The 57,671-nt window shown below is 54.1% G+C and carries 48 protein-coding genes and 4 pseudogenes (1 of these 52 running past the window's edge); 21 read left to right on the top strand and 31 right to left on the bottom strand.

Annotation, left to right across the window (positions count from 1 at the left end):
- Together G6R15_RS22085 and G6R15_RS22080 are read right to left on the bottom strand one after the other, a co-directional pair.
- Window positions 1-51, bottom strand: the beginning of a protein-coding gene (locus G6R15_RS22085) for a mandelate racemase/muconate lactonizing enzyme family protein (protein ID WP_164662228.1). The gene continues 1,119 nt to the left of window position 1, outside the view; the window shows 51 of its 1,170 coding nt (coding positions 1-51); its start codon is at window positions 49-51; its stop codon lies beyond the left edge, outside the window.
- Window positions 52-116: 65 nt separating this feature from the next.
- Window positions 117-1,004, bottom strand: a complete 888-nt coding sequence (locus G6R15_RS22080; protein ID WP_164662227.1) for a sugar phosphate isomerase/epimerase — start codon at window positions 1,002-1,004, stop codon at window positions 117-119.
- A gap of 288 nt (window positions 1,005-1,292) precedes the next feature.
- Here G6R15_RS22080 and G6R15_RS22075 point away from each other — a divergent pair, with 288 nt between their 5' ends.
- From G6R15_RS22075 to G6R15_RS22060, 4 genes are all read left to right on the top strand, one after another.
- A complete protein-coding gene (locus G6R15_RS22075) occupies window positions 1,293-2,150 on the top strand; it encodes a sugar phosphate isomerase/epimerase (protein WP_164662226.1) in 858 nt (285 codons plus the stop codon).
- Window positions 2,151-2,171: 21 nt separating this feature from the next.
- Entirely contained in the window at window positions 2,172-3,227 is a 1,056-nt protein-coding gene (locus G6R15_RS22070) for a sugar phosphate isomerase/epimerase (RefSeq protein ID WP_164662225.1), read from the top strand.
- Between the two features lie 99 nt (window positions 3,228-3,326).
- Window positions 3,327-4,448, top strand: coding sequence for a Gfo/Idh/MocA family protein (locus G6R15_RS22065; protein ID WP_164662224.1), 1,122 nt, complete (start codon window positions 3,327-3,329; stop codon window positions 4,446-4,448).
- Window positions 4,448-5,248, top strand: coding sequence for an SDR family NAD(P)-dependent oxidoreductase (locus tag G6R15_RS22060; protein ID WP_164662223.1), 801 nt, complete (start codon window positions 4,448-4,450; stop codon window positions 5,246-5,248). Before G6R15_RS22065 ends, G6R15_RS22060 begins: the two co-directional genes overlap by 1 nt.
- A 404-nt stretch (window positions 5,249-5,652) precedes the next feature.
- Here G6R15_RS22060 and G6R15_RS22055 read toward each other — a convergent pair whose 3' ends face one another.
- Genes G6R15_RS22055 through G6R15_RS22035 form a run of 5 tightly spaced genes read right to left on the bottom strand, consistent with a single transcriptional unit; the run spans window position 5,653 to window position 10,362 of the window.
- Window positions 5,653-6,213 (bottom strand): DUF3833 domain-containing protein, encoded by a 561-nt coding sequence (locus G6R15_RS22055; RefSeq protein WP_164662222.1) that lies wholly within the window; start codon window positions 6,211-6,213, stop codon window positions 5,653-5,655.
- Window positions 6,210-7,436, bottom strand: coding sequence for an MFS transporter (locus G6R15_RS22050; RefSeq protein ID WP_164662221.1), 1,227 nt, complete (start codon window positions 7,434-7,436; stop codon window positions 6,210-6,212). Before G6R15_RS22050 ends, G6R15_RS22055 begins: the two co-directional genes overlap by 4 nt.
- Complete coding sequence (locus tag G6R15_RS22045; protein WP_240336838.1) at window positions 7,436-7,888, bottom strand: hypothetical protein; 453 nt, start codon at window positions 7,886-7,888, stop codon at window positions 7,436-7,438. The genes G6R15_RS22050 and G6R15_RS22045 overlap by 1 nt, the downstream gene beginning before the upstream one ends.
- A 34-nt stretch (window positions 7,889-7,922) precedes the next feature.
- Entirely contained in the window at window positions 7,923-9,080 is a 1,158-nt protein-coding gene (locus G6R15_RS22040) for a cyclopropane-fatty-acyl-phospholipid synthase family protein (RefSeq protein WP_164662219.1), read from the bottom strand.
- Window positions 9,019-10,362, bottom strand: coding sequence for an NAD(P)/FAD-dependent oxidoreductase (locus G6R15_RS22035; protein ID WP_164662218.1), 1,344 nt, complete (start codon window positions 10,360-10,362; stop codon window positions 9,019-9,021). Before G6R15_RS22035 ends, G6R15_RS22040 begins: the two co-directional genes overlap by 62 nt.
- 121 nt (window positions 10,363-10,483) lie before the next feature.
- Here G6R15_RS22035 and G6R15_RS22030 point away from each other — a divergent pair, with 121 nt between their 5' ends.
- Entirely contained in the window at window positions 10,484-11,254 is a 771-nt protein-coding gene (locus tag G6R15_RS22030; RefSeq protein ID WP_164662217.1) for a DUF1365 domain-containing protein, read from the top strand.
- Complete coding sequence (locus G6R15_RS22025) at window positions 11,251-11,976, top strand: SDR family oxidoreductase (RefSeq protein ID WP_164662216.1); 726 nt, start codon at window positions 11,251-11,253, stop codon at window positions 11,974-11,976. Before G6R15_RS22030 ends, G6R15_RS22025 begins: the two co-directional genes overlap by 4 nt.
- An 11-nt stretch (window positions 11,977-11,987) precedes the next feature.
- Here the strand turns inward: G6R15_RS22025 and G6R15_RS22020 are convergent, their stop codons facing one another.
- From G6R15_RS22020 to G6R15_RS21995, 6 genes are all read right to left on the bottom strand, one after another.
- The gene (locus G6R15_RS22020; protein WP_164662215.1) at window positions 11,988-12,494 is read right to left on the bottom strand and encodes a hypothetical protein; all 507 of its coding nucleotides are present in this window, start codon (window positions 12,492-12,494) and stop codon (window positions 11,988-11,990) included.
- Window positions 12,495-12,606: 112 nt separating this feature from the next.
- Complete coding sequence (locus G6R15_RS22015; protein WP_164662214.1) at window positions 12,607-13,122, bottom strand: fasciclin domain-containing protein; 516 nt, start codon at window positions 13,120-13,122, stop codon at window positions 12,607-12,609.
- Window positions 13,123-13,313: 191 nt separating this feature from the next.
- Complete coding sequence (locus tag G6R15_RS22010) at window positions 13,314-13,949, bottom strand: ChrR family anti-sigma-E factor (RefSeq protein ID WP_164662213.1); 636 nt, start codon at window positions 13,947-13,949, stop codon at window positions 13,314-13,316.
- Window positions 13,950-14,531 (bottom strand): sigma-70 family RNA polymerase sigma factor, encoded by a 582-nt coding sequence (locus G6R15_RS22005; protein ID WP_240336837.1) that lies wholly within the window; start codon window positions 14,529-14,531, stop codon window positions 13,950-13,952.
- An 816-nt stretch (window positions 14,532-15,347) separates the two neighbouring features.
- Window positions 15,348-16,796 carry a sulfatase gene (locus G6R15_RS22000; protein ID WP_255456199.1) on the bottom strand — a complete coding sequence of 483 codons (1,449 nt, stop codon included), beginning with the start codon at window positions 16,794-16,796 and terminating at the stop codon, window positions 15,348-15,350.
- A gap of 70 nt (window positions 16,797-16,866) precedes the next feature.
- Window positions 16,867-18,471 (bottom strand): GMC family oxidoreductase, encoded by a 1,605-nt coding sequence (locus G6R15_RS21995; RefSeq protein WP_164662211.1) that lies wholly within the window; start codon window positions 18,469-18,471, stop codon window positions 16,867-16,869.
- 261 nt (window positions 18,472-18,732) lie between these two features.
- Between G6R15_RS21995 and G6R15_RS21990 the strand changes: the two genes are divergently transcribed.
- The 5 genes from G6R15_RS21990 (at window position 18,733) to G6R15_RS21970 (ending at window position 26,050) form a co-directional block, all read left to right on the top strand.
- Window positions 18,733-19,155, top strand: coding sequence for a MarR family winged helix-turn-helix transcriptional regulator (locus G6R15_RS21990; RefSeq protein ID WP_164662210.1), 423 nt, complete (start codon window positions 18,733-18,735; stop codon window positions 19,153-19,155).
- 87 nt (window positions 19,156-19,242) lie between these two features.
- On the top strand, window positions 19,243-20,289 hold the full coding sequence (locus tag G6R15_RS21985; protein WP_205520628.1) for a TAXI family TRAP transporter solute-binding subunit: 1,047 nt from the start codon (window positions 19,243-19,245) through the stop codon (window positions 20,287-20,289).
- 113 nt (window positions 20,290-20,402) lie between these two features.
- Window positions 20,403-22,706 (top strand): TRAP transporter fused permease subunit, encoded by a 2,304-nt coding sequence (locus G6R15_RS21980; protein WP_306432361.1) that lies wholly within the window; start codon window positions 20,403-20,405, stop codon window positions 22,704-22,706.
- 19 nt (window positions 22,707-22,725) lie between these two features.
- A complete protein-coding gene (locus tag G6R15_RS21975) occupies window positions 22,726-24,294 on the top strand; it encodes a sulfatase (RefSeq protein ID WP_164662209.1) in 1,569 nt (522 codons plus the stop codon).
- A 106-nt stretch (window positions 24,295-24,400) separates the two neighbouring features.
- Complete coding sequence (locus G6R15_RS21970; protein WP_164662208.1) at window positions 24,401-26,050, top strand: amidohydrolase; 1,650 nt, start codon at window positions 24,401-24,403, stop codon at window positions 26,048-26,050.
- Window positions 26,051-26,066: 16 nt separating this feature from the next.
- Here G6R15_RS21970 and G6R15_RS21965 read toward each other — a convergent pair.
- Window positions 26,067-26,516, bottom strand: a pseudogene (locus G6R15_RS21965) (IS5 family transposase); the annotation flags it as partial.
- Between the two features lie 750 nt (window positions 26,517-27,266).
- On the opposite strand from G6R15_RS21965, the pseudogene G6R15_RS21960 reads away from it, so the two are divergent.
- Window positions 27,267-28,177 (top strand): annotated as a pseudogene (locus G6R15_RS21960) (IS30 family transposase).
- Between the two features lie 71 nt (window positions 28,178-28,248).
- On the opposite strand, the gene G6R15_RS21955 reads toward G6R15_RS21960, so the two are convergent.
- Complete coding sequence (locus G6R15_RS21955; RefSeq protein ID WP_164662207.1) at window positions 28,249-29,100, bottom strand: hypothetical protein; 852 nt, start codon at window positions 29,098-29,100, stop codon at window positions 28,249-28,251.
- Between the two features lie 115 nt (window positions 29,101-29,215).
- On the opposite strand from G6R15_RS21955, the gene G6R15_RS21950 reads away from it, so the two are divergent.
- Complete coding sequence (locus tag G6R15_RS21950) at window positions 29,216-29,827, top strand: TetR/AcrR family transcriptional regulator (protein ID WP_164662206.1); 612 nt, start codon at window positions 29,216-29,218, stop codon at window positions 29,825-29,827.
- Window positions 29,828-30,195: 368 nt separating this feature from the next.
- On the opposite strand, the gene G6R15_RS21945 is transcribed toward G6R15_RS21950, so the two are convergent.
- The 9 genes from G6R15_RS21945 to G6R15_RS21905 form a co-directional block, all read right to left on the bottom strand.
- The gene (locus G6R15_RS21945) at window positions 30,196-31,014 is read right to left on the bottom strand and encodes an SDR family oxidoreductase (RefSeq protein WP_164662205.1); all 819 of its coding nucleotides are present in this window, start codon (window positions 31,012-31,014) and stop codon (window positions 30,196-30,198) included.
- 113 nt (window positions 31,015-31,127) lie between these two features.
- Window positions 31,128-32,501, bottom strand: coding sequence for a dihydrolipoyl dehydrogenase (lpdA, locus tag G6R15_RS21940; protein ID WP_164662243.1), 1,374 nt, complete (start codon window positions 32,499-32,501; stop codon window positions 31,128-31,130).
- Window positions 32,502-32,620: 119 nt separating this feature from the next.
- Window positions 32,621-33,268, bottom strand: coding sequence for a DsbA family protein (locus G6R15_RS21935; RefSeq protein WP_164662204.1), 648 nt, complete (start codon window positions 33,266-33,268; stop codon window positions 32,621-32,623).
- A 43-nt stretch (window positions 33,269-33,311) separates the two neighbouring features.
- On the bottom strand, window positions 33,312-34,595 hold the full coding sequence (locus G6R15_RS21930) for a pyruvate dehydrogenase complex dihydrolipoamide acetyltransferase (protein ID WP_164662203.1): 1,284 nt from the start codon (window positions 34,593-34,595) through the stop codon (window positions 33,312-33,314).
- Window positions 34,596-34,606: 11 nt separating this feature from the next.
- On the bottom strand, window positions 34,607-35,143 hold the full coding sequence (locus tag G6R15_RS21925) for a VOC family protein (protein WP_164662202.1): 537 nt from the start codon (window positions 35,141-35,143) through the stop codon (window positions 34,607-34,609).
- 14 nt (window positions 35,144-35,157) lie between these two features.
- Window positions 35,158-37,353, bottom strand: coding sequence for a thiamine pyrophosphate-dependent enzyme (locus tag G6R15_RS21920; protein WP_164662201.1), 2,196 nt, complete (start codon window positions 37,351-37,353; stop codon window positions 35,158-35,160).
- A 50-nt stretch (window positions 37,354-37,403) separates the two neighbouring features.
- Entirely contained in the window at window positions 37,404-38,861 is a 1,458-nt protein-coding gene (locus G6R15_RS21915; RefSeq protein ID WP_164662200.1) for an NAD-dependent succinate-semialdehyde dehydrogenase, read from the bottom strand.
- Window positions 38,862-38,876: 15 nt separating this feature from the next.
- A complete protein-coding gene (locus tag G6R15_RS21910) occupies window positions 38,877-39,758 on the bottom strand; it encodes an NAD(P)-dependent oxidoreductase (RefSeq protein ID WP_255456198.1) in 882 nt (293 codons plus the stop codon).
- Window positions 39,759-39,814: 56 nt separating this feature from the next.
- Window positions 39,815-41,173 carry a Xaa-Pro peptidase family protein gene (locus tag G6R15_RS21905; RefSeq protein ID WP_164662198.1) on the bottom strand — a complete coding sequence of 453 codons (1,359 nt, stop codon included), beginning with the start codon at window positions 41,171-41,173 and terminating at the stop codon, window positions 39,815-39,817.
- A 798-nt stretch (window positions 41,174-41,971) separates the two neighbouring features.
- Here G6R15_RS21905 and G6R15_RS21900 point away from each other — a divergent pair.
- The 4 genes from G6R15_RS21900 (at window position 41,972) to G6R15_RS21885 (ending at window position 47,266) form a co-directional block, all read left to right on the top strand.
- Entirely contained in the window at window positions 41,972-43,720 is a 1,749-nt protein-coding gene (locus G6R15_RS21900; RefSeq protein WP_164662197.1) for an extracellular solute-binding protein, read from the top strand.
- 635 nt (window positions 43,721-44,355) lie between these two features.
- Window positions 44,356-45,095 (top strand): IS5 family transposase gene (locus G6R15_RS21895; protein WP_240336840.1). Its coding sequence is split into 2 segments (ribosomal slippage): window positions 44,356-44,647 and window positions 44,647-45,095, totalling 741 coding nucleotides; the frame shifts between segments, so codons are not numbered across the junction.
- An 813-nt stretch (window positions 45,096-45,908) separates the two neighbouring features.
- A complete protein-coding gene (locus G6R15_RS21890) occupies window positions 45,909-46,412 on the top strand; it encodes an OsmC family protein (RefSeq protein WP_164662196.1) in 504 nt (167 codons plus the stop codon).
- 323 nt (window positions 46,413-46,735) lie between these two features.
- Complete coding sequence (locus G6R15_RS21885; RefSeq protein ID WP_164662195.1) at window positions 46,736-47,266, top strand: HXXEE domain-containing protein; 531 nt, start codon at window positions 46,736-46,738, stop codon at window positions 47,264-47,266.
- 144 nt (window positions 47,267-47,410) lie between these two features.
- Here G6R15_RS21885 and G6R15_RS21880 read toward each other — a convergent pair whose 3' ends face one another.
- From G6R15_RS21880 to G6R15_RS21860, 5 genes are all read right to left on the bottom strand, one after another.
- Complete coding sequence (locus tag G6R15_RS21880; RefSeq protein ID WP_164662194.1) at window positions 47,411-47,788, bottom strand: hypothetical protein; 378 nt, start codon at window positions 47,786-47,788, stop codon at window positions 47,411-47,413.
- 695 nt (window positions 47,789-48,483) lie between these two features.
- Window positions 48,484-49,485, bottom strand: a complete 1,002-nt coding sequence (locus tag G6R15_RS21875) for an alpha/beta fold hydrolase (RefSeq protein ID WP_164662193.1) — start codon at window positions 49,483-49,485, stop codon at window positions 48,484-48,486.
- 33 nt (window positions 49,486-49,518) lie between these two features.
- Entirely contained in the window at window positions 49,519-49,803 is a 285-nt protein-coding gene (locus tag G6R15_RS21870; RefSeq protein WP_164662192.1) for a YciI family protein, read from the bottom strand.
- Window positions 49,804-50,382: 579 nt separating this feature from the next.
- Entirely contained in the window at window positions 50,383-51,486 is a 1,104-nt protein-coding gene (locus G6R15_RS21865; protein WP_164662191.1) for an NADH:flavin oxidoreductase/NADH oxidase, read from the bottom strand.
- 52 nt (window positions 51,487-51,538) lie between these two features.
- Window positions 51,539-51,685 (bottom strand): hypothetical protein, encoded by a 147-nt coding sequence (locus tag G6R15_RS21860; protein WP_164662190.1) that lies wholly within the window; start codon window positions 51,683-51,685, stop codon window positions 51,539-51,541.
- Between G6R15_RS21860 and G6R15_RS22960 the strand changes: the two are divergent.
- Window positions 51,638-51,783, top strand: a pseudogene (locus tag G6R15_RS22960) (IS6 family transposase); the annotation flags it as partial. The gene G6R15_RS21860 and the pseudogene G6R15_RS22960 sit on opposite strands and share 48 nt — an antisense overlap.
- A gap of 76 nt (window positions 51,784-51,859) precedes the next feature.
- On the opposite strand, the gene G6R15_RS21855 reads toward G6R15_RS22960, so the two are convergent.
- Together G6R15_RS21855 and G6R15_RS21850 are read right to left on the bottom strand one after the other, a co-directional pair.
- Window positions 51,860-52,678: a glutathione S-transferase family protein gene (locus G6R15_RS21855; RefSeq protein WP_164662189.1), complete on the bottom strand. Its 819-nt coding sequence runs from the start codon at window positions 52,676-52,678 to the stop codon at window positions 51,860-51,862.
- A 489-nt stretch (window positions 52,679-53,167) separates the two neighbouring features.
- Complete coding sequence (locus tag G6R15_RS21850) at window positions 53,168-54,730, bottom strand: aldehyde dehydrogenase (NADP(+)) (protein WP_164662188.1); 1,563 nt, start codon at window positions 54,728-54,730, stop codon at window positions 53,168-53,170.
- Window positions 54,731-54,982: 252 nt separating this feature from the next.
- On the opposite strand from G6R15_RS21850, the gene G6R15_RS21845 reads away from it, so the two are divergent.
- The 3 genes and pseudogenes from G6R15_RS21845 to G6R15_RS21835 all read left to right on the top strand — a co-directional run.
- On the top strand, window positions 54,983-55,981 hold the full coding sequence (locus G6R15_RS21845; protein WP_164662187.1) for a VOC family protein: 999 nt from the start codon (window positions 54,983-54,985) through the stop codon (window positions 55,979-55,981).
- 65 nt (window positions 55,982-56,046) lie between these two features.
- On the top strand, window positions 56,047-57,165 hold the full coding sequence (locus G6R15_RS21840; RefSeq protein ID WP_164662186.1) for a C4-dicarboxylate TRAP transporter substrate-binding protein: 1,119 nt from the start codon (window positions 56,047-56,049) through the stop codon (window positions 57,163-57,165).
- Window positions 57,166-57,368: 203 nt separating this feature from the next.
- Window positions 57,369-57,671 (top strand): annotated as a pseudogene (locus tag G6R15_RS21835) (transposase); the annotation flags it as partial.

The raw sequence follows: 57,671 nt of genomic DNA, 5'->3' as shown, positions 1-57,671 counted from the left end.
AGATTCAATGGGAAACTGGACCCACCAGGCCTGAACGGATTTGACACGCATCTTATTCCTTTCGCCCTGGCACCATTGGGAGTGTGCGCCAGGGCTCGTTGACCGATGAAAAAGCGTTACTTGATCAACGGCAAAAGTGTTTCTGCAGTGATCCGCATCTGATCGGCATAGAATTCCTCGGAGAGCACACTGGATCCATGGTCTTCGATGAACTTGAGCTGTTCAGGTGAAATGTCGACGGGGTTGGTCTCGACCATATCCGGGTAGGGGGCTGCGGGTGTTCTGTCCACAGGGGCCACAAATTCGTTGGTCAACGCGCCATCGTATCCCACTTCTTTCAAGGTCTCGACAATTTTGGGCCAGTCCAAAGCGCCAAGCCCCGCCGCAAATCGATTGTTGTCAGCGACATGGAAGTCAAACAGGCGATCGCCTGCAAGACGGATCGCATCATACATGTTTTCTTCTTCGATATTGAGGTGGAAGGCATCCAGGCACACACCGCAATGCGGAGATACCGCGTCCGCCAGAGCCAGCGCCTGCGCGCATCGGTTAAAGAAATAGGTTTCAAATCGGTTCAACGGCTCGATTGCGATTTTCACGCCTTTGGCCCATGCGTGATCGAAGCACTCCTTGGTGGCTTCGACCATCCATTCCCATTCTTCTTCGGGCGTTCCATCAGGCACCACTTTGCCCACGGTTGCGGGGACAAGCGTGATCAGCTCGCCATCAAGGTCGGAAACCATTGTGATGACGTCCTTGACGTACTGGATTGACGCGGCGCGCTGACCTTCGTCACGTGCGGCCAGATTGCGCTCTTCCAGCATCAGCGTCACGGCCCCCCAGCACCGCATGCCGGTGTCCCTTAGCAGGGCACGCGTTTCCGCGACATCATACTGTTCGGGTTCGCCCGAAATCTCGATACTTTCGTATCCATATTGCTTGATCCGGCGCACGGTTGTTTCCAACGGCTCTGCCCGCATCCAGTTGTGGGTTGAAAGATGCATGTGCCCCTCCTCGGCATACAAACTGACGAAATCCTGCCCGTCTCAGGATGCGAATCCGTCATCAAACTGGTTAGACCAGATTGAACGGAACTTGGACAAGGGTCAAGCCTCCATCTGAAATTCGCAGTAGTCACAATAAACCCAATGTTTCAAGATATATCGACCGGTGTAGGCGCACCGAATTCGGGTGAGAAAGTAGTTCTTCGTGACGTCGTGAGAAAATAATGTTAAGTATTGGTAGTACCAGTTTGCGATTTTTTGGGAAATTACTATCGGAGGAGGGATCCGTTGAAAATCGGGATGTGCATGTTTCTATGGGCTACAAAGGTCGACCAGACATTTGCAGAGCTTCTTACTGACATCCGTGACACGGGCTTTGATGGGGTTGAGATACCGGTGTTTGAGGGGGAAGCACGCGACTATGCGGAATTGGCAAATCTGCTGGATGACATCGGGCTTGAGCGCACCGCCGTGACCGCGATCGGCGATCCGGCGATGAACCTTGTTTCCGATCATGACAACGCGCGGCGAGCCGGTGTTGATTACATGAAATGGGCGCTGGATTGCACTGCGGCACTTGGGGCGACACAGGTCAGCGGGCCCCTGCATTCAACACTTGGGCAGTTCTCGGGAGAAGGCCCCACAAAGGCTGAGTTCGCGCGCTCGGTCGAATGCCAACGCGAGATCGGAGATCACGCGGCCTCTTTGGGGGTCACAGTCGGCCTTGAGGCGCTGAATCGGTTTGAGTGCTATCTCGTGAACACAATGGATGCGCTTTGTGTCCATCTGGAAGAAATAAATCACCCGAACATCAGGGCGATGTACGATACGTTTCACGCCAACATCGAAGAAACCGACCCGATTGCTGCGCTAAGGCGCAATGCGGGACATGTCTCACATATCCACGTATCTGAAAATGACCGGGGAGTGCCCGGACGTGGAAACATTCGATGGCGCGAAACCTTTGGTGCGATCCGCGACATTGGCTATGATGGCTGGCTGACCATCGAGAGTTTCGGGCGCGGGCTGCCCGATCTTGCGGCCGCAACCAAGGTGTGGCGCGATTTCGCAGAAAGTCCAGAAGCCGTTTATCGCGAGGGTTTTCAACATATCCGCACGTCGTTGGATGCGGTTGGGCTGGATTAAGAACTTAAATGGGAGAGTGAGATGAAAACGATCAAGGGACCGGCGCTGTTTCTGGCGCAGTTTGCGGGGGACGAGGCTCCGTTCAATTCGTGGGAGTGTATAACGAAATGGGCGGCTGACTGCGGCTATAAGGGGGTTCAGATCCCAAGTTGGGACGGACGTCTGTTCGACTTGAAAAAGGCGGCGAGTTCAGCTGTCTATTGCGACGAAATTATGGGGATCGCAAAGGACAACGGCGTCGAAGTCACGGAATTGTCGACCCATCTGCAGGGCCAGCTGGTGGCCGTGCACCCAGCGTATGACGAGGCCTTCGATGGATTTGCTGCTGAAGAGGTACGCGGCAATCCGGCGGCACGTCAGGCATGGGCCGTAGAGCAGGTCAAAATGGCGTTGACCGCGTCCAGAAACCTTGGGATCACCGAACATGCAACGTTCTCGGGCGCGCTGGCGTGGCCGTTTGTGTACCCTTGGCCACAGCGCCCTGCGGGGTTGATCGAGACTGCGTTTGACGAACTGGCGAACCGCTGGCGGCCGATCCTAGACTACGCCGAAGATATGGGGGTCGATGTTTGTTACGAGATTCACCCGGGCGAGGATTTGCACGACGGCGTGACGTTTGAGATGTTCCTGGACCGACTGGACGGGCACGCGCGCTGCAATATGCTTTATGACCCCAGCCACTACGTACTTCAATGCCTTGATTATATTGACAATATCGACACCTACAAAGACCGGATCAAAATGTTCCACGTCAAGGATGCCGAGTTTAATCCGACGGGGCGCCAGGGGGTTTATTCTGGCTATCAGCCCTGGGTTGATCGCGCGGGCCGGTTTCGCTCGCTGGGGGACGGGCAGGTCGATTTCGCGGCTGTGTTCTCGAAGATGGCGGCGAATGACTTTGCGGGTTGGGCTGTTGTCGAATGGGAATGTTGCCTGAAGCATCCAGAAGACGGCGCGCGTGAAGGCGCGCAGTTTGTCAGTGATCATATCATCCGTGTAACAGAGCGTGCATTTGACGACTTTGCGGATGGCGGCACTGACGAGGCGGCCAACCGCAGTATGCTGGGCATAAGCTGATTGGCTTGCCGGGGTGCAAAAGGTGGTCGCAGACGCGCACCAAGCAGAGAGTATTAGCACAAAATATGGGGCGAGGGGCCCTTGTAGGAGGATAACAACATGGCACCGATCAGGTTGGGAATGGTTGGCGGAGGCGACGGCGCCTTTATTGGCGCGGTGCATCGCATCGCGGCGCGGATTGACGGAGAATATCAACTGGTGGCGGGGGCTTTGTCATCAACGCCTCAAAAGGCACAGGCCTCTGGCGCGACTCTGGGGCTGGCAGCGGACCGGACTTATGATGACTTCAAGGCGATGGCCATCCGCGAGGCGCGGTTAAAGGACGGGATCGAGGCTGTCTCTATTGTGACTCCGAACCACGTGCATTACTCAGCCGCGCGCGAATTTCTGAAGCGCGGTATCCATGTGATATGCGACAAGCCGCTGACATCGACCATGTCAGACGCGCGTAAATTCGCGGCAGCGGTGGAAAAGTCCAAAGCCAAATTCATCTTGACGCACAATTACACCGGCTATCCGCTTGTGCGGCAAGCGCGCGAGATGGTGGCATCGGGCGCTCTGGGAGATATTCGCGTGGTACAGGTAGAGTATCCGCAAGACTGGCTGACCGAGGCTGCAGATGACGACAACAAACAAGCCGCGTGGCGGACCGATCCGGCGCGATCAGGCGCAGGGGGCTCGACCGGCGATATTGGCACACACGCGTTCAATCTTGTTTGCTTTATTACACAGCTTTCGCCGGACAGCCTTGCAGCGGACTTGCAATCATTTGTGCCTGGCAGGGCGCTGGATGACAACGCCCACGTGATGCTGCGGTTTCAGGGCGGCGCACGCGGCATGCTGTGGTGTAGCCAAGTCGCGCCGGGTAATGAAAATGGTCTTCGCGTGCGGATCTACGGCAACAAGGGCGGTTTGGAGTGGGCGCAGGAAAATCCCAATGTCATGGCATACACACCCTTTGGTGAACCAACCCAGCTGATCACGCGCGGCGGGGCCGGCATGTCTGACAGCGTTGCGCATCTGACCCGCACTCCGGGTGGTCATCCCGAAGGCTATCTTGAAGGGTTCGCCAACATTTATACCGATGCTGCTGCGCTGATACGCGGCACCGCTGACGGCAAGGATTTGCCTGGAATTACCGAAGGTCTTCAGGGCATGCAGTTTGTCAACGCCTGTGTCACGTCATCCAAGCGGAATGGCACGTGGGTCAAATTCGACTGATGCAGGATCGGGGAGGCAGCGAACGACCTGAGGTGTCGGTGAAGTTTCCGGATCTGAACGGAAAGTCGGTGTTTATCACGGGAGGTGGCTCGGGCATCGGGGCCGCCCTGACCGAAGGGTTCATTCGGCAGGGCGCCCGGGTTGCATTTGTTCAGCGATCGGACGCTGCGCCGTTTGTTGAAGATATGGCCAGTAAACATGGCGCTCGCCCACTGTTTATTGCCTGTGATATCACGGACACGAATGCGCTTCGCAAGGCCATGGCCGAGGCCGTTGAGGCGCATGGCGAAATTGAAGTGCTGATCAACAACGCCGCCGATGACACACGTCATGCCACAGAGGACGTGGATGAGGAATTTTGGAAGTGGTCGAGTGACATCAACCTGAAATCGTATTTCTTTGCCTGTCAGGCAGTCATGTCGGAAATGCGTGCGGCCAGGCAGGGGTCCATCATCAACTTTTCTTCGGTTGCTTACATGATGGGGCTGGGTGGGTTTCCGATCTACACGGCTTCGAATGCGGCGATTACGTCCTTGTCGCGAGGCTTCGCCCGTGAGCTTGGAGAGTACGGCATTCGCGTGAACACCATTGCTCCGGGGATGGTGATCACACCGCGACAGCAGGAGCTGTGGTTGACGCCTGAGGGCGTGCAGGAGCAGCTCAGGCGTCAATGCATTCCATCGCCGATTGTACCAGATGATATTGTCGGAAGTGCGTTGTTTCTGGCATCAGACTTAAGCCAGATGATAACCGGGCAGGTTTTGATTGTTGACGGAGGCGTGGCGTTTTCAGGTGCGTGACGCTGGCGGCAACTGCCTAGTTCTTCCCAAACAGATGACGACCTCACTGACTCGGATACCAAGGCGCGAGACAGAAGCCCGGTTTAGCAATCCACCATCGGCTACATCCAGTCATCGAACTCTACGCGCATGTTCCTTGCTTTACGGGTAGATCCATCTTGTAGCTCGAGTTGACCGTTTCCCCGCGCTTTTCTTCGATTAGCATGAGTTGACGGCATCGAATCTACCATTGATGTCGACGACACAGCGAGGTTGGGTAGGGCGGGTTCATCTAGGCTTGGTTTTCCCGAACACTCCGAGCAATAAGCAATCACCAGTACCGCTATCGGCCGTCTCATGCTGTTTCTGCAGATTGGAAAGAAACGCAGTTCAGGAACTGGTGAACTTGCGTAGCTAAGGCGGTATTAGTTCCGCGCTGCTGGGTCTTGGCGCATAGTTGCCACAAGTTCGGCGACCTTCAGTCCAAATTTGCGCATCTCGGACTTGTTCATGATCGTTCCGTTGCCGGTCAGGTACATCCAGTCGGTAACATTCAGGACATGTCCGCCAGCGTCCTCGGGAAGGATAATCTTGTAGCTCAACCTTGCGGTCGAGCCAGAGATTTCGCCCACGGCTTCTCCGACGATGTCATCTGCCGTTGCCGTAAACGTATTGCCCGGGCCAATCTTCAGATGCCATTTCCGGTTCTGCACAGTGCCGTTGGAATAGGTGAAATGTTCCGACAGCGTGCCGGCGTCGCCGTCCCACTCGCCGACCATCTTGGCGACGAAGCTGTTGGTCATTTTGCCGGCCGGCCCATAAATCAATCCTTCGGACAGGATCTGACCGGACAGGTGCCTCCTGAGATCGAAAGCCGGGCCAGTGCCTGAATAGGTCTTGGGCGATTGCGCCCGAAAACTGAGAAAGAGTGACTTTGCCAAGACGGCCAGCACGACAACGAGCAGCAAAGTGGTCAGGATCTTCATTGTGTTCTTTCCTCTGGGGCGAGTGACAGTACAAAACCCAAGGCGACGAGTTTCAGAATGCAGGGGATGACGGCATAGCTTAGGTTCAGTGCCGACAGCGCCTGCGCGGTGTTGGTTTGACCGGGCTTGAATCCGTTCCATTCAAGGACCGGCAGAACGGTGAACGCCGCGAGCGCCAGTCCGAGTTTTCCGGCAAAGGACCAGAGCCCGAAAGCGGCGGATGCGTTCAGCCCGGCACCTGTGAGCGCGATGGAGAACATCGCAGGCAGCAGGACCATATCCGCTCCGAGTGCGGCACCAGAGGCGATACAGATCGCGACGAAACCCGCCAGATTTCCGGGGGCTAGAAAGGCGGCACCGACGAAGCCGAGGATCGAAAGCGGCATGGCGATCAGCAATGTGTTCCGTCGCCCAAAGTGGTGGCTCAGACGAGTCCAGAAAGGAACACTCAAGCCAGCGCTCAGGAAAAAAACGATGAGCAGCAACCCAGCTTTGCCCGCGAGTTGCAGCCGGTCCTCGACAAAAAATAGAAAGAGCGTCGAGGTGATGGCGACGGGCAGGCTGTTGATAAGGGCGAGCAGTAGCAACCGCAAGGCACCGGCATTTGCCATGCCGGAAAATGAAATGCTGTCTCCCAAAACTGGCGATCTTTTCCAGATTGAGCGGGTGAGGACGGCTGTTACGATAGCGATTGCCCCCAATGCAATCCCAAAGGCACCATAACCCCCATCCGAAGCGCCAGCAGATTCAAACAGGGTGGGCATCAGAGCAGCCAGGATCACCCCAGCGAGCATGCCAACCTCGCGCCAGCAGGCCAGGGTCATGAGATCGCTTGTTTGCGGGCTTTGGGCCAGCGTGGCGCTGCGCCCATAAAGCAGTATCGTCCCGAGGCTGTACGCTGAAAAGAGCAGGATCAGGACACCCATGAGTTCAAAAACAACATATGGTCCGGCCTGAAGAAAAAACAGAAGCGGAAAACCCACAGCAAGCCCGGCGGCGGCGAGTATTCCAAAGGTTAGCTGACGACTTGGCCAGCGGTCGATGGCCCAGCCGATTAGGGGATCCTGCACCAGATCAATCAGCCGTATCGCCAGAAGCACCGCCCCGACGACACCCAACCCAACACCAAGATTGACCGAGGCAAAGCGCGGCAGATGTATATAAAGCGGGATGCCAGCTGCCGCCAACATCAGAGAATAGAGGCTGACCTTGGGGTAGACCATCACTCGCCTTTCAACCGCCGGGTAAACGACGCCGAGCGGGTGTTGTTGCCGACGAAGATCGACATAAACCGTTGCGAAATCTGCGGATGACGCAAGGTGCACACCGGCACACCATTGCGCCAGAAACCGACCTGGTTTCGCCCCTGAGTGATCGCAAGATAGCGATCCCCTTTGCTCACATCGTCAAAACACCGGGCAAGCTGATCCTGTACCGGCGGCGGCGGGCCATTGCGCGCGAATTCATCCATCGTGCTTCCGACGAGATCCTTCTTGCCCACCTTGCGCAGGTATTCCAGCTCAATCCCGAAATCCCGGGACCAGTCCAGAGGGGCACCGTCGATCGTAAACAACCGGGCCTCATAGATCGGCAGGCCAACGAAGCGGAAGATCGCTTTACCGCGTAGCTCTGCTTCGGATAAGGCGGAGTCGATGACCGAGGCCTGTGCCAGCATCGGGCCGAAAAGCAGCGCCAGGATGAGCGGTATTCTACGCATGGGCCAGTTCCACCTGAACCACATTTGTGTGCCCCACGGCAAAGGACGCCGCGCAGATTTCGAGATAGTATTGCCAGTTGCGGAAAAACGCCTCGTTGTAGCCCTGCTCCTGGATACGGTGCTTTTGAGCTGCCAGTCGAGAGGCCCAGATCTGACAGGTTCTGGCGTAGTCCTGCCCAAAGGTGAAGCTGTCGCGCACCTGCAGATGTGCATTGCTGGCCTGAGTCGCAATCACCTTGTCCGACAAAAGCATTCCGCCGGGAAACACATATTGTCGGATGTAATCCGACGAGGTTCTGTATGATTCAAAGAAGCTGTCTTGGACGGTAATCGCCTGCAACAGGACCCGACCACCGTCGGCCAGGTTTTGCTTGAGGGTCGCAAAAAAGCTTGGCCAGTAGCGCTCGCCGACGGCCTCGACCATTTCGATGGACACGATGTTGTCGTACTTGCCGCGGATGTCGCGATAGTCGCGCAACTGGATGTCTGCGGCCCCGTCCAGTCGACATTCGGCGTAGCTGTGTTGATTGCGCGAGATGGTCACACCAGTCACGTCCCGCCCATCGCGGGCCGCGTGTTCGGCAAACCCGCCCCAGCCGCAGCCTATTTCCAGAACCTGCCCTCCATCACTGAGTCTTGATAGAGCTCGTGCGTTCTTTCGTGCCTGTGCCTGTGCCAGATCATCGCAGCCCGGTTGAAAGAGACCCGAAGAATAGGTCATCCCGTCGTCTAGCCATAGTTGGTAGAACTCGTTCCCGACGTCATAGTGAGACCGGATATTCTTGCGCGATCCACTGCGGGAGTTGTCCCGAAGGATGGTGTCGACCAACCTGAATTTCAGTTGGTTGAGCGGGTTGGCCCGATCATAGCTGCCAAAGTGTTCTCGGTTGCGCATGGCAAGATTCATCAACCCTTCGACCGATGGCGTATCCCAAAGTCCCTGCACATAAGCTTCGCCCAGACCAACCTGCCCATGAGCGGCCATCGCTGATACGGCCGACCAGTCGCGGATCACCATTTCTGCTTCCGGACCGGCCGTTCCAAATTCGTAACGTTCCCCTTCCGGGGTTCTGAGCGTCAGTCGCCCTTCACGCAGTTGCGCGCAGGTCGACAGGAATTTCGATTTCAGGGTTTTGCTTGTCAAACGCATCGTGTCCTCTGGTCATCTCGAGTGGCTGGTTCATCATGCGGACGATGCGCATGGCGCTGGCTATTCCGTCTTCGTGAAAGCCATGGCGGTTGTAAGCTCCGGCAAACCAAGTCCGGTTCTGCCCCTGCATCGCCCTGATCTGCGCTTGAGCTTCAAGCGCGGCCTTGTCAAAAACGGGGTGAGCAAACTCTGCTCGGTCATAGATCTTGTCTTCGGGGATTTCCGCAGAGGGGTTCAGAGTTACAAAGAGCGGATCATCTTCGGGAATGCCTTGAAGTTTGTTCATCCAGTAGGTCACACCGATTGCGCCATCCTGCGAGCGATATGCCCAGCTGGACCAGCACGCCCGCCGTTTGGGCATCTGGTCGGTGTCACAATGCAGTACGGCTATATTTGGCTGATACCGGATGCTACCCAGAGCTTTGGCCTCGGCCGGGGTCGCACCAGGTCCGAGAATGCGCAGTGCTTGATCCGAATGGCAGGCTAAAATGACGTCGTCGAACTGTGCCCAGTTACCCTTGGTATCGGACACCACAACGTTGTCTCGGGTCCGGCAGATGCCTGCGATGGGCGTGCCCTTGTGCAAGCTGCATCCCCGGGCCACAAGCGACGCCTCCAAGCGCCGCACATATTCGATACTGCCGCCCTGGACCGTCCACCACTGATGTTCCTTCATCCCTGCAAGCAGGGCGTGATTGCGAAAGAACTGCACCAGCGATTTTGCCGGGAACCCGTCAACGTCGTCCACTGGGGTAGACCAGATCGCACCACACATCGGCATGAGGTAGTTGTCGCGAAACCAGGTTCCCAATCGAAGCTCGTCGACCAACTCGCCAATTGTCTTGGTATCGCATTTTGCGGCGGCTTCAGCGCGTTTCCCAAACCGTAGGATGTCGGCGATCATCTTGTAGTATTGCGGTCGGAAAAGGTTGCGTTTCTGGGCAGTGATGGCTTGAAAAGTATTCAAGCCGTATTCCAGAGCGCCATTGTTGATGCTCGCTCCAAAGCTCATGTGGCTTTTGATGACTGGCACGCCGAGGTCGCGAAACAGACGGGTCAAGTGTGGATAGGTGACATAGTTAAAGACGATGAACCCTGTATCGACCGGCTGATCTCCGTTCTTGCCAGCCAGCACCGTTCGCGCATGTCCCCCGAGGCGGGGTTCAGCTTCGAACACCGTGACGTCGTGCTGGGCGGACAGGTAGTAGGCTGCGGACAGGCCGGAGATACCCCCACCAACAATGGCAATCCTTTTTCGGGCGCCGTGTGACTGATCCAGCATCAAAACCTCTTTTTAAGCGTGCTTTTAGAAATGGATACGCCGCGCCGGAGCGGTTGGATCAATTTCAATCGGATTTAGTCGTTTAAGTGATCCAGATGGGTTTTCGGCCCGTACACAGAATATGCTGGAACACATACAAGCGCAGACAACTCATGCCCGACGCGGCAAACTGAAAAACGCCTTTCGATATGGCGTCGACTTTTTGCTGACCGATTTGACGGAGGCACGACCGTGGCCGGTTTCACGAAACCGGTTCAACCTGTGGTCGCTATGGGACCGCCAGCACGGGGGGGCGCGCGGGACCGGGCGCGGCGTTCAATGGTTCCGGGACGAATTGCACAGGCGAGGCTTTCCGCTGGAGCGGGCAAAATTGGTTCTTCTGACCCAGCCCAGTTTCTTGTGGTTTCACTTTAACCCAGTTAGTTTCTGGATCGCGCTGATAGACGACGAACCCTGTGCATTTGTGGCGGAGGTCAACAACACCTTTGGACATCGGCATTGCTATTTCTGTGCTCATGACGATTTCCGGCCTATCAGCGGTATGGAAACACTCACGGCCAAAAAGCTGATGCACGTATCCCCGTTTCAACAAGTTCAGGGGGAGTACAGCTTTCGCTTCCTCTATTCGAAATTGGCGATCAAGATCCGCATTACTTACGAAAATGGCGATCAGGGTGTTGTGGCCACATTGACCGGTTCAAGGAGGCCAGCAACCAGCGCGTCTCTTGTGTGGGCCGCGCTACGGCGACCTGCAGGTGCAGCCCGCGTGCTGGCCTTGATACATGTGCAGGCCGCAATCCTGTTCCTGAAGCGCGCACCATTCATGAAAACACCAGCACCGCCAAAGTTGGCAATGTCAGAAAGCCCGGCCTATCGAGAAGAACGGTTGTGACCGCTTTTCTAGGCAAGACCTACTGGCTCGCTGGGGCGAGCGAAGGGCTGGGACGCGAACTTGCCAAGGGTTTGAGTGACGCGGGTGCCAGACTGATCCTGTCTGCGCGAAATACCGAGCGACTTGACGCGCTTTGCGAGCTGTTGCCGGATGCGCGGGCCCTTCCGATGGATGTCAGCGACGCTGTGTCCGTTCACAAAGCCGCTGCGAGCGTCGGGCCAATTGACGGGTTGATCTATAACGCCGGGGTCTATGATCCCGTTGAGTCGACGTCCTGGAGCACGCGATCGGCGCTGACCATGGTTGATGTCAATTTCAATGGTGCGCTCAGGGTTGTGGGTGAAGTACTACCCGGTTTTCTGGAACGGGGCAGTGGGGATATCACTCTGATCGGTTCGCTCGCCGGATATCGCGGCTTGCCGGCCGCGGTCGGATATGGAGCCAGCAAGTCGGCGCTGATCAGTTTGGCGGAAACCATGCGCCACGACCTTAAGGGAAGCGGCATCGTCGTACGTCTGGTGAACCCCGGTTTCATCAAAACCCGGCTGACCAGTAAAAACGAGTTTAAAATGCCGATGATCATGGAACCAGAGGATGCAGCCGCCCGGACGATCAAGGCGATGCAGTCACGTCGGTTCAGAACTGACTTTCCAGCACCTTTCTCATGGGCCCTGAAGCTTTATGGCGTTTTGCCCGACTGGGTCGTCTATCGCGGAGCCTGAAGCCCCGGTTCTCAAATGAAGGGATCATGGGCCCATTGCAGCAACGCCTGGCGCTGCCGTGGACGGCAAAACAGGTCGTTGGGGTAACAGTTCGCCCGAATTTGCCCGGCATGACGTGCAAACCCCCGCCAGCGCGCGATCTGGATAGGGTCAATTTCCGGCAGTCGGCGCCCCATGTAGTAGCGGCAGTACCATTGAAACCAGCCACGTGGATCAGGTCCGTAAATCCAACCTTTGTCGCGCCACACACTCAGCGGTTGGCGGCTTTTTATGCCAAAGTAGTTGGTCGATGGATCAGGCTTGGAACTGGTTTTGGCGGTCTCAAACCAACTTTCTGGAAACTCACCCCGACAATCGTTCAGATAGCAGCCCTCGAATACACCCAGCTCCAGCATCTCTGCCGGACAGAAATGTGGCTTGAACTCCTTAGCGAATTCTTGCCCTTCAGCGGCTGAGAGAGAATAGACATAGCCCGTCTGCATGCGATCGGAAACATTGATTGGATTTCGCGTGGTCATTGCCGAATGAAGTCCCAAGGGAAACCAAAGAAGTTGAACCGACGCCACAGGTATCCCTGTTGGCGTCGACCATACTGGGTGCCAAAACACCGAAGATGATTGGGTGATTGCATCAGTGGCACGCCGGGCGCGTTCCTGGCAGCAAGACCTTGTCCACAACGTGGATCACGCCGTTGTCTGCCTCGATGTCAGCGATGACAACGGTGGCCATTTCGCCAGTTCCATCGGCAATCTTCACCCCATTACTGCCTGCGGTGATGCACAGGCGCGCGCTGTCCAGCATCGGTTTGAAATAGTTGGAACCGGCGGGGATCATGTCAGAAGAGAGCTTTCTGTCATCAACATGGTACAGCAGCACATTGGTTAATTGGTCTTTGTTCTCGGGCTTCAGCAACGTTTCCACCGTGCCTTCTGGCAATGCGGCGAAGGCGTCATTTACAGGTGCGTAGACCGTAAAGGGACCGGGGCCTGACAATGCCTCTACGAGGCCAGCAGCGCTGACGGCTGCCACAAGGGTTGAAAAGCGTTCATCGCCGACAGCGATGTCAACAATTGAGTTTGCGGACGCTGCTCCGTTAGTCAGGGACAGAGCGAGGACAGCGGCTGCGGCTTTAAAAGAATTGTTCATAGTGGTTCTCCGAAGGTGTCGGGCATGGAGCCCGGTTCCGAACTCATGTTCGTACAAAGGATACGGACGGTTCGGAGTTTTGGTTCATGACCTCACGGATTTGTTATGGTGAGGTAATGCAAGCGTTTGAAAATAAAAAGGAACTGCCGAGATTTAGCAGTTCCTTTTTTGACCATGAAAGCGGGGTTGCACTAAATTTTGAACAAGGGCTGCAACAGGCGTGGCATGAACGCGTTGAACCGAAGCGGCGCGTCTGTCGCGGCAAGACAGATACAGGGATCACCGGCGTCCGCGGTGGGCGTGTGGTGCAGGCTTTCGTCCCCAATCTCTAGATCTCCGACGCCAAATCGGCCGGTTTCATCACTGAAACTGCCTTGCAGCACCAAGGTCAGTTCCAAACCGTTATGGCTGTGATCCGGGACGGCTTGTCCGGGGGGGATGTAAAGTAACCGCACTGACCCTTCGCGGCTGGCAGACAGGATGTCTTGACGCACACCCATACCCAGGGTTTTCCAACGCGGCTCTCCCCCCTTCAAAACTTTCGTAACCGGCCCCGGATAGATCCCGAGACGGTCATACATCGGCTCTGGCGTATAGGGATCATCCAGCTGCGCCAGGATATCGGTTTTGAGATTGCCGGACACGCCAACGGAATCGGCACCTTCAAGAACCAGGCCTCCGACGGCCTGATGGGCGCCGAGTGCCGTGCGGCACTGATCACACAAAGAAATGTGACTTGCGACGACAACTGAAAATGCATGTGGGAGAGTACCGGCGGCATAAGCGGCCAGCATGGCATCGGGGATATGGTGGGTGATTGCGGACATTTATCGCAGTCCCTTCAGTTCGCGCCTCAGGCGTTCCAGCCCAAGACGTATTCGTGATTTGATTGTGCCGAGAGGAAGACCTGTCTGTTCACTGATTTGCTGGTGTGTCAGATCGCCAAGATAGGCTTTCTCGATCATTTCGCGCTGCTTGGTGTTCAGCTGCGCCAGCGCCTGTTTGAGTTGACCGGCTTCCTGTTGCATAGCCATGATCTGGCTCGCGTCCGGTTCGGTTCCCGGATCTTCGATCAATTCTTCTGGAACTGGTCGGTTTTCTTTTCGTCTGATGTCGATGTGCCGGTTGCGGGCGATTTGATAGATCCAAGCCGACACCTGAGCGCGGTGCGGATCGAACATCGGCGCCTTGCGCCACACTGTCAGCATCACATCCTGAACGATCTCTTCGGCTTGCGCCGATGACGTGCCCGAACGCATTATGAAGCCCTTCAGTCGCGGAGCGAAGAAGTCAAACAGCTCTGCAAAAGCGGCCTTGTCCCGTTCATCCCGAACCGCAAGCATCCAGATCGTTTGGTCTGAGAGTTCCGTGTTCTTTGGCGGCAACGGTTTGCTTTCACTTCGGGACATCTCGAACTGCAGCGATCGAGTGCGCGTATATTCAACACTAAGAGATATCATAGCCTAAATACGTGGGTTTCGTTAAGTTGGATCAAAAACAATCGTAAGAAAGTCTGACTCAAGGGTGAATTGAGATCACGGGGTGTTTCGGTGCCATGCGATGAAACGGAAATCTTGATAGAGGAGATGATAAGACGGACGCACCATAATTGTGGCAAAAACATCCGCAGCGGTCGACATGGACGAGGGTAAGAAATATGCGTGATGTCGGTGCTGGCGATCTGCCAGCCAGCCGTTCTGTGACGGATCGCGCAGAGGATCGGATATCGTCGCCGTCAACATTACCGCTGAAAAAAGCGCCCAGGCGACGCTGTGTCAGCACAAGACCAACGCCCCGTTTTGTAGTGCCGCGCATGTGCGGCTCGGGGACTTTCAGTCGGTGACCTTGCGCCCAAACCCAAGGCATCCGGGACGCCCGAGGCTGTCCCCTCGCTGGAGGAACCCATTGTCGCGCGCATTTGGCAGAGCGAGGCATCACAGGCAGCTGTGAAAGGATCCGACCGCGCCGCCACAGATCGACCGCTTTTTATTGTCGCCAGATCGAGCCGATACATTTGATCACTGGAACGAAAGAGTGTCGCTGCCTGAGACGAGTAAGCTCTGCGACCGCTTGGGTAAGCGGAATCAAGTTGATAATCCCAACAAACAAGTTTCGGTGCCATCCCGGAGATCCTTGTGTTCAGAGAACTGTGGAAGATTGCGACGTCGAGCCGACAGAGGTGCACGTTCTCGCATTCCAGACCGTAGCTTTGCTGTAACTCACAGTTAAGACGAAAACTCCGGGGACCAATCACTGCCCCACGCGTCCTGCCAAAGTTTTTCGTAGGTCACGTTGGATTTTGCACGACCACGCTGCCAGAGGTCATAGTCAGGCGCTGCGTAACTCTCAAAGAACGAGGAAACCTTGTGGCGCAACTCGGCAATGACTCCGATGAACTCTGGACGGTCGATCAGGTTTACCTTCTCCAACGGATCGTTGGTCAGGTGATAGAGTTCATCTTGCATCGGAAAAGACTCTGCACCCTGAAAACGCATGGCAAAAAGCCATTCGTTTGTCCGGATCGCCCGCGTTTCTTCTTGTTCATAAAAGATCGCATCTGCGTGTTCCAGATCTTCGCCCCTTAGCGTCGGGCCAAGATCCCGTGCGCTGCTGGGAAGGCTTGGGCGTGCGTTGGGGTTGCCTACCAGCGCCGCCAAGGTTGGAAACAAATCGATCTGGCTGACGAGATCGTCAGACACACCGCTGTGCGTAATTGGCCCGCCGCTCACGATCAGCGGGATGTTGTAAGAGGTACGGTGTGCGCTTGCCGGAAAAGCGGCGGCCCCGTGGCCCCAAACACCATTGTGACCCAAAGAGAACCCATGATCCGAGGTGTATATCACGATGGTGTTCTCATCCAGACCCAGCCGTTCCAAAGCGGCCTGTACCCGTCCAACACCGTGGTCAATCAGGCTGACCTGGGCAAAGTAATTCCGGAGAGATTCGACATTGTTCGGCAACAGAAGAGGGCCCTTGAATTGCTCGCGCACGCCACCTTCGGCAACACGCAGGCCAAACCGATCCAATACGTTACCAGACAGGCCCTCTCTGGGGATCGAATGCATGTCGGCGTCGTCATAGAGATCGGCAAACGGCATATCTGGACGCCCCTTGATAGCAGGCCAATGCCCATAGGGCCCGTTGTAGGGAACAAAGGCGAAGAACGGATCGTCTTCACCTGCGCGATGTTCCAGATACTCAATGGTTTTGGTGGTAAAGAAATCAACGGTATGGCCCTCGAAGCGATAACGCTCTTCCTGATCAATCACGTCGTTGCCGTAAAAACTGGTTGTGTGCCCATGCGGGAAGGTGATCCAATGATCAAAGGCCAGTTGCGGCACGAAAGGAACGCCCAGGTGAAACTTGCCGATCAACGCAGTCGCGTATCCGGCCTGTTTGATAATCGTGGGCAGGTTGTTGAACTCGCCAATCGCCGACCAGTTATGCGGCCAGTGATCGATCAGACGGTCATCCAACCAATTGTGAATGCCGTGCTGGCTGGGCATCAAGCCGGTCAGAACCGAAGCCCGACAAGGTGAACACATCGCGTTCACACAATAGGCGTTCTGAAACTTGACCCCGCGAACCGCTAAATGGTCAAGATGCGGGGTTTGGACTTCATCATTGCCATAGCAGCCAAGCAAGTCCGCCGGCTGATTGTCGGACATGAACAGGATAATGTTAGGGCGTTTAATGGGCTTTCTCCGATCTGTCTGAAGGCTCGAAAAGGGTCATTTCTGGCCACTACCTTTCATTTAGAATGAAGTCCGCAGCGCGGTCGGCAATCATCATCGTTGGCGCGTTCGTGTTGCCGGACACAAGTGCTGGCATCACGGAACAGTCGGAAACCCGCAGCCCGTCGACCCCGTTCACGCGGAGATATGGATCGACAACCGAGGATTCTGAAGGTCCCATTCTGCATGTTCCGGCAGGGTGAAAGATGGTTCTTGCCTGCTCGCGAATGGCGTCGTCGAGCGTGTTTGAACCGATAGCGGATTGAACCATCGGGCCCGGCCATATTTCCTCACCGACAATGGCACGCAACTGGGACTGATCAAAAATCTCTCGGGCCATACGAACTCCCCGGCGCAATGTATCTAGGTCGTTCTCCTCCGATAGTACGCGTGACGAGAACTTCGGAGCGTCAGCAGCATCGCGTGACTTTAGACCCAGCCGTCCGTGCGACTTTGGCCGCATGGTCGTCGGGTGAATCTGCACGGCATGAAACGGAAGCGGCGGTTTGCCCGGCCTGTCCGGGGCGAAAGGGGCGAAATTGAACTGCACGTCCGGCCGTCCTGACCCTTGGGTGTCGACGCATGCTCCGGCTTCCAGAAGGTTCGAGGTCAAAAGCCCCCGTCGAAAGCCGAAAAAGTCAATCCCATGCCTTACTGCAGAAAACCCACGATCCGCTCCATGCAGCCCTTTTGCCCCGATCAACCGACGTGTTACTGGCGCACCTACGTGATCCTGAAGGTTGCGCCCAACCTCATCAGCTTCGTGAACAATTTCGATGCCGTGTCTTTGCAATTCATCACGCGGTCCAATTCCGGACAACATGAGCAGCTTGGGGCTGTGAAAACTGCCTGCGGTCAAAACGATCTCGCAACGGGCCTCAATCAGTACTTCCAAGCCTGCTTCGTCCAGGGCTTCGACGGCTACGGCGCGCCGGTTCTCGATACGGATGCGGCAAGCCAAGTGGTTGGTCAGCACCGTCAGGTTTTCCCGATCCAATTCCGGTCGTAGAAAGCAGGTTGCGGAAGATTGCCGTTGCCCTTCTGACGCGGTGACCTGATACCAACCTGCACCGTCCTGCCGCTCGCCGTTGAAGTCATCTGTTTCCGGCAAGCCAGCCGACTGCGCTGCCTCGACGATTGTGGCTGTTAACGGGTGTGGTGCTGAGGGATCTGCAACAATCAGTTTCCCGGCCTTGCCATGATAAGGGTCTGTCAGGCGGGTGTTGGCCTCTTGTCGCTTAAACACAGGCAAAACGTCGTCAAATCGCCAGCCTGTGCAGCCATGCAAATCAGCCCAGTCGTCGTAGTCCTGGTGCTGTCCGCGCATGTAGATCATGCCGTTGACCGAAGACCCACCCCCCAACACGTTTCCCTGCGGAACCGGAAAGGGTCTGCCACCTAGCGAGCGATCCGGATCAGAAACCACGACATCTGCGTCCTGGCTTTCGATTGCCTTGAAGAACGTCGCCGGAATGTGGATCCATCGATTGATGTCTTGTCGACCACGTTCCAGCAGAACAACGGACCGGTTGCTCTCAATCGCGAGCCTTGCGGCAAGAACGCAGCCCGCCGCACCCCCTCCGACGATCACGTAATCAAAAGCAACGGTTCTCATACAGAATCCAATCCCGCTTTCTTACTGGTTTCGATCCAGCGATCCGAGGTCACTATAGCGTTTCGCGGATCCGGCGTGGCAGGTTATGTTGCACTTGCCATATATTGCATTTGCCAATATAGTGATTAACAAGTCAAGTTATTATGTGGGAGAGACGCGTTGCATGGGGCACTGATTCCGCCAGAGCAAATAGACGATTTCATCATTCTGCGAGCTCGGAGGTTCACCAGTTCCGTCCGGCGATCGTTGACGCATGATGTCTTGCAGACAGAAAATCTGGCGGTCCTCGAGTGGCAGCTGTTGTTTTCGATTGCGCGGTTCGGAAGCTGTCACGTAGCCTTCGTCACCAAACACACCTCTATTGATCCGGCCCATGGCAGCCGTGCCGCAAGCGCGCTTGAAAAGAAGGGCTTGATTGCACGCAGCGAAGACGCGGGAAACAAACGCCGCAAATTGATGTCACTTACGCCACTTGGTGTCGAAACATTTGAGCGGATCTGGCCAAAAGCGCGACAGGTTACATCGCATCTGACCGACAGGTTAAACCCAGATGATTTCGCCGAATTCAAGCGGCTGCTGGACTTGCTCAATGGTGGCGTTGGCCTTGCGCCCGTCACTGGCGCGACGCAAGGCCAGCACGACCACACACCAATCGAAATGGGAGAAGTTGCAGCTCAGGCGTGATGATCGGGTGGAGTCGTTTCCAAACCGAATACCGCCAGTGAACGGGCGCGACAGGAAAAAACAGAGTTTCAATTCAGGGAGGAAACTATGAAACCTAAGAAATTGATCGCCGCAGCGGTCGCAACACTGACGATGGCGTCTGGTGCCTTTGCACAGACCAACCTGACAGCCGAAACAGCGAGCCCGGGCGGCGCCACGCACCTTTCACTGGCGCATTTGACCGAAGTCTCAGGCACCAGTGGTGTCGCCAATATTCAGCTTGCAGATGGTCAGACTTTAACCAACTCGATCCAGAACGTTGCGGAAGGTAAGACAGATATCGCCGGCACACCCTACATTCTACCATTCCTGATGAGCCGCGGCGTCGGCCCCTATGGATCGCTGGGCAAAGAAAAGGGCGCAGAGCTTGCGGGTAACCTCCGGGCAATCAACCCCTTTGTGCTCGGAATCTTCTTTCTGTTTTCCTATGATTCAAAAGGCCTTGCCGGTTGGGATGACCTGAAGGGTCGCAAAATCTACAACGGCCCGCCCCGCGGTGGCGCGTTGACCAACGCCCGCAGTATGATTCAGATCGTCGCCGGCCTGAAAGATGGTGAAGACTATGAAGGCATGCAAATCAACTGGGGTCAGGGTGCCACGCTGATCAGCAGCGGTGAACCAGATGCCGTGGTCCTGCCTGAGCTGTTTCCAAGCCCCCGTCTGACGATCCCCAGTGCTGCCGGCAAAATGACGGGTTGGTCGATGCCTATTGAGGCATATGAAGGCGACGCGATGCAGAAATACATGAAAGCACCGGGAAGCGCGCCCTGGACCAGCCCTGTAGCAAATATCGAGGCCGTGATGGGCGACGATTGGTCCTTCGTGTCCGAAGACGACACGTTCCGCGCATTTGCAACGATTGGCGGAAACGTCGTGAACAAAGATATGGACGACGCGCTGGTTTACGATCTGGTCAATATCTACATCGCCTCACTCTCCGACCTGATGAGCAAGGCCCCGTACGGCAAAACAGTTGGCTTCGATTTTCCAATGCAGGGGATGTGTGGCGCAAACCCGATCCAGTATCACCCAGCCGCAGCGCGCGCCTGGCGCGAGGCCGGTTACGAGCTTGATGACTGTGCTGTCGCACAATAACCCCCCGCTGGTCTGAAGAAACACGCGCGTCGCCAGAACTGGCGGCGCCCAATCGGGCAATTCCAGGAATTGAGAAGACAGTGGCAGATACAACGAACCGATCCTTGAACAAAGTGCTCTTTCCCAACGGGGCCGTTTACATCCTGTCACTGATTTTTGTTGCCATGGGCATTGTAAACAGCACGCCGGTCATTCCCGGTTGGAGCGAGATGTGGCAGGCGTTCGCGGGAAATGAGAACCTGAAGGTTCGCAGTTTTTCGACCGAATGGTTCTACCCTATTGTATTCTTTGTGATGATGTTGGTCGTGGCGCTTAAGCATTCAATGTGGCGGGCATGGCGCGGTACATCACGTGCCTGGTTTGGGGCATTTATGGACATCGCGCTTGTGGTGTCAGCAGCCACCATTTCCTTTACCTACCTTATCGAAATTGACAGCGTTTGTCTCATTGATGCGGTAAATGGGGATCGCGCGCGGATCATGGCAGAGACATTGCAAGCGGAAATCGAGTTTGCAGAAACCATGGGGCTGCCAGCGCCAGACACTGTCGAAGACCCCAAATGCGTCAACACGACCGGCGTTTGGCTGGTGGCCATCGTTGGTGCATCCATGCTGATTTTCCTGGGCTACAACATCAAGGTTTGGGGGTTGCCGCTGGTCGCCGTTGCGATCCTGATTGCGCTTTACACTTTTGGAACCGTTCTGGTTTGGTATTTCCACGGCCCCGATGACATAAACAAATACCTGATGACAAAGCTTGGGGGTGAACCGCGCACCTTCCTTGACGGGGTGCCCAACGTGCATGACGCGCTGGTAAACAACGCGTCGGGAATTCTGGGGCGCTTCATGAACGTGATCATGAACATGGTGTTCCCTTATATCATTCTTGGCGCGCTCTTCGGGCAATCTGCCGGCGGACAGACACTCATCAAACTGGCGTTTCGCTGGACACGCCATCTGCGCGGTGGGCCTGCTCATGCGGCCATTGTCAGTTCGGCAATGTTTGGCACGATCTCCGGTGGTCCTGTTGTCAATGTACTTTCGACCGGTGTTCTCACCATCCCTATGATGATCAAGCGGGGGTTCTCCAAGGTTTTTGCCGGGGGCGTCGAGGCTGCAGCCTCTTCCGGTGGGTCGATCATGCCTCCTGTTATGGGGGTTGCCGCCTTTATTCTGGCCGCCATGACTGGTGTGCCATATCGGGATGTTATCATTGCGGCGGCTTTGCCCGCTGTGGCCTACTTTGCCTGCCTGTTTCTCAGCGCCTCGTTCCAGTCCCGCAAGCAGGGCATCGAAGCCTTTGGTGAGCTGACAGAGGATATGCGGATCGACCGCGAAGACATCCTCCATCTGATGCAGATATTCTTGCCGATCCTTTTGATCCTAGTCCTGCTGCTAACGCCAAAAGACATGGTGGGCTGCGGTTTCATGGCTCCGCTGCTGGGGGCCGATGCGACCTTCCAGAATGATCGCTGTGTTGTCGTGTCGCTGCCTTGGGTCCTGCAAATTTTCCAGAACGCGGCGGGGGATGCCGGGGCAACCGGCTGGTGGGCCGCGGCGCTGGTTATGGTCCTGCTGTTTCTTGACAAGGAATTCCGTGCCCAGCCTCGAAAGGTTCTGGATGCGCTTGCCGAATCTGGGATCACGATCTCAACGCTCTACCTTATGCTGCTGGCGGTGACGGTGATTGACGTCTGTCTGAACTTCACGGGTCTGTCCAAGTTCGTAGCCATCGACGTGCTGCGCTTCCTGTTGTCTCTGGACCTGGGTGGCGAAGGCTCGGTGATGTTCCAGTTTATCGCACTGGCGATCACCATGCTGTTGGCCGTGCTCTTGGGAATGGGGATGCCCGCAGTGCCGGCCTATATCAACGTCGCGCTATTGATGGGACCGTTGCTGGCGGGGCTTGGTATCGCCACTTTCACGGCGCATATGTTCATCTTCTATTTCGCCATTGCATCCGCTATCACACCGCCTGTCGCGCTGGCGGCTTTTGCGGCCTCGACGATCACCAAAGCGGAACCGATGGCGACTGGTTTTAGCGCGGTACGGTCTGGCATTGTGATGTTTGCCATTCCCTTTGTCTTTGCCTTTTATCCCGAGATTCTGCTGGTGGATCAGGCTTTGGTCGATCCTTCCAGCCCTTCAGGTGAGCCATTGCCCGGCTATGAGAATGGCGTTCAACTCGGGGCGCTCTTGTGGCTTCTGGCCCGCCTTGTTTTGGCGCTCTATCTCGTGGCCAGTGCTCTGGCCACGCATGATGCCCGGCCTCTCAACGCGGGATGGATTGCCATCCGCCTTGCAACCGCAGTTGCAATCCTGATGCGTCCCGAGGTCATCCAAGTTGCGGCAATCGGTTTTGCCGCAGCCTTTCTGGCCTGGCACCACTTTGGCGCAGGCCGAGCCAAACCCGCATAACGGAAGACGCAAATTTCCCATGACCAAACGCCCCAATTTCCTGTACCTGATCACCGATCAACAGCGCGCAGACTGGCTTGGATGTTACGGACATCCGGTGCTGAAAACGCCCCACATCGATTCTATTGCTGCGCGTGGCACTCGGTTCGACAACTTTCACACCGCATCGCCTGTTTGCATGCCGAACCGTGCGTCCCTTTTGACCGGGCGCTACCCCAGCCTGCATGGGTTGCGTTACAACGGCTGCATCTTGCCAGAGAACGCCAACACCTTTGTCGATGTGTTGGCGCGATCCGGTTATCACACTGCAGCCATCGGCAAGAGCCATTTACAACCTTTTACGGCCGTGCCGCCGATGGGAAAGACTGCTGATGACATCGCCGCGACCCCGGAAGCATGGAAGATCGACAGGGCTCAGGACTACGAAGAAGAGCCGGCGCAATATCAGGGCGACGGTCGCTATGAAATCAAAACCCCATATTACGGATACCAGCACGTGGACATGGTGACCTCGCACGGCGATCGCTGTGGTGGGCATTATCAGCAGTGGTTCCGCGAGACGGCCCCAAACTGGGAAGCGTTGCACGATCCTGAAAACGAGCTTCCACACAACTACTCTTGCCCACAAGCCTATCGCACCCCCATCCCCGAAGACCTTTATTCTACTGGATACATCCGCGACCGGGCGATTGACTACATCACCGCGCAGGCTGGCGAAAACGCGCCTTTCTTCGCATTCGTCAGTTTTCCCGATCCGCACCACCCGTTTAATCCACCTGGCAAGTATTGGGACATGTACAGCCCCGACGATTTTGACGTGCCTCTGAGGTATGACGCGCACAAGAACCCGACACCGCCCATGAAATGGCTTCATGACCAGTGGAAAGGGGTGGGCCAAGGCGGTCAGGCGACTCCTCAAACCGCTATGATGTTGGACGACCAGCAGCTCAAGGAAGCCATGGCGCTTTCTGCTGGAATGATGTCCTTTATCGATGACGCCGTCGGCGATATCCTCGCATCGCTCGAAGAGAACGGGCTGATGGAGGATACCGTGATCTGCTACAATGCGGATCACGGAGATTACCTGGGTGATTTCAACATGCTGCTGAAAGGCGCATTGCCTTTCCGAAGCATCACCCGCGTGCCCTTTATCTGGTCCGACCCCAACTACCGAACCGAAGCCAGTTCTGATGCGCTGTGTTCCACTGTCGATCTTGCGGCAACCATTCTGGATCGCGTAGGCTTGGAACCCTTCAACGGAAATCAGGGACAAAGCTTCTTGTCCGCTACACAGGGTGCAAAAGGCCCGCGAAGCGACGCCCTGATCGAATACAATGATGGCGGCAACCGCCTCGGCTTTGAAGAACCGGCCCGGGTTCGCTCCCTTGTCTCGGCCGAGTGGCGCTACACTGTATACCGCGACCAAACATGGGGTGAGCTTTATGATCTGGTCAATGACCCGGAGGAAACCGAAAACCTCTGGGACAGCAGTGCCCATCAACAGATCCGGGCGCAGTTGTCGGAACGGCTGGTCCATCACCTGATCGCGCAAATGGACGACAGTCCTCAGGCAGACCGGCTTGCATGATGTACGGTTGAAAAGGCCGGGCACAGGAAGACTTTTGAATGCCCGCGGGCGACCTATAGACGCGGTTTCCTGATCGTTTCAAAGGCAGTGGACAACGGAGGAAGCGATGACTCAGGCGGATGAAATCTGGGCTGGTGGTTCAATCATGACGATGGACCCCTCCAATCCGAGGGCCCAAGCACTGGCCATCAAAGATGGTCGACTTCTCGCTGTCGGCAAAGACGAGGATGTGTGGAACCTGCAAGGCCCCGGCACCAGAGTACACCAATTGCACGGGCAATTCGTGATGCCGGGTCTGGTCGAAAGCCACACGCATGCGCTTTGGGGCGCGTGCAGGACGTTGTACGATGTCTATGTCGGATTTGATGCCAGCTTGCCTGAATTGCTGGACGCAGTGCGCGCACGTTGCAACAAGACGGAACCCGGGCAGACCGTCTTTGGCGGCCCATGGCGACCAGTCATGCGCGCCGACATGGGGGCAAACCCGCGAGCTTTGCTCGATGCGATATCGACCGACCATGTCATCGTTTTGCACGACGCCAGCCAGCATATCCTCTGGTGCAATTCCCGCGCGCTTAGCCTCGCAGGTATCGACGCCGGAACCGCCGACATTCGTGGTGGGATCATCGAACGCGACCCGGCGTCCGGCGCACCAAACGGTATTCTTGCCGAAACCGCCAGCGCCCCGGCCCGTGCCCTTGTTCAGCGTACCGAAGCGCAGCTAGACGAAGCCTTGCGAGAAGCCGTGCGCTACTTTACCAGTCTCGGCTTTACTGGTTTCAAGGAACCAATGGCGTTCAAAGAAGAGTTGCGCACTTATCACGCCGCTGATGCGCGTGGCGACCTCACTATGCATTTGGCTGCGCATATCGTGCATTCCAGCCCACTTGGCGGCGACATTGTGCCTTATGAGACGATGGACCTACTCCGCCGCACCTTTACCAGTAAAAACTTGCGTCTCGATTTCGCAAAGCTGTTTCTCGATGGTGTCGCACCAGGGTTTACGGCCTCTTTTATCGAACCCTACCTTGCAGCAAGCGGATACGACGTCGCCTCTCATGACCCCGACGCCACGCTGCTCATCCCACCATCGGACCTGAACGAGATGCTGATCCAGCTGGATCGACGCGGCTATACCGTCAAGATGCACGCTGTCGGGGACAACGCAATCCGCAAAGGCCTTGATGGGATCGCTGCGGCACGAGCAGCTAACGGACAAAGCGGTCGAAGGCATGAAATTGCCCATTCAAACTATGTGTCGGATGCTGATCTGACCCGATTTTCGGCTCTTGGAGCGGTATCCGAATTATCGCCCAAAATGTGGTTCCCCAATCCCGGCACGGCCGTCCAGAAGGCGCTGCTTGGACGGGACCGTGTGCAGAAAAACCAGCGCATTGGTGACCTCGTTGCCGCCAAAGCCGAGTTGATCTATGGCTCGGATTGGCCCGCCGCTGCCCCGGACGCCAATCCCTGGACCGGACTGTCCGGTATGCTGACCCGTCGCAACGCCGACCCGACCTATCCTGGTGACTTAGCGCCGGAGCAGGCTATATCGCTACAGAATGCTTTGCCTATCTTTACGGTCAATGGCGCTCGCTCGATGGGTATGGAGGCCGAGACAGGATCATTGAGTGTCGGCAAATGGGCCGATTTTATTGTATTAAGCAAGGACCTCACGAAAATCCCGCCGCATGAAATCGCAACAGTTTGCCCGCGAACGACCGTTTGGAAGGGAAAGGTTGTGCATGAGGCTTAAGAGTTAGGCTCAGGACTCATAACCAATAAATGACGAGTGCAGCGAGAGCGATTTCTGAGAGGAAGACCTTAGGACAGCGGTCGTATCGTGTTGCCACGCGCTGCCAATCCTTCAGCCTACCGAACATGATCTCGCATCACTGCCCGGCAGTGCATTGCGCAGCAATGTCACGAGAGGGGCGGTTGCGTCGTTTGTAACGACGCTTGTCGTATCGGGTGGCCGTCTTTCGTCGCTTTCGGCCTGGGATGCAGGCGCGTATCCCTTTGTCGTTCAACGCTTCTCTGAACCAATCAGCATCATAACCTCGATCACCGAGCAACCATTCGACATCTGACAAACCGCTCAGCAGCGCCCTTGCACCGATGTAGTCGCTGACCTGACCGGCGGTCACGAACAGATTTAGCGGACGGCCGTAACTGTCGCAGATCGCGTGCAGTTTCGTGTTCATCCCGCTCTTGTGGCAACCCGTGAAGCCAAGAAACACGGAGGGCACATTGCCTATATCATGGAGGCTTTTGGACAAGAGGAGATTGAGCCGCTTCTCCTGTCAGAACTTGGTCGCTTGGCAGCCAACGGCGCAGAGATTGCGCTCGCTTGGGCATACCCATGGTCACCTAATTATAGAATCTTGCGCAAAGCCGGGTTCCTGCCCTTGCCCGAACGGCTGCGACCGATCCACATCTGGTTTGGAGGTTGTCCCAAAACCAGCCGTGCTGAGCGTGCGAATGAAGTGTCTCAATGGTACCTGAGCTATTTGGACAGCGACACGATATAAACGCAATACACCTACATCGGTTGTTGCGATCTGGGGGGCAGCCTCTGGTGTAGCTTCCAATCATGTTTTTGGGGAAGCGGCAATTCAAATGCCTGTTCTGGGATTTCTGCCTTGAGCTCCGACACCTCTACACACAAGCAGTCGCAGACGAAAGACGATCCGCACACGGGTTAGACTAGATCGTACTCGATGAGTATCGCCAGAGAGTTCAATGTCGCATCGGCAGGTGTTACATTTCTGTGCCCAGGGCGTATGCTGCGTCAGTTAATTTAGCATAATGCGGATTACGCGCACTTCAAATTGTAGCCGGGCGTATTCTAAACTCCGTTGCGACAAATCCCCTATCTTGCTGGAAAGCAAGGAGAATGGAAGATGGCCCACACCGAGCTAAGTTTGCGTGAACGCCGCGCGATTGAAGACATGTTGAACGCGCAAGTACCCGTGAGCGAGATCGCAACCGAGATCGGCAGGCATCGTTCAACGGTGCATCGTGAGATCAAACGGAACCGATACTGCGATGACGAGCTGCCTAATCTGAACGGCTACTATGGCATGACTACGCAGAGATCTGCGGCACGTCGACGTAAACTGGTGAGGTTCGAGGATCTGAGACAGCACGTGATTAAGCAGCTGGAGATAGGATGGTCGCCCGAACAGATCGCAGGTCGCTTGCAACACGATGGCCAGGCTTTGCGCGTGAGTCACGAGACAATCTATGCCTATGTTTACGGTCCAGATGGTCAGTCTGAAGGTCTGGCGCGCTATCTTCCGCATCGTCGCAAGAAGCGGCAGCCAAGACGGCGGCGCACACCGCGTGGCCTTGTGTTTCCACCGGATCGGTCGATCCATGAACGCCCTGACTACGTCAAAACCCGTGAGACTTTTGGCAAATGGGAGGGCGACCTGATGATTTTTGAGCGGGCTCAGGGCAAGACAAACGTCGCTTCCCTAGTCGAACGCAAGACGCGCTTCGCCGTTCTGTTCCGCAACAACGACCGAAGCACAACGCATCTGATGAATCGGCTGTTGGACGTGATGGACCCCTGCCCCAACCAGCCCGCAAATCCATCACGTTTGATCGCGGCATTGAGTTCCGCAATTGGCGCAAACTCAAACCAGAGATAGGAACAGAAGCGTGGTTTTGCGATCCTCAGGCACCCTGGCAAAAGGGTTCTGTCGAGAATCTGAACAAGCGTGCACGTCGATATTTGCCACGTGATGCGCCTGTGGCCGCACTCTCAAATCGAGAAATGAAGTCGATTTGCGACCGCTTGAATGGCACGCCAAGAAAGTGCCTGGAATGGCGAACACCAACTGAAGCCTTCAGGGAAGAGCTGATGAAACTAAGATAGTGGACGCCGTCGCAACGACCCTTGAGATTCCAACAGAATCCCTAATCTGGCCGGAAGCATTCGAACCCAAGTCAAATAAAACTCGCTTCGTCGAACTGTTGATAACTGCTTGACCGATCAGCTTGTCTGTAACCTTCAAGCCGCTGATTGAACAATTCGTTATCAAAGGCTTTTTGTGAAGTCGTGATGTTGGCCATCGGATTCATGTCTTTGGCGTACTCTAAATTTTGTAGGTTTTCTTTCTGGGCATAGAGTACTGGTAGGAAATTCTCGAACGTTCCAACTTCGATAACATTGTGCCTTTGCCACGCGCTAAAAAAATCCGGTCCGGCCACTTTGGATATTTTTTTGTTTATGAGTTTGGAAGCAAGCCCATGACCGCCTGCTCCGATCACAACTTCATAATGATAGTGAACGCCCAGATGCTCTGCTCCTTCAAAAACATCCTTGTAGTGTACCCGCAACATCGTAATCGGGCCAACAAACGGCAACACTTGGCCCATGGCCCAGCCGTCATCGCCTACGTAAAAAACTTTGAGCTGTTTATCCACGGGGTACTTCCAACCGTAAGCATCGTACTGCATAGCCTCTTGAATATGTATCGAGCACCCTGTTCTTGCGGTTTGGCCCGGCCCCAGATTGCCGGTTAGCGTTGCACTGAGATGATCAATGGGATGCCATAGATGATATGCTGGTACGACTTTGTCTTCGTATGCTGGGATGTCGCGCAACCGCACGCGCAAATTAGGAAAGTTCAAGAACCACCAGTGGACCATCTCTGCGCGAACGCCCCTTAAGAGTGAGTGATTTAGAACAACACAGAACTGTCCATTGTCACGCTTGTGAATCTCAAACGCGGACGAAGAAGTTGGTTTTAGATCCCAGCCAAATTCACGTGCCAAGGGCATTTGCATTGAGGTCATGTGACTAACTTTCTTTTGTCTGTGCTTACGACTGGCTTCAGCTCAGATAGACACTGAAGATTTGCTGAACTATGTTTGCATTGACAACATAGAATTTAGTGTGGACGGCGTCAACATGAACGGCAAACGAAAATCTTCAACTTACCACCATGGAGACTTGCGAGAAGAGTTGATCAAAGAAGCAATCGCCACCATCGAGAGAACAGGCGTTGAAGCGCTCAGCCTACGAGGGTTGGCCCGGGAAATAGGGGTCAGCCATAGTGCCCCTATGAGGCACTTTCCTTCACGATCCGCGCTTCTGTCAGCCATCGCTCAGCACGGCGTTGACGCTCTACTGGGCTCAGCTTCAAAGCATGTAGGTCGCAGCGATTTGACCAATCTGGAGAAGTTGCGGGAAATGGCGAAGGGATATGTGACCTGGGCAACGTTAAACCCTGTGCATCATATGCTTGTTCGTAATCAGGATGTGATGCGTCATGCCGATGAATCTCTTCGAGATCAGCTCAACGCTTACGCTCGGCTGCATGAGCAAACGATTGCAAAGGCTCAAGCGGAGGGTTGGCGAAGTGACGAGCCTACCCGCGCAGTCTTTCTGCAACTGACCGCCCAAACGGCTGGCTTGGCGTTAGTAGCGTCAGACCCCATCTATGAAACAGTCTTTCAGGGACGTCCTAGTTCCCAAGAAATCACGAGTGCCCTTTCTGCATGCTTCGCTGAGGTTTCGTGAATTCATCGGGTTTGAAAGGTCATAGCTCCTCAAATTCATTAATAACTGACTATTCGGCGTAACTGTCGTTGAACACAGCCCAATGGCAGTGTTGGACTATGCACCTCTTAACGGGATTAATGGCCGCTTTGGCGGCATTGCTGCAATACGACGGCGAAAATGTTGTATTCCCGAAAATGTACTGCACGGGCAATGGCCGCGCCAACGAGAGGCGGCGTTAAGCATAGCGGTGAGAGATTGTAGGGCGGGCCGGTCACACGAAGCTTCCAGCATCGGAGGGCCAACATGGTCAGGCCAATTGATACATTTTGTGACAAAAGAAGTTCGGGGTTTTCTGGAAAGATCATTGGACGATTTGCGCGCATCCTTCATTTTCTGTTTTCTCTGAAGTCACGCATGACTTTGCCCATTATCGCATGTACCAATCCGGTATTGATGCGCTGAAACAAGGCCATCATCTTCGCAAACCTGGTGACAACTATGATGTGCTTGTTTTTTTCGACACCCTTCAGGACAATCCTGGCACATTGCTCTGCAGTGATACCGGGGATCTGCGTGATACCTTCCGTGGCTTTCTTCTTATCCAGTCGGATCATGTCTGCGTTTTCGAAAATTGGCGTCTTTATGTGTCCCGGGCAGACAACAGATACCTTTACTCCCAAATCTTTTCCTTCAATGCGAACAGTGCTGGATAAACCGACCAATGCATGTTTGGCAGCCACATAAACCGAATTGCCCGGCAAAGGGATTAAACCAGCCAAGGCAGAAGTGTTGATAATATGCCCCGATCCCTGTTCTATCATGACTGGGTAAACGGCTTTCATGCCATTGACGACGCCGAACAAATTGATCTCAAAAAGCCGATGCCAACCTTCTAAGTCCACGTCCCGGAATTCGCCCGCTATAGCGATCCCAGCGTTGTTGAACATAAAGTCGATTTTCCCGTGAACTGAGACTGCGTTATCGATGACTTGTCTGGTTGCTTCATAATCCGTCACATCCAGAACAATCGCTTCAGCGTGCCCACCATTCTTGATCGCAGTTTCACAAGCTTCCTTCACCTGGTCCTCCGATCGATCAGTGAAGATGACGTGCGCGCCCCGTTTGCAAAGCTCTATTGCCACTGCCTTCCCGATACCGGATGCAGCTCCAGTCACAATGGCAACTTTTCTCTTGAAGTAGTTCACTGTTAGTTCCCCTTTTTGGAGTTTGAAAGGGCTATGCGGTTTCTTCTGAAACCAACACAAAGTCATAGTCTGAGCGCAGCCAAGGTCCTCGGAATCCAGCAGCCGTGTCAGCGCTACATATGAATGACACGACCATAGGCATCCAACACACTTTCGTGCATCATTTCGCTCAAAGTCGGATGTGGGAATACCGAGTTCATCAGGTCTTCTTCAGTGGTCTCCAGCTGACGCCCCACAACGTAACCCTGGATCATCTCGGTCACTTCTGCCCCAACCATGTGCGCGCCCAACAGCTCACCCGTCTTGGCGTCGAACACGGTTTTTACAAGGCCCTCAGCCTCGCCCAGTGCAATCGCTTTGCCGTTGCCGATAGAGGGGAAGCGGCCCACCTTGACGTCATAGCCCAACTCTTTGGCTTTGGCCTCGGAATAGCCGACCGAGGCCACCTGCGGGTGGCAATAGGTGCAGCCCGCGATGTTTTCGGGTTTCACGGCGTGCGGTTTGCCGCCCGCGATCAGTTCGGCAACCATCACGCCCTCATGGCTTGCCTTATGTGCCAGCCACGGGGCACCTGCGATGTCACCGATGGCATAAAGACCGTCGACGCCGGTGCGGCAATAGGCATCCGTGACCACATGTGTCCGGTCAACCTTGACGCCCAACCCCTCGAGCCCCAGCCCCTCGACATTGCCAACAATACCAACAGCGGAAATCACGGTGTCAAAGTTGTGTTTTTCGACCCTTCCTTTGACCTCAATATGCGCGGTGACATTGCCCTTGCCACGGTCCAGCTGCTTGACCATGGCTTTTTCCATGATGGTCATGCCCTGCTTTACAAACTGTTTCTTGGCAAAGCCCGAGATCTCGGCATCCTCAACCGGCAGCACGCGGTCCATCACTTCGACCACGGTCGTATCCGCACCCAACGTGTTGTAAAAGCTGGCAAATTCAATGCCGATGGCGCCCGACCCGATGACCAATAGCTTTTTGGGCATCCGCGGTGGTTGCAGCGCATGTTTGTACGTCCAGACCAGATCGCCATCCGCTTCAAGCCCCGGCAATTCGCGCGCCCGCGCACCGGTGGCCAGCACAATGTTCTTGGCGGTCAACTCTTCGGTGCCCTTGTCAGTCTTGATGCTGACCTTGCCCTTGGAGGGCAGCGTCGCTTCCCCCATGAACACGGTGATTTTGTTCTTTTTCATCAGGTGACCAATGCCGCCCGAGAGTTGCTTGGCCACCCCGCGCGAGCGTTTGACCACGGCATCGAGGTCATAGCTGATGTTGTCGGCTTTCAGACCGAACTCACCGGCGCGCTCCATCAGGTGGAACACCTCGGAGCTGCGCAGCAGTGCCTTGGTCGGGATACAGCCCCAGTTCAAACAGATGCCGCCCAGATGCTCGCGCTCGACAATAGCCACCTTCAGCCCCAACTGCGCCCCACGGATCGCCGCAACATACCCACCCGGGCCTGCACCAATCACGATCATATCGAAGTTTTTCGACAATTTAACAACCCCTTCTCAAATTGGCCCGAATTGCGTCTCGCATTTGCGCCTTCATTCCTTTGGGACATTCCAACGATTTCACTGGTTGACTCCTGTTCAATTCAAGCTGTGTTCAAAGATGCTCTCGTGAGCCATTCATCGAGACGCGCTTCAAGTTGGGACATAGGTTGGAAGCCCCTGTTCAACACGGCATACGTGGTTCCGTAACGCACCAAGACCGTTGGGAAACCGCTGACACCGAGTGAGCGAGCCCAAGCAAATTCGTTCCAGGTTTCGCGACTGCTGATCGGATCATTATAGAGCTTAAGAAAGGTCTCAGGGCTTACTCCGAATTTTTCGGCTGCTCGAGCAAAGGTTAGTGGTTCATTGGGATCTTTGTCGTGTCGGTAGAAGCCGTCCTGAATTTCAGCAAAAAAGGCAAAGTCAGCTTTTGGTTGGAGTTTTCGGAACACGACCACAGCACGGCAAGCTTTCTCGGTATCATAGACCCAGCCCAGTTCCTTCAGATTCCCAAATGAGAATACCTGACCTGTTCGCCGTTCAACCTCTTTCCAATGTTCCGTTAAGAAGTCGCGATATTCTTGATCAACAACATAGTCGGGGCCGGGATGCAGACCGCCCATGCATAGGGACATCTTAAAATTGTCCCTGAAGTTGGATTTGAGCGACTGGATGACCGGCGAAAACCCATAGCACCAAGAGCACATTGGATCACCGATGTAGATGAGCTCCAGGCCTGTAGCGGACATGTTCTATACCTTCTTCAGAACGCAAAGTTGTTGCGAGGAAACATCAAGCAACAAGCGCAATTGGGTTTTCGATGAGCCGTTTGAATGCTGCAAGAAGTTCGGCACCAAGTGCACCGTCGACAGTCCGATGATCCACAGAAAGTGTAACGGTCATAATCGTAGCCACCGCGACGTCGTCACCTCGGACAATTGGGCGTTTTTCACCTGCGCCCACTGCAAGGATCGTACCATGGGGCGGGTTGATCACGGCGTCGAATGACGACACTCCGAACATACCTAAGTTGGACACCGACGTTGTGCCGCCTTGGAAGTCTTCTGGAGCCAGTTTTCTCGCCCGCGCCCGGGCCGCTAGATCTTTCATTTCAGAGGCAATGGCCGACAGGCTCTTGGTGTCAGCATCCCGAACGACAGGCGTAATCAAGCCTCCCTCGATTGCAACGGCCACGGCAACATCAACATTCTTGTGAAGCAGCATGCTACCATCAGCCCAAGTGACATTAGCGCTAGGAACCTCGCGCAATGCACCAGCAAGTGCTTTGATTACCATATCGTTAACCGAAATCTTGTAAGCTATAGCGCCCGCTCCATCAGTCGGGGCAGCAGCGTTAAGCTGGCTTCGGAACGTCAGAAGCGCATCTAGTTCGACATCGGCACGAAGGTAAAAATGTGGAACGTTCTGTTTGGATTCAGTCAACCGGCGAGCGATGGTCTTTCGCATCGTGTCCAGCTTGACAACTTCATAGCTCCCATCGGGATAGAGCCCTGACACATTCGCAGCCGCTAAGGGAGCGGTTGGCACTACAGTGGCTGCACGATTCAAGGTTTCTCCAGAAGCAATCTTGGCTTCGACGTCGACACGCACGATTCGACCGTTGGGGCCGGTTCCGGAAACCGACGCAAGTTTCACCCCTGCCTCTGCCGCGATCCGTCGCGCCAGAGGTGACGCCTTTAACCGGTCATCCTCTTGCTTGCCAGTAGGCAGGGATGCGGCGGCAGAAGTGCCGGAAGCTGCTAGTTCGGGCTGGGGAGAGGTGCCCTTGCTCGGCTCTGCGGGTTCTGCCGCCAAAACTGTACCCGGATCCTCGCCTTCCTCGGCCATGAGTGCGATCACAGTATTGACGGCAATATTTTCGCTGCCAGCCGATACTATAATCCGGGCAAGCACACCTGCTGTGGGTGCTTCATATTCCATCGTCGCCTTGTCCGTCTCGATTTCGGCGATGACGTCGCCAGCCTCAATCCGGTCTCCTTCGGCAACCAACCAAGACGCAAGTGTGCCTTCTTCCATGGTCGGGGACAAAGCTGGCATCGTAAGTGTAATTGGCATGGCATTTCCGTCTATTTGCTTGGGTAGACCGGACTCCAAAGTCGGCGGTCAGTTTCAGTTTCATAGCCCTTTCCAGCTGGGAAACTCACAAGCTCCAGCTGCATTCCCCAGGGTGTCAGGAAATAAACCCATCTCTGCCCAGCACTCGGGCCTTCATGGCGCACTACGGGTTCACCTAAGAGTTCGACATCGTGATCTTTCAACCATTGCAAAGAGGCGTCGAAGTTGTCCGTATAGAAGGCCAGGTGGTGGCCCCCTACATCACTGTTTCTCGGTTGGTCCAACTGTTGCTCTGGCGCTTCGTACTCAAAAACCTCGAAATTCGGACCGTGTCCGCAGCGAAAGAATCTTAGTCTTCTCATCACCGTTCGGGGATGAACGTTTAGCTGGCGCGCCATCCAGTCATCTTCGAACTCAAACGGCCCAAGATCATAGAATTGCTCGCAACCGACGACATCTACAAAAAAGCGGGTAGCTTGCTCCAAGTCTGGAACCGTAAACCCAACATGTTCGACGCCTCGCAAACCCGGCATTTGTGCTTTCACCATCGAATCTACTCCACTCAAGAAACGACTAGTGCGCCTTGTCCTACATCGACCATCATTTGACGCAGTTCGGTTTCGATTTCCGGGCTCATAACGAAAGCGGCACGTTCCAGTACCTTCGAGACGCTAGGCGAGCTCTCACCGCCATGAACGCGTTTCACCGGTTGATCCAAATAATCGAAGAATCTGCGTTGGATTTCGTCCGTTAGCATCGCTCCATAGGATACGGTCAGGGGGCTTTGCTCAACAACAACGACATTGTTGGTCTTTCGGATACTTTCGCCAATGGTGTCCCAATCAATCCCTGCTCGGTCCAATGATCTCAGATCGATGATCTCAGCATCGAGTCCAAGCGCTTCGACCGCCTTGCGCGATTCCTCGACCATCGCCGAATAGGTCAGAATGGTCATCCGTGAGCCCATACGCACTACTTTGGCTTTGCCCAGTGGGATGAAATAGTTGTAGTCCTCAGCTGGACCCTGCCCTTTAGTAGTATAAAGCGATGCATGTTCTATTACTAAGACTGGGTCCTCGCATTGAAGAGCACTGTTCATCAATCCGACATAGTCGAAGGGAGTTGAAGGCGCGACGATCCGCCAACCTGGCCACTGGGAGAACAAGCCGGCTGGGTCCATGGAGTGCTGCGATCCATAGCCGGTACCGATGGCAATTTTAGTACGGAACACGATCGGCATAGCGGTGTCGCCACCGAACATGTGCCGGGCTTTGCCAATCTGGTTGAACAGTTGGTCAGCAGCTACGAGGCCGAAATCGGGATACATCAGCTCGACCACCGGACGAAACTTGCCCATACTGGCCACTCCCCCGGCCAATCCGCTAAAGCCAGCCTCAGCGATCGGCGTCGGGATAATCCGATCCGGGTACTTTTCGACTAATCCCTTGGTTGCGCCATTTGTACCACCTTTTAAGCGATGAATATCCTCGCCCATGCTGAAGATGCGGTCATCTTCAGCCATACGGCAATCCATTACCTCGGCCACGGCGTCCACATATTTCATTTCTACGAGATCACCTGAGTGGGTTTCCTCTTCCTCGAAACGCAGGCCCTGCAGTTCCGAAAGATCACCGCGCAGACCGAAGTCGCGCATTGCTGTTTCTGGCCACAAGCTTTCAATGATCGTTCGCTGGTTGCCGGCTTTCTGTGTCAGGGCATCGGCGACAACTTCCATTGCGGCCTTAGCGCGCGCCGCAATTTTTGCGTCACCGTCTTCGTCAATCCACTTTTGAGCCTTCAAACCTTCAAGCATCACTCGCAACGGATCGCGTTCTCGCCACGTCGCTTCGTCCGCCTTACTGCGGTACCCGAACGCACTGGCGGGGATGCCACCACCGTGATGGAAATACCGATAGAGAATGGCCTCGATGATCGTTGGACCCTTACCAGAGCGCATGATTTCAAGCGCACGCTCAGTCGCAACACGGACTGCCACTGGATCCATTCCATCAACACGGAACGAAGGAATTCCGAAGGCAAGACCGCGCGCAGAAACTCTGGTTTCACGTGTCTGTTCTTCAACGGCAGTAGCAACGGCGAAGCCATTATTCTCAATAAAGAAGCATATTGGCAGGTCCCAAAGTGCGGCCAAATTCATTGCTTCGGGTACGGAACCGATATGAACTCCACCCTCGCCTACATAAGAGAAAACGGTGTCATGTGTGCCTTCGCGTTTTTTTGACCACGCCGCACCCGTAGCAAATGGTACACCACCGCCCACAATCGCATTGGTTCCTAGCGCACCAGCTTCGCCCCAGCGCAGGTGCATCGAACCACCTCGGCCTTTACAGTATCCCTGAGCAAGTCCCAGTATTTCGGCCAATGACTTCTGCAACAGTTGCATAATGTTATCGTTTAGCTCGGTAGTCAGCGGGTCTTCGTATCCGAGATCAAGGTAGTTCAGCCCTTTCGCTAGAAACTGGTGGTGGCCGCGGTGAGATCCGGTCACCTGATCACCAACAAGCAGAGGAGAGATCGAGCCAATTGCCCCACCTTCCTGACCGATGGAACTGTGCGCCGGGCCATGGATCAAGCCCTGGCCGTCCATTTCAAGGACCATTTCTTCAAATGCTCGGACGATATGAAGATGGTTGTGCATCTTTAGAGCTTCGTCCATGCCGAGCTTTACCCAATCAGCCTCGGTCGATTTGATTTCGATCCAGTCGGCCATAGGAGTAATTTTCTTGGTCTTAACCATGTTATCCTCGTCTATCCAAAAACACCGATCCCGGCATTATTATGGCGGCATCAGCGGTTCAAACCGCCCATGCACATGTACTTCGTCTCAACGAATTCCTCGATTCCATACCTCGAGCCTTCGCGGCCAATGCCGGATTCCTTGATGCCGCCGAAAGGTGCCACTTCGGTCGAAATGATACCCTCGTTAATGCCAACCATGCCGTATTCAAGCGCCTCGCCAACCCGCCAAACTCGACCGATATCCCTGCTGTAGAAATAGGCCGCCAACCCGAATTCGGTGTCGTTGGCCATCCTGATGGCTTCTTCTTCTGTTTCGAACCGGAATACCGGTGCCAACGGCCCGAAAGTTTCCTCGCGGGCAACCGCCATGTCAGTGGTGACGCCCGTCAACACGGTCGGCTGGAAGAACGTCCCGCCAAGATCGTGCCGTGAGCCACCTGCGGCAACCTGGGCGCCCTTACCAAGAGCATCGGAGATGTGTTCTTCGACTTTCTTGATCGCAGCCATATCAATCAGGGGGCCCTGCTGCGCGCCGTCGACAAAGCCATCGGCCACGACCAGTTCGCCCACACGTTCGGCGAGCCGTTTAACAAAGTCATCATGAACTCCGCTCTGCACCAGAACGCGGTTAGTGCAGACACAAGTCTGACCGGTATTGCGGTATTTTGAGGCAATCAAACCTTCGACGGCAGCATCGATATCAGCGTCGTCGAACACTATGAATGGCGCGTTGCCACCTAGTTCCATCGAGACCTTTTTGACCGTGTCAGCGGACTTGCGCATCAACACTTTGCCGATTTCAGTTGAGCCAGTAAAGGTGACCTTTTGCACCAACTGATTCGATGTCAGTTCTCCACCTATGGCTCGCGCCGAACCTGTCACTACGTTGATTACGCCCGCGGGCACGCCGGCCTGTTCGGCCAGGAATGCAATCGCCAGGGCAGAAAAAGGAGTAGCCGAGGCGGGCTTGACAACTGAAGTGCACCCAGCTGCAAGCGCAGGACCGATCTTGCGGGTGATCATCGCAATCGGAAAATTCCACGGTGTAATAGCGGCAACAACACCGACTGATTGTTTGATGACAACAATTCGCCGGTCTTCCCACGGGCTCGGAATGACATCGCCATAGATTCGCTTGCCCTCTTCAGCGAACCATTCGATAAAGCTGGCACCATACAGTACTTCGCCCTGCGATTCCGCCAGCGGTTTACCCTGTTCGGCGGTCATTATAGCGGCCAGATCTTCTTGGTTTTCCAAGATCAACTCGTACCACCTGCGCAGAATTTTCGCTCGTTCCTTTGCGGTTTTGGCGCGCCATGACGGCAGCGCCTTATGGGCCGCTTCGATTGCATTGTGTGTTTCCTGTGCACCCATGTTTGGAACCCTACCAACGATGCTGAGATCCGACGGGTTTGTTACTTCAATCACGGCTTCTGTGGATTCAACATCAAGCCACTCACCGTTGATTAGGCAGGCTTGACGCAGAAGTTCTTCATTCAATTTCATAGCGGCCCTCAATTCTCACTCGTTGTGCAGGCCAGCCGATCGGGCCGCCATTTCCACGTATTTGAAGAAATCTTCTTTGCCGTCGCCTGAGGCGATAAGCGCACTCCAGCCTTCGCGCACCAGCGCAGCTAACGGCATCGGCGTATCGGAGTCGCGACCTGCTTCAAGTGCTAGGTCAAAGTCTTTCGCCATCTGCGACACGTCAAACATCGGCGAATAGTCACACGCCTTTAGTGCCTCGAGTTTGTACCCGATGAGTGGAGAGGCTATGACGCTGGCACCCATCACCTCCAACATAGTCGTACGGTCCAGACCGTTTTTTAGACCGAGCGACAATGCTTCTCCCATCATCGCGGCTGAAAAGCCCACCATCATGTTGATCGCCAGTTTCAGGACACGGGCGTGATCAGCCTCTCCAACATAGAATTGAGCAGCGCTAATCGCCAACAGAACCGGCTGCAAGGACTGGTAGGTATCGTGATTTCCCGAAGCAAGAATGGTCAGTTCACCTGCTGCTGCCAAGGCGACGGAGCCTGAGACCGGCGCACTCAAATATTGAATTTTCTTCGCCTTCGCCACTTCCGAGATCGCGGCGGAAACCGCAACCGACACCGTGCTCATTTCAACAAGCACGCTTCCCGCGGGCAAATAGGCCAGTACGCCATTGGCACCTAAAACGACCTCTTGCAGGGCCGCATCGTCGGACAACATGACAAATAGAATGTCTACGTTGGCGGCAAGGCTCTTCATGTCACGGGCGACCTGCGCACCAGCGGCGCGCAAGTTTTTGCATTTTTCCGGGCTTCTATTCCAGACCGTCAAGTCGTGACCAGCTCGAAGAATATTCATAGCCATAGGCTCGCCCATTTTGCCTAGCCCAATCCATCCAATTCGCATCGCGTTACCCACTCTCCATTCTGGCGCCCGCAGAGCGAGCGACTATTCTTGTGAGATTATTCGTCCCAAGTGTTCCCGAACTTCGGTTGCTTCGTATCAACGCCATCCGGGAAAACCCGGCGATTGTTGTAGTGAGATTCACTATGACGGATACCAGGCAAGAGATCATGACCGGACCAGTATTGACGGCCGCAAACCAACAAATCTTCCGCAGGGAACTTAGAAATGATCTCAACACCATCCTTTGTAACGACCATCTCTTCTTCAATGCGGGCAGCATGATGGCTGCCTTTGGCCGGCCAGAAGGTTTCCAGCGCGAAGACCATTCCCTCCTGAATGACTTCTGGGTGATCAATCGACACTAAGCGACTGATAACTGGGCGTTCCCAGATACCGAGACCCAAACCGTGGCCATATTGCAAACCAAACGCAGCTTCTTCATTTGGAAAGCCGAACTCTTCCGCCTTAGGCCATACCTGAGCCACTTCGCCGGTCGTGACACCTGGCTTGATCATTGCGATAGCTTGGTCCAGATAGTCACGACACCGCTTATAGGCATCCTGCATCTCCTGACTGGCGCTACCAACTGCAAAGGTACGGTAGTAACAGGTTCGGTATCCCATATAGCTGTGCAAAATGTCGAAATACGCCGGATCACCGGGGCGGAGCGCTCGGTCTGAGAATACGTGAGGGTGAGGGCTGCAGCGTTCACCAGAGATAGCATTCACGCCCTCTACATACTCTGATCCATTGCTGTAGAGGAAGTTACTCGTCAATCCGACAAGCTCGTTTTCACGAACACCTGGACGGATCGCGCGGTACAGTTCTTCGTAAGCGAAATCCACCATTGCGGAAGCATGGGTCAAAAGGCTAATTTCGTCACGGGTCTTGATCACCCGTGCATCCTGCATCAGTGCCTGGCCATCTACGATTTTCAAACCCAGTTCCTGCAGCGCGAACAAGATTGGTGGCTCTACAATATCCACGCCAACCGGCTCGTTTTGAAGCCCGTGCTTTTCCAGCTCGCGATAAATTTTCTTTGCGGTTTCCTGAGCTCGCCCCATGTCTGGCGTCATCGCGCCACGCAAGAGTGGAATACCAGGACGAGAGCGCTCGTCGCCGCCCATCCAGGGAGAGTGCAGAGCATGATGCTTCGCAGCAGAACCGAAATCCCAAAGTATGGGCTCGCCTCCTTGGGGCAACAACGTCCAACGTGAAACTTTGTCTTGCGCCCAAGTGCCAATGTGAGTGTTCGTGATGTAGCGAACATTGGTCATGTCGAAGCACAAAAGTGCACCTATTTCGGATTTTTCGAGCTTTGACTTAACCCGCTCCAGACGCTCATTTCTCAACCGATCAAAGTTGATCCGGTTCTCCCAATCAACCGCCATTGTCCCATAGGTTTCGATTGCCATTGGCGCTTCCTCCAATTAGCGCCGTTGCAACCATACCAGTTGAATTGAGCCTTGTTTCTACGAGTGGACAGCAGGCAGGCGACGGCGATGTGTGTTTTGATTTCTCTACAAATCAATAGATATCCGCCAAAACCCGCCCCATTCGGCCAATGTTATCCATTTTCGACATTTTCCCAGAAACTCAAGTGGAGGCTAGGGTCCGGCCTTACATCTAGAAGATGATTGTTGCTGCGAGAGCGATGGCAGAGCGGTATTTGTGGGCGCATTTGTCATAAAGTGTTGCGATGCGCTGTTGGTATTTTAGTTTTGCAAGAGGATTGCGAAATCCTTGCTGGCAAGGGTATACCGCCCTGCATTCCAGGCAAGATTTGCGCGTTAAGGGAGGCAAATTATGACGACGTCGATACAAACGCCGCGACCGTATCGACATCATACTTGGCCACTTGAGTGATTGGAGTTGCAGCAACCTGCTACGACGGATGCCCCACGGTGTTCTCTTCGACTATCGCTCTCATAGTTGCGGTCATATTCTGGCTGTGGGTCTTGAACCTAGTCGACTGGCCGACTTTCTGGGATCACTTCATCGTACGTCCAAATCGCTTCAGTGTCCTATTTGATCTGGGGAACTCCGGAACTCACCACGCCATTGCATCCGGATATTCAAGATATCCAATTTGGACATCCTTTTGGATTTGGGGTACTCTTGACTTACTATGTATAAAATGCGGCCCCGCAAGTCGTCGATCTTAGACGTGGACGGAGTAACGGACTCGGGAGTCAAATTGCTTGAGAGGCGCAATGGAGCAAGGTAAACAAAACGCAGATGACGGCCGAAACTTAGGCAATGTTAGCGAAGTCGAAATACTACGAATATTGCGGTTTCTTCAAAAAACAAGAACGCCTTTTGACGCTCACGTTTCGGCAAGCCAACCTGACCCCAACTGGAACATCGTTCTTTTTTTGATCGAAAACTACTTGGTAGGACGACCAGTATCTGTCAGTACATTGATTGAAGCTTCTGGTATTCCCTATGGCACGGCGCAGAGGCGTATTCATACTATGATTGATGCGGGTCAGATCGATAAGGTTTACCGCAGTTCTTCAAGAAAGTCCTATTTTTTACAACCTAGCCCCGAGCTTTATTCCGACTTCACAAAGTTTGTCACCCAGGTGAAATCTGCTCTTGCTCGTACGGTAGGTGCTAGAAGTCAGGACAATGTTGATGAATTCTATCTAGGCGGCGCCGATTTTGCGCGTGAAATCATGCCTCCTGCGCCGTTACAAAGTAAGTTGGCCGAAACCGATGAAGAACTGAAGTTCCTGCTCCATGATGACAACTATTTCAGTGCCATGCGCAACATGTGGGCGGACTATCGTAATAGTCTGGGATCTCGTCGCAGCTTCATCCTAAAGCGACTTCCCGACCTTCACTCGGAGTTGAAGACCCTTTTTGAATCTTCGGGTTCTCCTTTCGATGTTGTAGCTCTCAATATGCCTTGGCTGGGAGAATTTGCCATAACAGGCCAGCTTCGACCACTCGATGAATTCATAACCAAGGAGAACATCCGTCCGATGGACTTCCACCCCGCGGTGTGGTCTGCCGGACAGTGGGCTGACCGTCAATATGGCATTCCCATATACCTGACGGTTGAGAGCCTCGCAATCCGTCGGGACCTACTTGAGGGCCGCGGTCTGGAGGCGCCGCGCACCTTTGAACAGGTCATCGAAATTGGTCGGCAGTTTCACGAGCCAGAAAACGAGTTCTACGGCGTGGCCTGGAACGGCGCACGAGGGATGCCGATCGCGTCCAGCTTTATGATTCTGATGGGGTGCTGCGGCGCACCTATACTAAACCTTCCGAAAGCACGAAGATACTACCAATGGGCCAGCCTCACACCAGAGCAGCTGCGTCCGAATATTGACTGCGAAGAAGCCCGCATTGTTCTTGATTACATGCGCCGCCTTGTGGAAATCTCACCACCTGACATTCTTGAAATGGGGTGGAACAGGCGTGTGAGCGCATTCCTGAACGGTGAAGTGGCCATGGCCTATTGTTGGTCAATGCGGGCATCGCGGTTTGGCCAAGACGTCGGCTCAATGGTGAAGCGCAGAACCCAGTTCATACCCCAACCCAAAAGTGCTTTTGGTATGAGTGGTAACCCTGTAGGCGGCTTCCTTTTGTGCATCCCATCCAGCATTTCCGATGCTCGAGCAAAACTGGCATTCGAAGCAATTTCCTGGATGGTGTCGCCTGAAGCAATGAAGCAGCATGTCACCAATGGTCTGCCAGTTGCTCCGCGTTTCAGTGTGGCGGCGGATCCTGAAGTGAATGCCTCTTCCCCAATTGTCCGATTTGTAGATTCACTCGCAAAACGAGACTTGTTATGTACTTGGCAACGCCCCCCAATACCTGAGTATCGCGAGATTGAGTTTGTACTAGGAAATCGTATTCACTCCGCGCTTTCAGGCGAATTGACCGTGGATGAAGCTCTTGCTCTTGCGCAAGCAGATGCGGATCAAGTCATGCGGCGGGCTGGGCATTACTAACTCGGAAAGCGGTAATTTTCAGAACTTAATCTAAAAAACTGTAAGCGGGAAAATCCACTACGGATAAATCTATCGACACCGTTGCCTTTTCCTCCGCGTATCCTGAAGCGGAGGTGAACTTCAAGCTGGACTCTGACTTTTTGTGCTTGTTTGGCTAAACCATGAAGAAGGTGTTTGTGTGAAATTCGTAACCACGCTGATGAGTGCATTGATCGTTGCCACCAGTTTTGCACTCTTCTCGAGACCGGTGAATTCCGCTGAACAAATTCAGCGTTGTTTGGCTATGGCTCCAAAGCGTCCTGAGCATGCACTTTCTGGGAAGCTTGTGTTCCCCAATTGGAATGGCGACTAACAACAACCTAAAACTACGAACCAAGGATGACCCAGATCGCCGACACCGTCATTACTTCGCTTTGGTGAACTGGAATGCGCGCAAAAAGATATCGGTATTGTCGTTCGGATTCCCCAAAATAAATTGCTATTGCCAAGCATTAGTTACGTTACACTGCTCGAAGCAAAAGGCCTAGGTCGTGTTGACAAAAGGGATTCACACGGCGCTCTGATAGTGATTCAAGCTGGTATCTGCAATGGTAATCAGCTTGGCACGAAAACTGATGTCGGACGAGGAATAGGCGATCTTTGAGTGCTTCATCCTGGCTGTCCCCGCCCCGAATGGACGCAAACCCACGAACCATCGGCTTGTTCTTGATGGGATTTTCTGGATTGCGCGAACTGGTGCGTCGTGGCGGGACCTACCGGATGAATTTGGAAAGTGGTCGAGCGTGTATCGCCATTTTCAACGTTGGACGTTGACCGGGCTTTGGGAAGACATAATGGAGGCCCTGAACGAAAGCGGGGCGGTGCCAGACGCCCTGCAAATGATCGACGGCACTGTAATTCGCGCACATCATCAGGCAGCGGGCGCTAAAGGGGGACTCCGCGACAAGGTTTCGGCCGCTCAAGACGTGGCTTCACGACCAAGATCCACCTCCGCGTCAACGCCGCAGGCCTGCCAACGAGAACGGAAATCACCCCGGATCAGACATTCGACTATCTGGCGTTTGATCTGATCATGGAAAATAACCTTCCCGAGCCGAGCGTTCTGTTGGCTGACAGAGGCTGTGATGCTGACCACATTCGGGAAAAGATGGAAGCGCGGGACGTGTTGACTCAGATACCCATGCGCAAGTGCCGCAAGATACGTGTCGGTGTGGACCACTCGCTGTATCGCCTTCGCAACCTAGTCGAACGCTGTCTTAACAAGCTCAAGAACGCCCGTCGCGTCGCTACGCGCTATGACAAGACTGCCGAGAGCTACCTCGGCTTCATCGACATTGCGTCAATCCGCCTTTGGCTCCGTCTTTTGTCAACATGACCTAAACTTGGACCGGCAGGTTTTTGATTGTCTGACTGCAGGTTTTCCGACATTGCAAACAAACAAAAAATCTTCCAACGAAGCCTCTCGGGCAGATGCGGGTGATCAAGGCCCTTCATTGCTACCCAAAGAGCCCATCACTCCCACGGGGAACATTCACGGGTACGGACCTGAAATTGCCTTGGGTCTAAGGTTTGAGAGCGATCGGCATTCCTGGGGCTCTTACTAATTTTACTGCAAGATGAAACTGCCGAACAAAAATCTAAACCCCACCCAGTCCGGATGGCGTGGGCTTGACGCTACAGCGACTCCGTTTATTGCACCCCCCAAGTACCATAACTACAGTTGAAATCGACCTGCTCATCACACTTTTGACGCCGTCCGCTAAGTCATTACGGAACAACCTGCATGACCATGAAATATCCTTGTTGGATATCTTTGCCGACGCGACCCCACTTGCCCTGTTAATGCTAGTTGTAGCAAAATTATGTATTCTTACTCGGCCTGACAAAACGTTTTCTGGCCAAAATCCAGCCACTGGAGTTCTCAATGACTGATCTCTTCTATCTCTATCCGGTCGAGTTTCGTAGTGTAACGGCCCCAAACCTTCCGGGCAGTCACCGAGATTTAGGCTAACCAGTAATGATTGCTGTTTCGAAATCTGGCGGATTGTTCATTACAGTAAGTTTTCCACTCACAATGTCGGCTTCGCGCTACCCGGAATGGACAACGTTCCGGAAGATGCCTGCGCCTCATGTGAACGGGACACAGAATGGGAAGGCCTAAACTAGAGTAGGCCTGAGGAGTAAACCAATGAATGAGAGTCTCAAAGTTACAGAGTTTGATGTCGTCTTTGAAGCAAAAGGCACTGCTGTCGGAAGAATGCGCAACAAAGTTGACCTAACCTGGGTGAAACGCGGCAATGACAGCGAGACCTTCTCTTTGGCGACCGACGAAGGAGTTTTTCACGGCGGTGAAAACACGGCTCCGCCTCCCCTCGCCTATTTTGGCGCCGCTTTAGTCGGTTGTTTGATGACACAGATCAGAGCCTTTTCCAAACGAATGCAAATCCCAATTCGCGACGTAAAAGTTAACGCAAAGCTTCAGTGGAAGGGTCGCCAGATTGGGCGCAACCCATACGAAACCCAACCTAAAGGCTTCTCGGTAGATGTGGATATCGACAGCGATGCATCCGAGGGAGATTTACTGCGTCTCGTTGATGCCGCCAAAAAAGGCTGTTTTGTTGAGCAAACTTTGATGCAATCCAATAGAATTCAGCATCGACTGAAACGAGAAGGAGGATGGACTTCTCTTTGACTATCAATATCGTGTTGTCGAAATAGGACGTTCCCAATGTTAAACAGCGGGATCTGCACAACTGAAAAGGAGGCAATGCTTGAGAAATTTGTGCGCTTCGCGCGCGGCGCGATTGTCCTAAACGAAGCCAAGGAATATGCGATCCAATCCCTTAACTCTCGTTGTGAAACAAGGGAGCCACGGGGCAGGTTAAGCGCTAGCCAACCACTCTTTGTTTTGGCCTCAAAAGAAATATCGAAAATGGATAAAATGGAACTCACGAGGGTGGGTCTTAGCTAGTATATATTGGCTTGAAGACAAGCACGACAGAGGTAAGCGACAGAATGTTAAACCGCCATTTTCAAAACTGGGTCTATGCCACTCCACCGATCGCGTTGCTGCTCATCGGTCTTTATCCGTTTATTGGGTCAACGATTGCCCTTCCACTTTACCTGTCTCTTCCTGTGTACATGGCTCATCAATTTGAGGAACATGATAACAATCGCTTTTCCAAATTCATTAAGGGTATGATGGGGGAGGACAAAAAAGGCGTTACTCCCTTTAAGGTCTGGGTTGGCAACGTAATCTTTGTTTGGTTCTTGATCCTGGCAATTTTTTATATTGAAGCAGCCTTCACTGGCTGGGGCGTGTTTGCGGCCCATTTGATGATCACCAATGCGCTCCTTCACATCATTTGGTTGGTTAAGCTTAAGAAACCAAATCCAGGTCTTTGGACAGCCATTCTACTGTTCATCCCATGTTCGGTTTGGATTTTCTCTTCGATCCCGGCCACGCTAACGATGCATGCCGTCTCGCTTATCATCGCGGTCTTTCTTCAGGCTGGGGTTTTGATAATGGCAAGTAAACCTGCTTAATCAACTGCTTCTACTCCCAAGTTAGCTGGGTGTAGAAAGTGAAAGACTTCCGGCTGAGGCCGGAAGTCTCGTTTGTCGGAAGAACCCTGTTGGAATGTCCTCAGTCAACCACTGGTTGATCTGATCTGTGAACGCATCAAGCTGTTAGGTCCGGAGGGCTAAAGCCGACCGACGGCCTAGTGTGGCGAAGATCAGTGCAAACACCCAGAGGATCGGTCCCACAAAGCTGGCGGGCGGGCCGACATGGCCTGGTACGACCAGAAATAGGAGAAACGGGATGTCAGTGGCCGACGTGCCGATGGCATTGATCCAATAAGCTGTGGGCGCGTTCCGCCAGCTGAACCACGCAGTCGCGATGGCGAGCACTGCAAAGAAGGCTAGGAAAAACGCTGTCTGATAGAGCCGACCCTGGACCTCATCCGCATCGAGTCTGAGCCCGAGGGAAGTCACCTGCCAAGCGGAAACTAAATGTAGCACCCCCCAAATCGCATACAAACCAGCGGCAATTTTAGCAAAGGTCATAGCCTGTACTCCATTTACAAAATTTAGAAATTTTCGCCGCTTTTACAATATATTGCTCATTGAAACCATTATCAGCTCGACTTGCCATCTGAGCTACTTTCCAATGCTTGGACAGGTATTTGCGTATTTTTGCCATTTTCGTCCCTTGTGACCAGGAATGGTTGTTTCTCTCTACTGCCAACAATTCCCTGCGGGTGGTTGACTGCGAAGTGAGGAGCGCGGGTATTTGTGACGGTAGGGGTCCAACCGCCGATTTTCCTTTGATCCGGTCTCCTAGGCGGACGGATCGGCGCACGCGTGTTTTGGCCTCGGGTAAATCCGTTCGCTGAAATCTCGCCTGTGTACCAACCCATGATGGCCTAGAGATAAGGGATGCTGGGCAGCATCAGAAAATTGGTGATATCGGCACACCAAACATGATTGGGCTGATCCAGTCGCAACCCGAGCAGTAGCTGGGTAATCAGCTGTGTTTCTTGGTCGCCTTGATCGTGCTGGATTTCCGGTAAACTGGCTTGGGGGTCATCAACCGCATCATACGTCTGATCTGCTTCTCAGATGTCTGTTCACCTTTCTGTAGCCGGTCCAAGCAAACTGGATCAGTTCAGCCTGCCGAACCCGCACACGGCCCGGATAACCACGTTACCCTTTTCAAGAGACGAAGAAGTGGGGCGGGGTAACAACTCCGCCCCAGTGGATCACATTTTGAGCAGGCGCTCGATCGCTGCGGTTGTTTCCTTCGGGCTTTCAAGCGACCAGAAGTGACCCCCAGGAACAAACTCAACACCAACGTCCTTAGCGTTTGGGATGTACGTGCGCGCGTCTTCATAGAATTCGCGCGGTTGCGTTTTGCTGTCATAGCCTTGCATGATCAAAACCGGACAAGTCCACGAACCTAAAAGGCGTCGACGGCGATCAATCCACTCCTGGCGGAACGACATAGTGTTGAAATAGCGCGTGATGGCTTTGTTGGCTTCTGGGAAGGAGAATTCCTGAATCACACGGATCATATCTTCATCAGGAATCGGAAACTTCGTGACCCATGTATAAAGCCAGATAGCAAATTTTTTCGCGTCGTCCAGCTTTCCGCTCCACGGCGCATTTGCCAAGATCGGCCCTTGAGGGGCAAGATCGGGGTGGAAGTGGAACAGGTGCTGTTCGCCGCGTCCGTAGCGCAGAACTCGATTGGGGAACTCAGACGTTATGTAGTCGCCCTGTACTGACCCCCGATCATGCGTGACAAGGTTGAACTTATCAATCCCGATCTTGCTAAGCATAGCCATCAGCTGACGTGCTGCACCTTGGTGTGAATAGTCGCCGACTTCTTTGCTGGACTGTCCATACCCTTTCAGATCAACGCCAATAACTCGATAGCGATCTGCCAACGCAGACATCTGATTGTGCCACATAAACCATGTGTCAGGAACACCATGCAGAAAAACTACTACCTCGCCATCCTTCGGGCCAGCCTCGACGTAGTGCCATTTGATTTGCTCGAAGTCGCCATCTGCCCAGACTATATGGTGTGTATATTCTACCCCACCTAAAGTTTCGGTATCGCCATCCTGGTCTTCGGGACGAGGCTGTACACTTTCAAAGTAGCCAACGCGCTCTTTGATCTTCTGCTCATCTGGCATAAAATCCTTTAGGATTTCGCGAGCCCTTTGCGGAACTTCACTGTACTGCATACTTTCAATCATTGGTTGTGTCCTCCTTTTCACATCGCACTTCAGTTAACCAAAGTGCTTTTCCCATTCGTGGATGTATGACTTTTCATAGATGCCGGCCCTGGTGAATGGATCGTCATCATGGTACTTTTGCGCGGCTTCGAGACTGTCCGCCTCAATCACCATGAAGCTGGCAATATTGTCTCCCGAACCATTGTCGTTCAGCAGAGGGCCAGCTTGGATCAGCTTGGCCACCGTGCTTGATTGAAGATACGCCCGATGTTCGGTGCGATTTTCTTCTCGTAATTCTCGCATGTAAGGCCTATCGATGCATAAGCGAATAAACAGCATTCTGTCCTCCCGTTCAGATTGAATTTTTTGTGAGTGCACTTTGGTGTGCAGTGCCGTGGTGGAATGCCAGCGTGAAACAACTCTTTACCGGCTATTTAAGGCGGGTGCCGAGCAAAGAAATTTCAAGCCAATCGGTTGTAATCGGACCATGAGGCTCGATCGACATCGTACTTCCTCCATTCACCGCTTTCGCAACCGGGCCCGATGATCAAGGTGAGGGTAATAGTTTGGCGACAGCATTGTTCGTTCAGTTTCCTCTTTGGAAGTACAAGTATCTTCCGCAGGCTGGGTTTTACGATCAAAGATATCCACTTTTGACATTCTCGATCCACCTCACAGGCCAGCATCTAATGCCCATTACGGAAATAAATCACATGCAACGTCGACCAGGTAGCCAATTGAGGTCTACGGCGAACATGGACACCCTTGAACGTTGCTGGACAAGTCGGTTGTGCGAAAAGTCCCAACCGGGCACTTGGTGACACCATGACATTTGGGGGGACGCAAGACCCAAACCCTGTCACGCACAAGTGGCCCGGCTCAGACCAATCGAGCAACCGAAAGCAACGAATGCCCTATTTAGCTCTTTTGAAAAACCCATGGCCGGAATTTTGGCTGAGCAGCAAAATACCCGCCCGGGTACTGGGTCTCTTCTCCCAGTTCGACGGCTGCATGCCACGCCCAGCGGGGATTGTAGAGCGCTTCGCGTGCGATCTTGACGAAGTCCGTCTTGCCGCTGGCGATCAGATCTTCGGCGACATGCGGATCAGCAATCAAGCCAACCGTCATCGTCGTGATATCGGCACCGGCTCGCACCTGTTCGGCCATGGAGGCTTGGTATGCAACACCAAACGGCGGCTTCTGGCGCGGGTCCAGACCTCCACCGGAGATATCGACGTACTCAATTCCGCGCGTTTTCAGTTCCAGCGCCAACTGCGTGGCTTCTTCTGGGGTGAACCCTTCGCCTTCGACCCAGTCGGTCGCCGACACACGGGCACCCATCGGTTTATCCTCGGGCCAGGCAGCGCGCATGGCCTCGAACACTTCCAGCGGGAAGCGCATGCGGTTTTCCAGACTGCCGCCATATTCGTCGGTGCGCCGGTTAGTAATTGGCGAAAGGAACTGGTTGATCAGGTAGCCGTGGCCTGCGTGTAGCTCGACCAGATCAAAGCCAACGCGATCGGCCCGGATCACCGCGTCGACGAATTGCTGCTTGATTTCGGCCATATCCTCCGTTGTCGCCTCACGAGGTGTATGCCAGGTTTCGGCGAAAGGAATCGCCGACGGGGCGATGGTTTCCCACGCGCCCTGTTCCTCTGTCAGCGGGAGGCCGTCTTTGGCGGGCGGCACTGTCGAACCCTTGCGGCCGGCATGTCCGAGCTGAACGCCAAATTTGGCAACTCCCTTAGCCTTGACGAAATCGACGATGCGCTTCCAGGCCGCCTCGTTGTCGTCGTTGTAAAGGCCAGCGCATTCATAGCTGACCCGACCGACCTCGGATACGTCCGTCATTTCCGAGATGACAAGACCGGCCGCCCCCATAGAAAGCGAACCATAGTGCATCAGGTGCCAGTCATTCACGTTTCCATCCTTAGCCTGGTATTGGGCCATGGGCGAAACGACGATCCGGTTGTTGAGCGTTAAGCCGCGCAGCTTTGCGGATGAAAAGAGTTGGGAGGTCATGCAGTCATTGTCCTTTGTGATAATGCAGCCAAAAGAGGCGGCAACAGGTGCTTTACCGGATAGTATCAATTTGAATCGCCAACTGGGATTTTTGAATATCCATAATGGATAGTGTGTAGCCCAAACCAAAAGCCATTAAGCGCCGCCCATCATGATTTCGCTCAAGGGAAATCATTTCCCAAAACATGTCCTTTTGCACGCTACCTACTTTTACTTGCGGTATTCGGTGAACAAAATTTTGAGGAGATTTTAGCTGAACGCGGTGTACACTTTGATCATACGACGTTCAGCAAATGGGCGTTTATTACTCTTGTTCTGATTGAACTGAGCGGTGACTCGGAATACTATTGCAGACCATATGCACCCCGGCATTTCACTCCGGGGATTGGAAATCGCGAAGTGCCCGCTGACACTCCTTATGTTCGAGGAGTTCATTGATTCTGTCCTCGAACCGCTCACGACCGGCCTTTGCGGCATCCAGCGAAGCTTGGGTGGTCCTGTCCGCGATGGCCGCGGAGTAGGAGGGCCGCTCCTTCATCCTGCTCCACCATTCAGCAAGATTTGGAGCCTGGTCCGCATTCAGCATGACGCCGAGACGCTCGAACCGGTTGATGAATGGAGTAAGGGCAGCGTCCGCGAGCGTGTAGTCCCCAACCAGATAGGCCTGGTCTTGCAGGGCACGTTCTGCTTTCGCCTGTAGCGCGACTATCTGCTGGATTGCCGGTAGTGCGTCTTCGGCATAGGGCCCGTCGGCTACGAGACGCCTACGCTCTTCCCGCCAAGCGTAATACGGTATCTGTTGTAGTTTTTTCTCTAGCACATCGGGTGCAAGTGACGCCAATTTGTCCCGCACAAAAATAGCAAATGAGAAGACGCGCAGTGCATCGAAGGCGGAATCAACCGTCTTGAGCCACCAGTTCATGCGCGCTCGCAACGCAGGAGACTGTGGCGTGAGCACTGGGCCCTCGAAGGCTTCGTCGATATAGACCATTATTACCGACGATTCGTTCAGTACAGTCCCGCCATCGACTAGCGTTGGCACAACGCCGTCGGGATTGAGCCGTCTGTATTCCTCTGAATCGAGGCGCTGAGGTGTGACGATTTCCTCGTCGAATGCCACTCCTTTCTCATATAGCGTTAGAAGTGTCTTCGTGGCGCAAGTTGCTCCCGCATAGTGATACAATGTGACCATCGTGTCAGCCCTTTCTGGCAGTCGATTGTGAACGCCGGCTTTTGGGCTACGGCTCTCAGATACTTTCGCTTTTATGCTAGCGCCATGGCCTCCGCGCTCCCACATTCTATCCAGACGCGTTTGCATGGTGAACACGGAAATTGGATCGAGAGCTCTCAGGAATGGGACTCCACACCCACCCGACCAAATCTTTTGCGCGCTGTTGACTTCTGCAACAACCGGAATGGGAAAGACGAGGGAATCTAGCCTTGATTTTCTCCTCGGCAAGCAGGGACTCCAGATCTCACCCGATATTCAGTTCACGTATGAGGTCCTCCCGAATCCAATAGGCGGCACCGGAGTATCCGATGCCGCCAATTGATCGTCCACGGGGAGAAATATAGGACGACCGGTAATTGCTAAACGTGACTTGGCTTGTTCGGTACTTGCCGGTCCAGTGGCCAAGATCGCAACAGAAATCCTAGAGATTGAAGCTAAACATTTGATGTTTCATGACTTTTCTTGAGCAATGCTCCACGGATTGCTGTCCCGGAGAGCCTCCGGAAGAAGTTCCTGTGGGAAGTTCTGGTATGAGACTGGCCTCAAGAATCGCCGAATAGCCAACGGACCGACTGATGTAGTCCGGCCGTCAGAACTCGACGGGTAAGGCCCGCCATGAATAATTGCCGTGTTCACCTCAACCCCTGTCGGCCAGCCGTTTGAAACAATCCTGCCGGCTTTTTTCTCGAGAACCGGAATCAACTTGCGGGACGAGTCCCAATCTGAGCGTTCCAAGTGTAGGGTCGCGGTTAGCTGGCCTTCCAACTTTCGAGCGAACTCGAGCATTTCGTTTGAGTTTTGACACACAATCACAACAGAAGACGCGCCAAAATTCTCTTCAACTAGAGTTGCATTGTCCTCTACTGAGTTCGCTTCAACTCGAAGGACCGTTGGAACGCAACCGTATCTCGTGTCACTCTCGACACCTCGTGCAATAACTTCGACTGAGTCATTTTCCTTCGATCGGGCAACACCTGCTTCATAGTTCCCATGAATTGCGGTCGTGAGCATGGGTTGCGCCTCTTGCGTAGAAACTTCTTTCCGTACCTCATCCAAAAAACGTTCGAGGTCCGGACCATCTACCGCAACAACTAGGCCTGGGTTAGTGCAGAACTGGCCCGCGCTTGCGGTCAGTGAAGCAATGAACTCTTTGGCAATTTGGACGGGACGAGATGATAGCGCCCCCGGCATCAGGAAGACGGGGTTAACGCTCCCCATTTCGGCGTGAACGGGAATTGGTTCGGGTCGGTTTTGTGCAATCGTCACCAATGCAAGGCCCCCTTTTTGAGAACCGGTGAACCCCACGGATTTAATTGCTGGATGAGCGACGAGACACTTCCCAATGTCATGGTCGGACCCAGCGACCATTGAGAAGATGCCCTGATGCATACTCATGCTTCGAACAGCCTTAAGAACCGCGCGCGCCACAAGTTCCGACGTACCGGGATGGGCAGGATGGGCTTTGACAACGACGGGGCACCCGGCCGCAAGCGCTGAAGCAGTATCGCCGCCCGCAACCGAAAACGCCAAAGGGAAGTTGCTGGCACCGAACACAGCCACAGGGCCAACCCCGATAAACTGCCTGCGAAGGTCTGGACGCGGCAATGGTCGCCGTTCGAGGTCTGCCGGAACAATGTTTGCTTCAATGGGTCCGCCATTTAGAAGAAGCTTGGCGAACATCCGCAATTGTCCCGTCGTTCGGTTGCGTTCGCCTGTGATACGAGCAGCCGGTAACCCCGTTTCCCTAGACGCGAGTTCAACGAGTGCATCGCCCAGACCATCGATTTCTTTCGCGATGCTTTCCAGCAGCTTCGCCCTGACTGATGGTGATGTCGAGCGAAACTCGTCAAATGCAGCATCGGCCAATTTGCAGGCCGCAAAGATGTCTTCTTCGGACGAGGAGAAATAGTCGACACCAAAGTGCTCGCCCGTCAGTGTGTCGACGCCCTTGAAAGGTTCCCCGACACCAATTTTTTCGATATCCCCGACAAAAAATCTTCCAGTTGGTTTCATGAGTCCACCGTTTGGGTTGAATGGTTGAAACGATGTTTGGACAAAACTGGCGTTTCAGAAACATCTCGCTATCGAGCAGCTAACACAAGCATTTAAAAAGCGTTACATGCCGCAAGTTTCGCGTTTACGTGGTGAACGCGACAGGATGCTTCCTTCACTGTTAGAAGCCTTGAGCCTAGAACTTGAAGGAACAGTCTAGCTCAAAAAATAGCAGGCTAGGGGAATGCGCTGAATGTAAATATGGAGGTCGTAATGGCTCTTTCTTCTTTTGGTTACGTCGGTTGTCGGAGTTCTGATTTGCCCGGGTGGAAGGAGTATGGGACCGAGCTTTTGGGTCTCCAAATGGTTGATAGTACTCGCGACACTCTCGCCTTTCGGATGGACGACCGCAAGCAGCGTATTTTGATCGAACCCGGCTCAGGCGGCGGGGTTTCGTTCTTCGGGTGGGAGGCAGAGGACCTCGGGGCGCTGGACGCCATCTGCAATCGGCTCGAGAAGGCCGGGACAGAGTTTTTTAAGATGCCTCGTGCCCTGTGCGCACAGCGGGCCGTCACCGATGGAGTTTACTTTCTTGACCCAGCAGGCAACAGGCTAGAGGTGTTTTATGGGGCTGAGGTTGCTGACGACGACTTTGTGCCATCAAGGGCAATATCAGGGTTCGTTACCGGCCCTTTGGGCCTTGGGCATATCGCCATTTACGTAGATAATCTGGATACCGCACATAAGTTTTACACTGATGTTCTTGGCTTCGGTCTAAGCGACTACGTAACCGCACCGTTTCGAGCAAATTTCTATCACATCAATCCACGTCACCACAGTTTAGCACTGATTGAAGGGGCGAACTCCGATGTCCATCATATGATGATGGAACTCTATCAACTTGATGATGTTGGCCAAGGATATGACATTGCACTCGAAGACCCTGAGAAAATTGCGACCACGCTTGGCCGCCATAGTAACGACTTCATGACATCGTTCTACACCCGCACTCCGTCTAAGTTTCTGATGGAGTATGGCTGGGGCGGCAAGCTGATCGATGTGAACACCTGGGAACCTTTCGAGCTTAAGGTTGGACCAAGCCTGTGGGGGCACGAACGCTCCTGGCTAGACGACGAAGGTCGCGCAAAAGCCAAGGAATTGCGAATGGCCGCCGCTGCAGACGGCGTGCAGGAACCAGTCTACGTCGCCGATCACAATTTCATCGACAATGGAATCAACTGTGCTTGGTGGCAACAGGCACACCAGAAATGAAAATTTCTGAGTGCTCACGGTGAAAGCTGAGGGCGCGCGACTGTTCACCCGAAGGAGAAAACTAGATGAAAAAGATACTCAACTCTGCGCTTTTAATGCTGGCCCTCACGCTTCCTGCGTCTGCGGAGGACATGCGAAGCCTACGCTTGGGTTCGGCCTCGCCGCCGAGCCACCCGGCAATGACGCATCTCTATATTCCATTTGAGAGCTATCTGCCCGAAGAGTCAGACGGAAGGTTGACAGGCAAACTCTATGGGATGGATGTGGTCGGGTTGAAGGAGATGCGCAGTGCATTGAAGGGTGGTTTGATCGATATTGGCCTGCTTCTACCCAGTTATTTCCCGTCAGATTTCCCTGAAATCACTCTAACGACCAATATGAGTTTGTTGGGGCGCAATGCAAGCGCGGTAACGGCAGCTATTACGGAATACATCGTCACCTGCGACGAATGTCAAAGAGAGATGGCAGATTATGGCGGCGTGTTTCTGGCCAGCGGTTCGACCAGTGCGTACAACCTTCTATCGCGTGAACCCATTCGGTCTCTCGAAGATCTAAAAGGTCTTAAGGTTCGAGCAACCTCTGGACCTTTCGCACGATTGACAGAAGCGCTTGGTGCGGTTCCAGTTACTGTGTCGGCCAATGACGTTTTCGAATCTATGTCGCAAGGCACGATTGATGTCTCTATTGGCTCTATCAGCGATCTGATCGGGCAGCGCCTGATGGATGTTGCGAAACATGTCAATACCATCTCGTTCGGCACTCAGCCGACTTCGTCGACTTTCACCGTTGGGATCGACGTCTGGAGTTCACTGAGCATTGAGGACCGGAAAGCGATTGTTAGAGCGGCGACGCGCGCAAACATGGACTTCACACAGCGTTGGGACGAAATGTCGATGACCGCGCAAAAAGAGGCCGAGGAAATCGGGATCGAATTTGTAGAACCTGACAGTGAGTTTGCCAGTTTTGTTGCCGATTTTGCGGTGCGAGACCTAGAAACGGCTGCCACATTGGCGATGCAGACTTATGGCATCGACGATGCGGGGGTCAAGCACGCTCGACTACAGGAACTCTACAAAAAGTGGGCTGAGATCTGTGATGACTTGGACAACGATCCAGAGGCGATTGTTGCCGAGATCAATAAGCAGATTTGGTCCAAGGTTGATTTCGAAAGCTACGGAATGTAACTGTATAGAGATTTTATGTAGATTGCTTTTGAACGCTGCCGGAACACCGGCAGCGTTTTTTTGTTGAGGTTTGAGGTGACCCCTCTTCCTTCCAACCACTCTATCCGAATCCTAAAACGGCAAGAACACTAGGCGAATTAGGGTCAGGACCCATTGATTTCCACCGGCTGCATGATTCACCGCTGCAAAAATGAGCGGTGAATATGTCTGATCTTTTCTGGTTGAGCGACGCCCAGATGGCGCGTCTTGAACCCTTTTTTCCAAAGTCCCACGGCAAGCCACGCGTTCACTGCCCGGCAGGGCATCACGCAGTGATGTCCCGAGAGGGTTGACCGTCGTGTATTAAGTGGAATTATTTTCACCAATCGCAATGGCTTACGATGGCGTGACGCACCTGCCGCCTATGGCCCTCACAAGACGCTGTACAACCGTTGGAAGCGGTGGAGCGATAAAAGGGCATCTTCGCCCGGATGATGRCCGGTTTGGCCGCCGGGCACGGTGAGCAG

The sequence above is a fragment of the Tropicibacter sp. Alg240-R139 genome (assembly GCF_900537075.1).
Lineage (GTDB): Bacteria > Pseudomonadota > Alphaproteobacteria > Rhodobacterales > Rhodobacteraceae > Falsiruegeria.
The sequence above is the reverse complement of the archived record's forward strand: the minus strand, read 5'-3'. Positions and strand labels throughout refer to the sequence as shown.

Coding starts and splice junctions, on each gene's coding strand:
- G6R15_RS22035 (WP_164662218.1), bottom strand. CDS start 10,362: ATGCTGGATCAGTCACACGGCGCCCGAAAAAGGATTGCCATTGTTGGT.
- G6R15_RS21935 (WP_164662204.1), bottom strand. CDS start 33,268: ATGTCCGCTACAGGCCTGGAGCTCATCTACATCGGTGATCCAATGTGC.
- G6R15_RS21855 (WP_164662189.1), bottom strand. CDS start 52,678: ATGGTCACATTGTATCACTATGCGGGAGCAACTTGCGCCACGAAGACA.
- G6R15_RS21870 (WP_164662192.1), bottom strand. CDS start 49,803: ATGCTGTTTATTCGCTTATGCATCGATAGGCCTTACATGCGAGAATTA.
- G6R15_RS21900 (WP_164662197.1), top strand. CDS start 41,972: ATGGAGCAAGGTAAACAAAACGCAGATGACGGCCGAAACTTAGGCAAT.
- G6R15_RS22055 (WP_164662222.1), bottom strand. CDS start 6,213: ATGAAGATCCTGACCACTTTGCTGCTCGTTGTCGTGCTGGCCGTCTTG.
- G6R15_RS21910 (WP_255456198.1), bottom strand. CDS start 39,758: ATGCGAATTGGATGGATTGGGCTAGGCAAAATGGGCGAGCCTATGGCT.
- G6R15_RS22040 (WP_164662219.1), bottom strand. CDS start 9,080: ATGCGTTTGACAAGCAAAACCCTGAAATCGAAATTCCTGTCGACCTGC.
- G6R15_RS22010 (WP_164662213.1), bottom strand. CDS start 13,949: ATGTCCGCAATCACCCACCATATCCCCGATGCCATGCTGGCCGCTTAT.
- G6R15_RS21840 (WP_164662186.1), top strand. CDS start 56,047: ATGAAAAAGATACTCAACTCTGCGCTTTTAATGCTGGCCCTCACGCTT.
- G6R15_RS22050 (WP_164662221.1), bottom strand. CDS start 7,436: ATGGTCTACCCCAAGGTCAGCCTCTATTCTCTGATGTTGGCGGCAGCT.
- G6R15_RS22030 (WP_164662217.1), top strand. CDS start 10,484: ATGCTGGAACACATACAAGCGCAGACAACTCATGCCCGACGCGGCAAA.
- G6R15_RS22020 (WP_164662215.1), bottom strand. CDS start 12,494: ATGACCACGCGAAATCCAATCAATGTTTCCGATCGCATGCAGACGGGC.
- G6R15_RS21975 (WP_164662209.1), top strand. CDS start 22,726: ATGACCAAACGCCCCAATTTCCTGTACCTGATCACCGATCAACAGCGC.
- G6R15_RS21930 (WP_164662203.1), bottom strand. CDS start 34,595: ATGCCAATTACACTTACGATGCCAGCTTTGTCCCCGACCATGGAAGAA.
- G6R15_RS21890 (WP_164662196.1), top strand. CDS start 45,909: ATGAATGAGAGTCTCAAAGTTACAGAGTTTGATGTCGTCTTTGAAGCA.
- G6R15_RS21875 (WP_164662193.1), bottom strand. CDS start 49,485: ATGATTGAAAGTATGCAGTACAGTGAAGTTCCGCAAAGGGCTCGCGAA.
- G6R15_RS21865 (WP_164662191.1), bottom strand. CDS start 51,486: ATGACCTCCCAACTCTTTTCATCCGCAAAGCTGCGCGGCTTAACGCTC.
- G6R15_RS22015 (WP_164662214.1), bottom strand. CDS start 13,122: ATGAACAATTCTTTTAAAGCCGCAGCCGCTGTCCTCGCTCTGTCCCTG.
- G6R15_RS22045 (WP_240336838.1), bottom strand. CDS start 7,888: ATGCTGGCACAGGCCTCGGTCATCGACTCCGCCTTATCCGAAGCAGAG.
- G6R15_RS22070 (WP_164662225.1), top strand. CDS start 2,172: ATGAAAACGATCAAGGGACCGGCGCTGTTTCTGGCGCAGTTTGCGGGG.
- G6R15_RS21920 (WP_164662201.1), bottom strand. CDS start 37,353: ATGGTTAAGACCAAGAAAATTACTCCTATGGCCGACTGGATCGAAATC.
- G6R15_RS21905 (WP_164662198.1), bottom strand. CDS start 41,173: ATGGCAATCGAAACCTATGGGACAATGGCGGTTGATTGGGAGAACCGG.
- G6R15_RS22065 (WP_164662224.1), top strand. CDS start 3,327: ATGGCACCGATCAGGTTGGGAATGGTTGGCGGAGGCGACGGCGCCTTT.
- G6R15_RS22060 (WP_164662223.1), top strand. CDS start 4,448: ATGCAGGATCGGGGAGGCAGCGAACGACCTGAGGTGTCGGTGAAGTTT.
- G6R15_RS21970 (WP_164662208.1), top strand. CDS start 24,401: ATGACTCAGGCGGATGAAATCTGGGCTGGTGGTTCAATCATGACGATG.
- G6R15_RS21880 (WP_164662194.1), bottom strand. CDS start 47,788: ATGACCTTTGCTAAAATTGCCGCTGGTTTGTATGCGATTTGGGGGGTG.
- G6R15_RS21995 (WP_164662211.1), bottom strand. CDS start 18,471: ATGAGAACCGTTGCTTTTGATTACGTGATCGTCGGAGGGGGTGCGGCG.
- G6R15_RS21845 (WP_164662187.1), top strand. CDS start 54,983: ATGGCTCTTTCTTCTTTTGGTTACGTCGGTTGTCGGAGTTCTGATTTG.
- G6R15_RS21950 (WP_164662206.1), top strand. CDS start 29,216: ATGAACGGCAAACGAAAATCTTCAACTTACCACCATGGAGACTTGCGA.
- G6R15_RS22005 (WP_240336837.1), bottom strand. CDS start 14,531: ATGTCCCGAAGTGAAAGCAAACCGTTGCCGCCAAAGAACACGGAACTC.
- lpdA (WP_164662243.1), bottom strand. CDS start 32,501: ATGATCGTGATTGGTGCAGGCCCGGGTGGGTATGTTGCGGCGATCCGT.
- G6R15_RS21925 (WP_164662202.1), bottom strand. CDS start 35,143: ATGGTGAAAGCACAAATGCCGGGTTTGCGAGGCGTCGAACATGTTGGG.
- G6R15_RS21985 (WP_205520628.1), top strand. CDS start 19,243: ATGAAACCTAAGAAATTGATCGCCGCAGCGGTCGCAACACTGACGATG.
- G6R15_RS22080 (WP_164662227.1), bottom strand. CDS start 1,004: ATGCATCTTTCAACCCACAACTGGATGCGGGCAGAGCCGTTGGAAACA.
- G6R15_RS21955 (WP_164662207.1), bottom strand. CDS start 29,100: ATGACCTCAATGCAAATGCCCTTGGCACGTGAATTTGGCTGGGATCTA.
- G6R15_RS21850 (WP_164662188.1), bottom strand. CDS start 54,730: ATGAAACCAACTGGAAGATTTTTTGTCGGGGATATCGAAAAAATTGGT.
- G6R15_RS21915 (WP_164662200.1), bottom strand. CDS start 38,861: ATGAAATTGAATGAAGAACTTCTGCGTCAAGCCTGCCTAATCAACGGT.
- G6R15_RS21885 (WP_164662195.1), top strand. CDS start 46,736: ATGTTAAACCGCCATTTTCAAAACTGGGTCTATGCCACTCCACCGATC.